The organism is Tenacibaculum litoreum, from assembly GCF_964513915.1.
GTDB classification, from domain to species: Bacteria; Bacteroidota; Bacteroidia; order Flavobacteriales; family Flavobacteriaceae; genus Polaribacter; species Polaribacter litoreum.
Map to the genome: position 1 here is coordinate 515,686 of NZ_CAZEQS010000004.1, position 57,671 is coordinate 573,356.

The following is a 57,671-nucleotide window of genomic DNA, read 5'->3' on the forward strand; positions in this document are numbered from 1 at the left end:
TAACCAGTTTACTTTCTTCAGCATTAAAGTCTCCTACATTCCATTTTACAGGGTATGCATGTTTTACATTCCAAGTTTGTATGGCTTGTTCGTCTTCACCTAATAACATTACATTGATATTTATAGGTTGTATCTCAAAATTGACTAAGGCTTTTTTACACCACTTAATTACTTCTGAATCGACAAGCATCCCTCTTTTCAACACTAAATTTGGATATTTGGAACGTACCGGTATTTTATGCTTGAATCTATTTTCTCCTCCTTCGGCTATTTCTTCAGTTTCAAGGTCTACCGAAAGACCTGAAACTGATTGAAATGAATTGTCGCCGCTTGAAGTTGGAATATCTTCAAACTCTACTTTAAAACTAAATCCTACTGGTGGATGATAGCTCATTACGATGACATTTTAAGCTTCTCAATTGCCCACTCAGCAGTTTCAATGGCTATTTCATTACCATCAGCTTTTAAGTCTGTAGGCTGTACTTTAGTGATATAAGCATTCTGAGCTTCCCATACTACAGCTGGTTGTCCAGTCTCATCTAATAATTTGATGGTTAAATCTCCTCTAAACTGCTCTCCTCCTTCTTGGAAATAAACTGTTTTAGCCCATTGCTTGTAAAACTGTTTACTTTCATCTACGAAGGTTCCTCTCTTCATAGTAATGTTACTATATTCGAATAATCCTGGTTGTTTTGATTTGTGGTATTCTTTATCTGCTCCTCCACGATATTCTATTACTTTATTATCAAAACTTAACCCTGATACTTCTGTACAATTAAATTTCGTATCACCAAAGGTTACCTCGAAGGAAAACTTTGGCATTGGATATGATTCTGCCATGATTCTTTATTTTTTATTTATATTTTTTTGGTTAGTTAGTTTACTTATGCTTCTTGCATTTTATGAGAGAATTTAAGTATGATAAATTCAGCTGGACGTACTACTGCCATACCAATTTCTATGATCATATTTCCTTCTAAAACATCTTGAGCAGTCATGGTTTCTCCTAAACCAACACTTACATAAAATGCTTTTTCTGGTGTAGGACCTGCAAGGGCTCCCGCTCTCCATTGTTGTGTTAAGAAGTTGTCTATCATTGCTTTTACACGTACCCAAGTGTTTTTATCATTAGGTTCAAAAACAAACTGTTCTGATGCTTTTTTGATTGACTCTTCTGCCATGTTGAAGAAACGTCTTACAGATACATATCTCCATTCGTTGTCGTTTCCTGCAAGGGTTCTTGCACCCCATACAAGGTTTCCTTTTCCTACAAATGATCTAATCGCATTGATTGATTTTCCTGCAACTGTATCTACATTTAAGCCTTTTTGTTCGTCATGTGATATGTTTACTGACGGTGCATACACATAATTCAACCCTACATTAGCTGGTGCTTTCCATACACCTCTATCGGCGTCAACTTTAGCATAAATTCCTGCCATTGTCGCACTAGGTGCTAATTTTACTGGTAACAACCCTATTTCTAACTTTATTTTGTTATACAGTGCGTTGTTTTCTGTTTTTAAATCTGCTAATGAAGGTAAGGTTGTAACTCCTCCTAAAGCGTCGATAGCTCCTTTTAAGACAAATAATTCATCGGTGCTTTTTTGATCTTCCAAAGTGGTATAGATTCCATTATTAGTCATATCAGCTTCATCAGTAATGCCTAATAGGTCATATACGTTTGTAGCATTAGAAGTTAAACTACCCATTAACTTTCCTTCTGTGTCGTCTTGTTGTAACTTAAATAGCTTAGCATGTAAATCGGCCAAAATGGCTTCTAAATTAGCATCCATCCAAGTTGTCATATCCTCACTTGGTGTTGCTAAAGAAGCTTCTTCTGAATCTTCTGCAGCAGAAATCAAATCGTTAATTGATGAAGTTATATTTTCTAAATAACCAACAATATTTTTAACATTGGAAATGGCATCTTTTTTAAATGACAATGCTACTTCATTACCTGCTCCATCAATATTATTTTTTGTGTCAACCAACGCTGTTAACAGACTTTCTAATTCTGTTAAGTCAATTCCATCTATTACTTCTTCCGCTTGTACAGATAAACTTTCATCTAATCCTTCTATTTCAATGCTATCTTCATCATAAGAGTAGTCTAGAATTGTATTTAAGAAAGGGTAATATGCTGCCCCGTATTTTAAGTAGTCTTTTCCTAAAGAAATTTTATCCCTTAGCGCTTCTACTGGATCTACATCCCCTCCTCCATCATCATATTCTTTATCTGAATAAGTATCAATAATGGTAAAGCGATCTTGTAATTTATTACATTGGGTAAGTGCTGATGCATATAAACTATAAAAATCAGTATCTGACGCCAACGATGTTCCGTCCGGGAATGTAAGTAAGGTTACTTCATCCACATAGGCTACTTTATCTAATCCATCTTTCAATTCGTCGAAAGAAATACTATTTTCGTTGTTACTGTCATCTTCATAGGTGTTTACAGATACGATGTAACAAGGACCTCCTCCATTGGCGAAATACATTTGCATATGATAATACATCTTAAAAGGAGATGGGATACTTGGTGCAGTTACAATTACTTCCTCATTAGCTTGGTTTGCATTTGACACATTAACTCCAATACTTGTTTCCTGTCTTGCATAACCGAAATACGTTTCGTAATCTAACATTGACGTTATTCTTGTTGGTTCTAACAGTAGGTCGTTATTCTCTTTCTTTTTAGCTCTCTCGGTATAACCAATAAAAGCTGGAATTGCTGTTTCTACTTGAGCTACCGATGGGGGAAACTTTACAATTTCCTCTACGTAGACTCCTGGTGTTTTGTACGCTGACATAATTACTTGTTTTAAATTTTAATTTTTGTTTATATAAATATTTCCGAATAATAATCTTGCGACTCTTTCTTTATACTTTCTGGAGTAGGATTTGGGAAATAATAATCTTCTTGTGGCTGTGGTACAACGTCTTGTTTATCTATCTCTACACGCCCATTAAGTGTTAAAGGTTTTTCTTCTGACGTAGTCATTACAAGCTCTTCACTTCTTTTCATGTAACGCCAAAATGTGTTTCTATTTTCAATACAAATAGCAAACTCAGGGAACTCTTTTAGCAAGCATTGTTGTGATACGTCAAAGACTTCTGTTTCTTCGTTCTTAGCTAATACTTCTTCTGTCAGATTGGTGTTATTGTCTCCTGATATCTGGATTTGAACAACACCTATTACCCCACTATTTTTAATTCTTTTCACAAAAGAATTGATAGCATCTATAACCTTTTGCTCTTCTTCATTCAAAGGAATGGCGTTTGTTATTTTAGACTCTATAATATCTAATTCAGAAGCATCAGTGTTTGCTATAGTTACTAAGTTTGGCGTAGTTGTATCAAACTCTTTCTCACTTTCTAGTTGATGTAATAGCTTTCTTGTTTCACTATCTGAAATCAAAAATGAGCTCCATTTTTTCACCTCTGAGATTGTTTCAAATAAATTGATTGCTGAGGAACTTTTGTTTGACAAGTAATATAGTTGCTGCTCTTTTTTTTCAATTATGTTAGAAAAGTTTTCAAAATGAGGATGGTGTACTTTTAAGTAAAAAGTTAACGTTAGTGAATCAGGTAAGGTAATTATTGGACTATATCTATCTACTTCTTGATTTCCTTCTTCTGTAATTACTTTTATTGTTTCTGATAGTACTCGAACTCCTTTTTTATGGCCTCTAAGTAATAGTCTATGATTTTTTAAACTCTTTTTGGTTTCTTGAGTAGGTTGTATTGATAAAAACTTACCAATATCATATTGCTCTTCTAAACGTTTTTTTTCTTCATCTGTAAGAGGTGTTACCCCATTATTTCCTCCGTTCAATTCGAAAAAAGTTCGTTCTCCTTCGTCTAGAAAGTAAGAGTGATATATATTGATATTGAACAATGTTTTGTACATAATTTTTTAATTTTTAATTATTGATTGTTGCTCAATACCAGAGACTACTGTTCCTTCTTTGGTTACGATGTCCCTTTCTATTTCTAGTAATGTTATTTTGTAAAGTACAGACGGGTATTGTTTACCCCCTAAGGTTCCCCATATATAATTTAACTCTTCAAAAGAAGGTGTATATAATTGAGTAATAAATTTAAAAGTCTTTAAGTCTCCTAACCCATCTATACCTTCAAAGTTGGTGTTTTGATGTGTGAATACTTTTTTTCCTTGAAAAAAGGCTAATATTTTTGTTAAACTCTTTAACGATTCAGCATAACTAGATTTATCTACACTGAATAAAACATAAAGATTTAAATATACCTTTGGGTTTCTATAACTAACTGAAGTACCCTCTACACGGTTATTGGAAGTGTTTTTTAAGGCAAATTCTTCTTGTGTATTAATTAATGTTAGCGAAATATCTGGATTATTTCCTGGAGAATTACCATCTCCTTCAGCCATAGCTATATTTGATAAGTCTACAGCTTTTTCATCGAAATAGTCATTTAATTCTTCGGTAATGATTTGTAATATCTCAAAAATCATTTTAATAGTAAGTTTGGTTAGTTTTGCTTGTAGATTGAAGGGTTAGCAATCAGACATTGTAAAGTTAATTGCTCTTACGAAGAGTAACCGCAATGAAAAACTCTTTTAAAAAAGTAGTTTCTCCTAAAAATTTTTAAATAGAATTACAGGTAGTAAAAAGGGGAAAATCACCCTGACTTTTTTAAATAGTAAAGCTTAAATTTTAGAAATACCAAGTAAGTAAAACAAAAAACTCCTTACATACTATGTATGCAAGGAGTCTTTCTTTTATAGGTTGTAATTTTTTATTGAGTCAACTCTCTAAATAAACTTTCTAAGTTTTTGTTTTCGGTATTTAATCCTAGAATTTTTAACCCGTTTTCTTGTGCAAAGTCAAAAATTACAGGTCGCATATCTTCTTTTGAATTAAAAACAAGTGTCCAGTTATTTTCTAGAGTGTTTTTATACGATACTATATTAGGTAATCGTTTTATAAACTGTTCTTCTAATTTATAATCAAACGTTACTTTAATTACTTGTTCGTTGTCTGTTTTAAGTTCTAAAATAGGTTTATTAATTACTATTTCTCCTTTATTGATAATTATAACTCTTTCACACATTGCTTCTACTTCTTGCATAATGTGTGTAGATAGTAATACTGTTTTGTCTTTTCCTAACTCTTTTATTAATTGACGTATTTCAACTAATTGATTTGGATCTAATCCTGTTGTTGGTTCATCTAAAATTAACACTTCTGGGTCATGTAAAATAGCAGCTGCTAAACCGACTCTCTGGCGATATCCCTTAGACAATTGATTAATTTTCTTGTGTGCTTCAATCGTTAACCCTACTTTTTCAATAGTCTCATTAACCTTAGAACTTTCTATGTTGTGTAGAGATGCTTGAAACTGTAAATACTCTCGTACATACATATCTAAATACAACGGATTATGCTCTGGTAAATAACCTATTTTTTTTTGTGCTTCAATAGGATTTGAGATTACATCAATTCCACTTACCAATACAGTTCCTTCTGAAGGTTTAATAAAACCTGTTAATATTTTCATTGTTGTAGATTTCCCAGCTCCATTTGGACCTAAAAACCCTACTATTTCTCCTTTCTTTGCTGAAAAGGAAATATTATTTACAGCCTTTTGTGTTCCGTATGTTTTTACTATTGAGGTAAGTTCTATTGACATTTATTTCTTATGATTTCAGCTGAATCTTTACAGCATTTAATATTGATGAATCGAGTTTTTCTTTTTCAAAAACGGTGAATCCTAATTTCTTATAAAAGCCTATTGGTGATTTATATGTTTCTTTATTTTCTTTTAAATAACTTTCACCAATTACAACCCAACCATTTAATTTTTTATGTCTTTTTTTTAACTTTTCAATTAATCTTCTTCCTATTCCCTTTCCTTGAATCTCTTTATCTAAAATCATCGCAAACCAACATTCATCTTCACGAATAAAATCACAACACCAACCTAATACTCTATTATTTTCAATAACTAAAAGATGATTTTTGTTCTTTAACGATTCTAAATACTGATTAAAGTCTTCAATACTTTTTTGTTCAATTACATGTGGATATTCACGATTCCATAGTAATCTAACCTGTTCTTTATAAAGTGGGGATAATTTACTTACTTCTTTAAACTCCATTACCTTCTTTCGTAAGAAACGAAGCTATAGTCATATTTATTTTTCTCGTCAGCTTTAAAATCTTCCCTTGCTACTTCTTTCCATATTTCCATATCAATTTCAGGAAAAAAAGCATCTGCTTCGAATTCGTGATGTAAAAGAGTTATATCTAACCTATCAACTAAATTTTGTTCTAAAGCATCCTTATAAATTTGTGCTCCACCTATAATAAATGCATCTTTTCCTTCAGTTAACTCTATAGCTTGCTCAATACTATTAGCTATTAAGCAGCCATCAATAAAGTAGTTATTTTTTCGAGTAATAATTATGGATGTACGATTAGGCAAAGGTTTCCCAATACTTTCAAAAGTATTTCGTCCCATTAAAATAGGATGTCCAGTAGTAACTTTTTTAAAGCGTTTTAAATCGGCAGGTAAGTGCCAAATTAAGTCATTATCTTTCCCTAAAGCATTGTTTTTTGCAATTGCAGCTATGAGTGTAATCATAAGTTTAGTTTGTGTGGCTTACATATTTTTCACCCATTCTTTAATATACCCTGTAAGATCTCTTTTTTCTGTTGTAGCCTCTTCAAAAGTTTCATTTTTCATGTTATCAACCAACGTATGAATTGCTTTTAATACATTTTCATCGTTAATTTCGGCTATTTTATCGTAGAGATCTTCTTTTAAAACATCAACGTCTATATTCATTCTTATAACTTTTTTGGTGGTTTCTTACAAAGCTACTAAACAATATATATAAAATAAAGTTAAATTATACTGCCACAACTCCTTTTATGTGCGGATGTGGATCATAACCAATCAATTCAAAGTCTTCAAAAGTAAAATCTTCAATATTTTTTATTGCTTGATTAATTTTCATTTTAGGAAGAGGTCTTGGTTCACGTGATAATTGCAACTCTAATTGCTCCATATGATTATTATATATATGAGCATCACCAAATGTGTGAATAAATTCTCCGGCTTCATAACCACAAACTTGTGCAACCATCATTGTAAATAAAGCATAAGACGCAATATTAAAAGGAACTCCTAAAAATATATCTGCACTACGTTGGTACAATTGGCATGAAAGTTTCCCATCTGCTACATAAAATTGAAAAAAGGCATGACATGGTGGAAGAGCTGCTTTACCATTCGCTACATTTTCTGCAAATGACTTTGATGTGTCAGGTAAAACAGAAGGGTTCCATGCAGACACTAACATTCTACGGCTATTAGGATTACTTTTTAAGGTTTCAATTACTTCTTTTAATTGATCTATTTCATCACTATTCCAGTTACGCCACTGATGTCCGTACACTGGACCTAAATCTCCATTGTCATCAGCCCACTCATTCCATATGCGTACACCTTTTTCTTGTAAATACTTAATATTTGTATCACCTTTTATAAACCATAATAATTCATAAATAATCGATTTTAAGTGTAACTTCTTAGTTGTTACCATAGGAAACCCTTCACTTAAATCAAATCGCATTTGATACCCAAAAACACTCTTTGTTCCTGTTCCTGTTCTATCTCCTTTCTCGTTTCCGTTTTCTAAAACGTGTTTTACTAAATCGTGATACTGCTTCATCCTTCTACGTTTAATCGCTAAAATTGTTGAATTGTTTAACAACGTAAAAATAAAAAAGCATCTACAAAAAATGTAAATGCTTTTAAAATTATATTAATAAGTTATCAACTATAACTATGCCCAAACGCAAGTTCCATTACTTTGGCAGTAACCGTAGTCACAAAACTCTTGACCATTTGCAAATCTGGTACAACATAAACGAGGTCCCTTGCAGTAGGTATAGCCTCCTCCGTTAATTTCGTTTTGCTGATTTCTTGATAACACTTTAATTCCTTTTAAACTTTTTAGTTTGTTCATGATAGATTTAATTTTGGGGGTTAATATTGGTATAAATATATCAAAAAAAGTGAACAAACAAAACTATCACTCTAAAAAACAACAAATTACAAAAAACTACAAGTATTTTACCCTATAATCATTCCTGCTATGGTTGCCGACATTAACGATGCTATTGTACCTCCAATTAAAGCTTTCATTCCAAACTCAGATAAGTTTTTACGTTGACCTGGAGCTAAAGAACCAATTCCTCCTATTTGAATTCCAATAGAAGCAAAATTTGCAAAACCACACAACATATAAGTAGCCATAATTACTGATTTATTATACGTTAAATGTGTAGCGCTTGCTGCATTTTTTAAATCAGCCAACTGGATATACCCTACAAACTCACTTGCAGCTAATTTAATACCCAATAACTGTCCCATTAATGCCATATCTTCTTTAGCAACTCCAATTAACCACATTAAAGGCGCAAAAGCATATCCTAAAATAAACTCTAATGATAATGCTTCATAAGGTGTTGCTCCTTTAATCAATTCGTTCAAAGAAGTAAATTTCCAACTAAAATATTCAATTCCATCAAAACCTCCTATACCACCTAAAATCCCATTTATCATTGCTATAAATGCAATAAACACTAATAACATTGCTGCTACATTCATTGCTAGCTGTAAACCTTCAGTTGTTCCGTTAGCAATGGCATCTAAAATATTTGAACCTATTTTTTCTGATGAAACCTGTACATCTGTGTTTACTTCTTCTGTTTGTGGATATAATATTTTAGAAATAATAATAGCTCCCGGTGCTGCCATTACAGATGCTGCTAATAAGTGTTTTGCATATAATAAGCGTAATGCTTCGTCATCTCCTCCTAAAAATCCTATATAAGCTGCTAACACTGCTCCTGCCACTGTTGCCATTCCCCCTATCATTACTAACAGAATTTCAGAACGATTCATTTTTTCTAAATATGCCTTAATCAACAAAGGAGCTTCTGTTTGACCTAAGAAAATATTTCCTGCTACTGATAAACTTTCAGCTCCTGAAATTTTTAAGAACTTAGATAGTAACCAAGCTAACCCTTTTACTACTTTTTGAATTAGCCCTAAATAAAATAACACTGATGTTAGTGCTGAGAAAAATATAATTGTAGGTAATACCTGGAAGGCAAAGATGAATCCAAAAGAATCCATATCAGCTACTAAACCGCTAAATAAAAATTCACTTCCTGCTCTTGTAAAGTCTAACACACTTACAAATAAGCCTCCTACTAACTCAAATGTTTTTTGTACAAAAGGAACTTTTAAAACTCCAATTGCTATTAATAACTGAAATGCTAATCCTAATCCTACTGTTTTCCAATCAATACCTCTTCGGTTTGCACTAAATAAAAAAGCAATAATTAGCAATGTTATCATTCCTAAAGCTCCTCTCCATAAACTTTTCATTGAAAAACCTTGGCTTGGAATTATTTCACTTGTGCCTTCTACTTCTTTTTCAGTTTCTTGAGCTAAAACTACTTTTGGCTCTGCTGTAAAATTATAAAGTATATTTTTTTCTGAAAGTGTTAAAACTTCATCTGTCAATTCAACCACGTTGTAATAACGAACTGTATCGTTAGGTTGCTTGTAGTTAAAAATTAATAAGTTGTTTTGATGAATATAATTTCCTGAAGCTTGTAAACTATCTTTTGCTACTAAAGAGTATGTAAAGTTTCCTTCTGATAATGTAAAAATATCTGTAGGATCTATAGAAACAATTGAATCTCCTTCCGTTGTTGTAATTGATGAGAAATTCCACTTTTTTTCAATGCTTTGGCTAAAAGTTATCATCGTAACGCAAAGCATTATGAAAGTAAATAGTTTCTTCATTTTTAATATTTTAAATTAAGAACGTTTGCTGATTTCATCACGAATCTTAGCTGCCAATTCGTAGTTTTCATTGGCTACAGCATCGTTAAGTTGTTCGTGTAATTCTTTAAGTGATAAGTGTGAGTAACTGCCTTCTCCCTCTTCCTCTTCTATTGAAAATTCAATTTCATCTTCGTCCGAATCTAGGTCTTCTTCAATTGTTAACTCTTCATCCATTTTTAGATAAATACCTGCTTTATCTAAAATATTTTCATAAGTAAAAATTGGTGCCTCAAATCGAACTGCCAATGCTATTGCATCTGATGTTCTTGTATCAATAACCTCTTCTACTCCTTCTCGTTCACAGATTAAACTTGAATAAAATACACCATCAACTAATTTGTGTATAATTACTTGCTTAACAGTAATAGAAAATCGATCAGAAAACGTTTTAAATAAATCGTGAGTAAGTGGTCTTGGCGGACGGATTTCTTTTTCTAAGGCTATAGCTATTGATTGTGCCTCAAACGCTCCTATGATTATAGGAAGTGTTCTGGTTCCTTCCATTTCACTTAGCACTAAAGCATATGCCCCACTTTGTGTTTGGCTATATGAAATCCCTTTTATAGTTAGTTTAATTAAACTCATGTACAATCAATCATCATAAAATACAAAAAAACTGTCTAAATTTAGGCCTTTTGCTTAAAATTTTAGACAGCCTTCTAAAGTGGGCACAATTTACTAAAAATTATGAGTTGTACTCTAATTTCTAGAAAAAGAAAAAATTACCACTATTTTATGCTTGTTTAAAAGCTTTTAATTTTTCTACTAACTGAGGCACAACTTCAAAAGCATCACCTACAATACCATAATCAGCAGCCTTAAAGAAAGGTGCCTCTGGGTCTGTGTTAATAACTACTTTTACTTTTGAAGCATTAATTCCTGCTAAATGCTGAATTGCTCCAGAAATACCTATTGCTATGTATAAGTTTGAAGCCACAGGTTTACCTGTTTGACCAACGTGTTCGCTGTGAGGACGCCATCCTAAATCAGATACAGGCTTAGAACAAGCAGTTGCAGCTCCTAAAACATTCGCTAATTCCTCAACCATTCCCCAGTTTTCAGGTCCTTTTAAACCTCTACCAGCAGAAACGACAATATCAGCATCAGCAATAGTAACTTTACCCGTTGCTCTATTAATATTTTCAGATTTTACTCCTAATTCAGGTAATGTAGCATCAAAACTCTCAGCAGAACCACTTACTGCATTTTCATGTGCTCCGTAAGAATTTTTAGCAACTCCTATTACTTTCTTCTCAGTTGAGATTTCAGTATTGTTGAATCCTTTATTTGAGAATGCTTTTCTCTTAACAACAAAAGGACTTGTGCTACTCGGTAATGCTACCGCATTTGAAGCATATCCTGCTTCTAAACCTACAGCAACTAATGGAGCTAGAGTTAATCCGTCAACACTAGAGTCAATAATTACTGTGTTTGCTCCTTTCGCTTCTGCAACTTGTTTAATAATTGAAGCATAACCTTTAGCATTAAATGAGGATAAATCATTCTTTACTTCTACTACTTTCTCTGCTCCGTAAGTATATAATTCAGAAGCGTCTCCTCCATTAATAGTTAATACTACTAAATCGCTTCCTAATTGTTCTGCTACTTTTTTTCCGTATGAAACAACTTCAAAAGCTGTTTTTTTGAATTTTCCTTCCGATGAATCGGCAAAAACTAATACAGACATATTTATTTGTTTTTTTTAGTCGTTAGCACTTAGTTTTTAAACACTAACAAATTTTTTTATTCTTTCTTTTAAACTCTATTAAAACAGTTTAACTGATTAAATTACTTTCGCTTCGTTATGTAATAAATCAATTAAATCATCAACATTATCAACTAACTTAACTGCTCCTTTTGGCGCTGGTTTCTCAAAGTTTTGAGTTGCTGTTGCTGCTGGTGCTCCAGTTGGCTCAACCACGTTTAATGGTTTTTTACGTGCCATCATAATACCTCTCATATTAGGAATACGTAAATCTTTTTCTTCTACAATTCCTTTTTGACCTGCTATCACCATTGGTAAAGTAGATGATACTTTTTCTTCACCTCCATCAATCTCTCTATCTAAAGTAACATTTGTTCCGTCTACCTCTACACCTACACATCCATTAACAAAGTTAAAATCTAACAAAGAAGCTAACATTCCAGGAACCATTTGTCCGTTATAGTCAGCAGATTCTTTTCCTGCTAAAACTAAATCATATCCTCCATTTTTAACAACTTCAGCTAATTCTTTAGCAACCATGAATCCATCTGTTGGTTCAGCATTTACACGAATTGCATCATCTGCACCAATTGCTAAAGCTTTACGTAAAGTAGGCTCAGTAGAAGCTCCTCCAACATTCACTACTGTTACACTTGCTCCTTGTTTTTCTTTAAACCACATCGCACGAGTTAAACTAAACTCATCGTATGGGTTTATAACATATTGAACCCCGTTAGTATCAAACTTTGTATCGTTATCAGTAAAGTTGATTTTTGAAGTAGTATCAGGTACATGACTGATACAAACTAATATTTTCATATATCGTTGTTTTAAAGAAACTTAATTTTGTGCGACGAAGTTAAGGATTTTTTTTAATTTACTATGCGTGCATAATAAATTTTTTCCTCAACATTAATCAGCCTCAAAATTAAGGTATTATTATCACATAATCATTTGTTGGTTTTAAAGCTACAATATTACCCCTATTTTTATTATTTTTGCACTCTTGATAAACAACTACTTATAAAACGTATGAAAACAGTACAATTTAGAGAAGCCGTTTGCGAAGCAATGAGCGAGGAAATGCGTAGAGATGAAAGCATTTACTTGATTGGAGAAGAAGTTGCCGAGTATAATGGTGCATATAAAGCCAGTAAGGGGATGTTAGACGAGTTTGGTGCCAAACGCGTTATTGATGCTCCTATTGCTGAATTAGGCTTTGGTGGTATTGCTGTAGGATCAGCAATGAACGGTAACCGCCCTATTGTTGAGTATATGACTTTCAATTTCTCTTTAGTAGGAATTGACCAAATCATTAACAATGCTGCGAAAATCCGTCAAATGAGTGGTGGACAGTTTAACTGCCCTATTGTTTTCCGTGGACCTACAGCTTCTGCAGGTCAATTAGCAGCAACACACTCACAAGCTTTTGAAAGCTGGTACGCTAACTGTCCTGGATTAAAAGTAATTGTTCCTTCTAATCCATACGACGCAAAAGGTTTATTAAAAGCAGCTATTCGTGATGATGATCCTGTAATTTTTATGGAGTCTGAGCAAATGTATGGTGACAAAATGGAAATTCCTGAAGGAGAATATATCATTCCTATCGGAGTTGCTGATATCAAAAGAGAAGGTTCTGATGTAACTGTAGTATCTTTTGGTAAAATCATTAAAGAAGCATACAAAGCTGCTGACGAATTAGCTAAGGAAGGAATTTCAGTTGAAATTATAGATTTACGTACGGTTCGTCCAATGGATCATAAAACCATTTTAGAATCTGTAAAGAAAACTAACAGATTAGTAATATTAGAAGAAGCATGGCCTTTCGGTAGTGTTTCATCAGAAATTACTTTTAGAGTACAAGACGAAGCATTTGATTACTTAGATGCTCCTATAAAAAGAATTACCACTGCTGATACTCCTGCACCGTATTCTCCAGTATTACTGGAAGAGTGGCTACCAAATGCAAGTGATGTTGTATCAGCCGTAAAAGAGGTAATGTACCGCAAATAATTGAAGAAAAAAGAAATTGAAAAATAAATTAAAATCCTTTTGACTCACGTCAAAAGGATTTTGTAGTAAAAAAAATGATGAAATATCTTCTTACCTTACTATTACTACTAACTACCAATATTTTAACTGCACAATTAACAATACAAGGTAAAGTAGTTGACGAGTTTGACACTCCAATGCCTTTCGTTAATGTCATCCTAAAAAACACCACACACGGAACCACTACTGATGATAATGGTAAATTTTATTTAAAAACAAATAAGTACAGAGGTATACTCGAAATATCTTTTGTAGGATTCCAAACCCAAACCATTAAAGTTAGTCAAAAGACTAAATTTTTAAGCGTTGTCTTAAAAGAGGAAAGTAATGAGTTAGAGGAAGTCGTTATTGTGACTAAACCTAAGAAAAGGTTAAAGAAAAAAGAAAACCCTGCTTATAGAATTCTAAAAGAAATTTGGAAACGCAAACGAAAAAACGGACTCGATTTAGTTGACCATTATCAATACAAAAAAAACACATCCATTGAAATAGGTTTAAATAATTTAGACACGTTGTTTTTGAAAAAAATATTTAAAAAAGAATACCAACAAGCTCTTCAAGAAATAAAATATGATAGTGACGGAATAAACTATTACATTCCTATTTATTTAAACGAAAAAGTTGCTAATGTATACGGAGATAACAAAAACAATAATATTAGAGAAGATATAGAAGCAGAAAAATCTGAAGGCCTGAGTGCTCAAGGTTTTATTTTTGACCGAATGGCTAACACTTTTCAAAATGTTGATGTATTTAAAAACAACATCAATTTACTTCAAAAACCATTTATTAGCCCTTTATCTACTGATGGTTTTTCTACATATGATTATGTTCTTTATGATAGTATTGTAAACAACAATAAAAAACTTTACAATATTTATTTCTTTCCTAGGAGAGACGGTGATTTAGCTTTTCAAGGAAATTTTTGGGTAGCTGACAAAAACTTCTCTATCAAAAAATTAAAAATGAAAGTCCACAAAAGTATCAACCTAAACTTTGTAAGAGGACTTGCTTTTGAAAAAGAATTTGAAGTTAGAAACGACAGCATTTACATCCCTACTAAAAATGCTTATGAAGGTGACTTTACTTTTATTGACAAAAATGAAAGCAACAAAGGATTAACAATTAAAAAGAACATTACTTTTAAAAATTATGTTCTTAATAAAGCCTTTCCAAAAAACTTTTACGAACAAACTATTGAAAAGATTAGACCTGACCAATACGAAAAAGAAGAATCCTACTGGGAAACTGTTCAAACCAACGAAAGTAAAAACACATACAAGTTAATTGAAAGCGTTAAAGAGAAGAAACAAATAAAGAACCTAACAGGATTAATTAATACTGTAGCTAGTGGATATATAAACACAAATATCGGGGTACAAATAGGACCTTTATGGACTGCTTTCGCTAACAATCAGGTAGAAGGTTTTAGAACCAAAATGGGGTTCAGAACCTTTGTTACTAAAGATGATCGTTTTCGCCTAGGAGGTCACGTTGCTTACGGTTTTAAAGACAAAAAGGCAAAGTATGGTGCAGAAGCTCGCTATCTTCTATCTTACAAACCAAGAATTGCCGTTGGGGTTGCATATCAAAAAGATATTGAACAATTAGGTAGTACCTTATTAAACACAACACAACTTTTAGGAAGAAGTTTTGGTACTGCTGCTTTATTTTCAAGAGGAGATAATTTCTTTTTATCTGATATTGAAAAAATAGCTACAAACTTTGATTACCAAATTCAACAAAACTTACATATAGGATTTAACTTTTCTCATTCAAAAATAGCTTCAGCTTCTGAGAAAGATTTCTCTATGAACTATATTGATGAAAACGGAAATATTCAATCGCAAGTTACTGATGTAGCTTCCGATATTTATGTTTCTTTCACCCCTGGAAGATTTGTATATGGCTTAGGTGTAGAAAGACGCTTTGGCCGAAATGTATTTCCGACTTTCGTATTAAACTACCGAAAAGGTTATAAAGGACCTTTTAATGGAACTCACAGTTACGATAAAATCCAATTCAAATATAGCCAACCTATTTTACTAAGTAAATTTGGAACTTTAGATGCTAGCATTGAAGCAGGAAAAACATTTGGTACTGTTCCTGTCGCTTTATTAAGTCCTGTTCCTGCCAACCAAACATTTTCTTTGGTTAAAGACACTTTTGCCTTACTAAATTACTACGATTTTGTTACTGATGAATATTTAGCTGGACACTTTGAACACCACTTTAATGGTTATATTCTGAATAGGATTCCACTATTAAAAAAGTTAAAACTAAGGAGTTTAGTTTCTTTCAGAGCTGCTTATGGTAATATCTCTCAAGAAAACAGAGCTATAAACGACGGTTTAGTAAATAGTAGTGGAGCTTATAACGTTAACTATAATGCACCTAATAAACTGTATTATGAATACAGTGTCGGATTAGAAAATATTGGATATGGTAACCTACGTTTTTTAAGAATTGATGCTATTTGGAGAAGCAATTATACACCTCCAGTAGGCTCAGTTGTTGCCCCAACACCTAAGTTCGCAATCCGTATAGGTATTAAACCCGGCTTATAATCATACATTTAACCATAAAATTACCTTTATTTTTTCTTTAAAAAAACTAATAAATCACTACTTTTGCAAACCGATTTTAGAAAACGAAGAAAAGTTTAGAATATATGACCGCAAAAGAAAGAAAAACAGTTGATGTTTTAATTGAAATACCAAAAGGAAGTAGAAACAAGTACGAATACGATTTTGATTTAGGAAAAATTCGTTTTGATAGAATGTTATTCTCATCAATGATGTACCCTGGAGACTATGGATTTATTCCTCAAACTTTAGCATTAGATGGAGATCCTTTAGATGTTTTAGTTTTAGGAGCTGAACCTACTTTTCCAATGTGTGTTATGGAAGTAAAACCAATTGGTGTTTTCCATATGGCAGATGAAAAGGGTCCAGATGAAAAAATAGTTTGTGTACCGGTATCTGACCCTATTTGGAATAGATATAACGACATTACAGACTTAAACCCACACCGTCAAAAAGAAATCACACACTTCTTCCAAGTATATAAAGATTTAGAGAAGAAAAAAGTTGATATCGGAGATTGGGGTAATGCTGATGAAGCTTACGAAATTTTAGATAAATGTTTAGAGCGTTATGAAAATAGCGAACATAAAACAAATGGAAATTTTATCATTTAATATGTAAAATTCAACTTTTATAAAACAAAAACCTCTCAGTTAGAACTGAGAGGTTTTTTGTTTAGTTATTGATTTTGTTATATTTACGAACACTTATAACTAATCAAATAACAATAACATGAAACAAAACATGATATATGTGCCAATAGCATTGGCAATTTTAGGACTCGTTTTTATGTACATAAAAATGGTCTGGGTTAAAAAACAAGACGCAGGGAATGATAAAATGAAATCCATTTCAAAAAGTATTAAAGAAGGAGCTCTTGCTTTTTTAGCTGCCGAATATCGACTGTTATTAATCTTTGTAATTATTGCTTCATTAGCTTTATTCGGAATCTCTCAATTAGTAGAAACGACAAGTATTATGATTGTTCCTGCATTCATTATAGGAGCAATCTTTTCTGCCTTAGCAGGTAATATAGGAATGCGAATAGCTACCGATGCTAACGCGAGAACAGCAGAAGCTGCAAAAACAAGTTTACCACAAGCTTTAAAAGTATCTTTTGGTGGCGGAACCGTAATGGGACTTGGTGTTGCAGGTTTAGCTGTTTTAGGCCTAAGTTTATTTTTTCTAATATTCGTCGGTCAATTTATTACTGAAGGAGGTAACTTTTACAATGAAATGACTGTTGTACTAGAGGCTTTAGCTGGATTTTCTTTAGGAGCTGAGTCTATCGCTTTATTTGCTCGTGTTGGTGGTGGTATTTATACCAAAGCTGCCGATGTTGGCGCTGATTTAGTAGGAAAGGTAGAAGCTGGAATCCCAGAAGATGACCCTCGTAATCCAGCTACTATAGCAGATAATGTAGGTGATAATGTAGGTGATGTGGCTGGTATGGGAGCTGATTTATTTGGTTCGTACGTAGCAACAGTATTAGCAGCCATGGTACTTGGAAACTATGTTATTAGAGATATGTCCATAGATTCTGCATTTTCTGATGCCTTTAACGGAATGGGACCAATATTACTACCTTTAGTAATTGCAGGAGTTGGTATTATAGCTTCCATCATTGGAACTTTTTTAGTAGGAATAAAAGACAACACAGCCAAAGAAGCTCAGGTACAAAAAGCATTAGACACAGGAAACTGGGCTGCTATTATTTTAACATTAGCAGCAAGTTTCTTCTTAATTAAATGGATGCTTCCTGAAACAATGCAAATGAAGTTCTTCGGAGAAGGTTTTAAAGAAGTAGCATCTATCAATGTGTTTTGGGCAGCCTGTATTGGTTTAGCTGTAGGAGCTCTAATTTCAATGGTAACTTCATACTATACTAGCTTAGGTAAAAAGCCTGTGTTAGCTATTGTGCAAAATAGTGCTACAGGTGCAGGAACTAATATTATTGCTGGTTTAGCTGTAGGTATGAAATCTACTTTTTTATCTGTTTTATTATTTGCTGCTGCTATTTATGGTTCATATTATTTTGCAGGTTTTTACGGTGTTGCTTTAGCAGCTTCAGCAATGATGGCAACAACGGCTATGCAGTTAGCTATAGATGCATTCGGCCCTATTGCTGATAATGCGGGTGGAGTTGCTGAAATGAGTGAATTAGAAGATCACGTTCGTGAACGTACTGATATATTAGACTCTGTTGGAAACACAACTGCTGCGGTTGGTAAAGGTTTTGCCATTGCTTCTGCTGCCTTAACAGCTTTAGCTTTATTTGCTGCTTACGTAACTTTTACAGGAATTGACGGTATAAATATTTTTAAAGCAGATGTATTAGCTATGCTATTTGTTGGAGGAATGATTCCTGTAATATTTTCAGCATTAGCAATGCAATCGGTAGGAAAAGCAGCTATGGAAATGGTGCATGAAGTTCGTCGTCAGTTTAGAGAGATTCCAGGAATTATGGAAGGAACCGGTACTCCTGAATATGCAAAGTGTGTAGATATTTCAACCAAAGCAGCCTTGAAAGAAATGATTTTACCAGGGTTAATTACCATTATTACCCCAGTAATTATAGGGTTAGTTTTTGGGGCTGAACCTCTAGGTGGCTATATGGCTGGTGTTTGTGTATCGGGTGTTATGTGGGCTATTTTCCAAAATAATGCTGGTGGCGCTTGGGATAATGCAAAAAAATCGTTTGAAGCTGGTGTTGAAATTAACGGAGAAATGACCTATAAAGGTTCTGATGCACATAAAGCAGCAGTTACAGGTGATACAGTTGGAGATCCTTTTAAAGACACCTCAGGGCCATCAATGAATATTTTAATTAAACTTACTTGTTTAGTTGGTTTAGTTATTGCCCCAATATTAGGCGGACATACTTCTTCTGACACACATGAAAAAACAGAAGACATTAAAGTATTGATTGACAAAAATGGTCAAAAACATGAAATAAAACTTTCTAATGATGCTGAATTTACTACAGAGAACAGGTTAGAAAACATCGTTAAAGTAAATATTGAAAAGAATGATGATGGTACTGCTAAGGCTACTATTACTGCTACAATTATTAAAAACGGTGAAGAAACAACTGAAGAAAAAACTTTTGAAGGTACTTTAGAAGAAGTTGAAAAGAAAATTAAAGAGTACGAAAACTCAAAAAAAGAATAAACCTTAAAATTATATAAAACCTAAACCCGATAGTAGTATTTCTATCGGGTTTCTTATTTTTGTGGCGATGTCAAGAACCGTCCGTATTTTTTCTATAGACACCCCTGAGCTCTTCAAGCAAAAACTGTTTGTTTGGGCTAAACAATTTGAAACAGCTATTTGGCTAGATTCTAACAATTACGAGCAACAATATAGCTCTTTTGATTGCGCTTTAGCTGTAGAAGAATTTACTTCTATTAAAACAGATTATCATAACGCTTTTGATAAACTTAAAGAATACCAATCTTTCACAAAAGATTACATATTTGGCTACATTAGTTACGATGTTAAAAATGATGTAGAAAAACTGACTTCTAAGAATTTTGACGGACTTCATTTTCCTGATTTATATTTTTTTCAACCTCAAAAATTAATTTTCATCAAAGGAAATACCGTTGAGTTTCATTACTTACAAATGATTGATGATGAATTAGAAGAAGATTTTGAAGATATAATTGAAACTAACCCTTCTATTGATAATTATCAACAAGAGGAAACTGATGAAGTAAAAATAAAACTACGTATCCATAAAGATGAATACCATCAAAAAGTAGAAAAAGTATTAGAACATATACATAGAGGAGATATTTATGAAGCTAACTTCTGTCAAGAATTCTATGCAGAAAACACAGTTATAAATCCATATAAAGTATACACACAGTTAAACAAAATATCGGAACCTCCATTTGCTACTTTTTTTAGAAACGATAATCACTACTTACTATCTGCAACTCCCGAACGATATATTAGAAAAGAAGATTCTAAAATTATTTCACAACCTATTAAAGGGACAGCAAAACGTTTGATTGACCCTATTGAAGATGAAAAAATAGCTTTTGATTTAGCTCGTGACGAAAAAGAACGATCAGAAAATATTATGATTGTAGATTTAGTTCGTAATGACTTATCAAGAACGGCTAAAAAGGGAAGTGTTTTAGTAGAAGAGTTGTGTAAAGTATACTCCTTTAAGCAAGTACATCAAATGATTTCTACTGTAGTTTCAGAAATTGAGAACACCACACATCCAGTCGATGTAATGAAAGACACATTTCCAATGGGAAGTATGACTGGAGCTCCAAAAATTTCTGCCATGAAAATCATTGAAGAATTAGAAGAAACCAAACGTGGTTTATACTCTGGAACCGTTGGCTATTTTACTCCAAATGGTGACTTCGATTTTAACGTAGTTATCCGAAGTATTTTATACAATGCAGAAAACAAATACGTTTCATACTCGGTTGGTGGTGCTATTACAGCTAAATCTACTCCAGAAAAAGAGTATGAAGAATGTTTACTCAAAGCCAAGGCCATGAAATATGTTTTAACTCACACTAACAAAAGTTAACTATATTTATAGCAAATACTCATAATAAGTATTTCCAATCAAAAAACTATTACAAAAAATAAAGAGATGAAAAACACAATTAAAATTATACTTTTCGTTGCTATTATTGCATCAATGACATCTTGTAAAGCAAACAAGTATTCATTTTTAAACGACTACCCTACTAAAAATGTTCCTTTAGTTGACAGTACAAACTTTAGCAATCACGTAGAGGGTAAATTATTAACCAAACCGCAACAAGAGCTTTTAAAACTTCCTTCAATTTTCGAAGAACAATTAAATGAGAAAAACGCTAAAATTGGTATTTCTTATCTTCCTAAAATATCAGAAAACTTTCAATCTGTAGTATATTATTTCTATCCAAATAATACTGAGTTAATCTCTATGTTGGTTACTTACGATAAACAATTCAATATAATTAATAGTCAAGTATTGGCTTATGATGAAATAGCAGAAGGAATGTTAAAAACCACCTCTACTCTTAATAAAAATAGTATTGAATTAGTTGAATATATTTCTGACTCTCCTTCTACTATTATTTTTAATATTTTAGAAGACGGAAACATTACTAGAGACTAATGACACATCATACATTTACATTCAATTTTCATAAAACTGAGTTTTTTGGTCAATATTGGCAACCAGAAACCATAAAAGCCATAGTTGTAATTATTCACGGAATGGGAGAACATTCTGGGAGGTATGAACACGTCGCAAAAAAACTAACTGATAATAATTTTGGAGTAATTGCTTTTGATCACTTCGGACATGGAAAAACAACAGGAAAAAGAGGACATAACCCAGGTTACGATTATGTTTTAAAAAGTGTAACCAAACTAATTGATAAAGCTAAAGAAGTTTTTGGTGATAAACCTATCTTTTTATATGGGCATTCTATGGGAGGTAACACAGTAATTAATTACACTCTTAGAGAAAAACATCATCTAAACGGAGTTATAGCTACCAGTCCTTTTTTACGTTTGGCTTTTCAGCCACCTGCTTGGAAACTTTCGTTAGGAAAAGTAATGCAAAAAATAGCTCCCTCAGTTACTTTAGGAAATGAGTTAGATGCTAATGATGTATCTCGTGACCCTGTTGAAGTTGAAAAATATATTAATGACTCATTAGTTCATGATAAAGTAAGTCCTAATTTTTCTTTATCATTTATTGATGCTGGTGAATGGGCTATTAAAAATGCATCTTCTTTAAAAACACCAATGTTATTATTACATGGTACAGGTGATAAAATTATTGATTACAAAGGCACAGAAGCTTTTGCTAACAATACACCTAAAGCTAGTATAAAATTATACGAAGGTGGATATCATGAGTTACAAAATGACTTATGTAAAGAAGAAATGTTACAAGATGTTGTAAACTGGCTAAACACTCAATTACAATAATTATTATTTACATGCTCCAACAATTAGCAAAACATATTGACGAACAATTTTCTTTTTTAAAAGAAAAAAAGTTGCTAATTGCTATCTCAGGAGGAGTTGATAGTGTGGTACTAGCACACCTCTTACATCAACTACAATTCAATATTTCATTAGCACATTGTAATTTCCAATTAAGAGGAAAAGAAAGTGACTTAGATGAACTCTATGTTAAAGAGTTAGGAAAAAGCTTGAGCATTCAAACATTTACAACACGCTTTAACACTAATGAATATGCTACTAAAAATAAATTATCAACACAACTAGCAGCAAGAGAGTTACGTTACAGTTGGTTTGACACCCTAAGTAAAGAAAACAATTTTGATTATATATTAACAGCACATCATGCTGATGATAATTTAGAGACCTTTTTAATTAATCTCTCTCGAGGTACTGGTTTAGAAGGCTTAACAGGAATTCCTCCAATTAATGGAAATATCATTAGACCTTTACTTATTTTTTCTCGTGAAGAGATTTTAACCTTTGCCCAACACAATAATATTGAATGGCGTGAAGATGAAAGTAATGCTGAAACTAAATATTTAAGAAATAAGATTCGTCACCAAATAACGCCAATACTAAAAGAACTGAACCCCAATATTTTAAATAATTTCAACAAAACAATTGATCATTTAAAAGAATCTCAACAAATTGTTAATGATAAAATAGAAGAAATTACCCATGAAATAGTCTCAAAAGAAGGAGATATGTTAAAAATAAGTATTGAAAAACTGTTAAAGTTATCCAACCCAAAAGCATACCTCTACCAACTGCTAAAGCCTTATAAATTCAAGGAATGGAACGATGTTTACAACTTAATCCATGCTCAATCTGGTAAGCAGATTTTAACAAAATTTTATACTTTGTTGAAAGACAGAGATTTTTTATTACTTTTACGCACTAATGAAAAAAGTTCTTTTGAGGAGGAATATTTCATTATTAGGGAGGAAAACAAAGAAATTACAGCGCCATTCAAGCTGCTACTAAAAAGGGTTCAAAAGAAAGCAAATACTGACAATAAAAGTATTTACGTTGATAATGAATTACTTAAATTCCCCCTAAAACTTAGGCGGTGGAAATCCGGAGACTTTTTTTATCCTAAAGGAATGTTAGGTAGAAAAAAAGTAAGTAAGTATTTTAAAGACGAAAAAATATCAATAGTAAACAAAAATAAAATTTGGTTGCTCTGTTCCAGTAAAAACGAGATTATTTGGATAGTAGGAAAACGACAAGATAGACGCTTTTTACCCACAGAAAAAACAACCAAACTATTAAAAATTAGTATTTAATTAACCCCATCAAACTACAATAGAATGAAAAAATTCTTTACTCTATTTTTATTATTCATAGGTTTAGCGGTTTATTCTCAATCTGATGATAACCCCGTAGTTGTTACTCCTAAAGTAGAGAAGATCTCTGATACTGAGTACGACTTAATTTTTGACGTGTTAATTGCTGAAGACTGGCATTTATACTCTCAGTATAACCCAGAAGACGCTTCACTACCTATGACAATTACACCAGCAGAAGGACAATCTGGATATACCTTAAACGGTAAAGCCAAGGAAAGTGAAACAGAAACTCAGTTTAGTGAAATCTGGGGAAAAGATGAAATCTTTTTTGTTGAAGAAGGTAAGTTAATACAACGAATTACTGTTTCTGATTCTACCTTAACAAAAGTTACATTGAATCTTGACGCGCAAGTGTGTAAAGAATACTGTTTACCTTTTGATGAAGACTTCACATTCTCATTAACAGGAGAAAAAGTAGCACAAACTGTTGCTGAAGTTGATGATAAAAGTAAAGAGTTATCTCAAACTTTAAACTTAGACTTAAAAAACACAGTTTTATTAAAGAGCTCAACTGAATCAAGCTCAGGTGAAGAAGAAGACAATAGCCTATTAAACATTTTCTTACTAGGTTTTGTTGGTGGATTATTAGCTTTCTTAACTCCATGTGTATTCCCAATGGTTCCTTTAACTGTATCTTTTTTCACAAAACGTACAGAGAAAAAAGGAAAAGGTGTTGGTAGTGCTGTTTTATACGGTTTCTTTATCGTATTAATATATGGGTTAATAAGTCTTCCTTTCCACTTCTTAGATACATTAGATCCTGAAATATTAAACAGTATTTCAACTAACATTTGGTTAAACTTATTTTTCTTTGTTATTTTAATATTCTTTGCAGGTTCTTTCTTCGGATTTTATGAATTAACATTACCTAGCTCATGGAGTAATAAAGCAGATAGCGCGTCTAATGTTGGAGGAATTTTAGGAATTTTCTTCATGGCATTAACTTTAGCTATTGTATCATTCTCTTGTACTGGACCAATTTTAGGATCATTATTAGCAGGATCATTAAGTGGTGGTGCTATGCAATTATCAGTTGGTATGGTTGGGTTTGGTTTAGCTTTAGCTTTACCATTTGCATTATTTGCTATGTTCCCTAACTGGTTAAACACATTACCAAAATCTGGTGGATGGTTAAATACTGTTAAAGTTGTTTTAGGATTTATTGAATTAGCTTTTGCTTTCAAATTCTTATCAAATGCAGATTTAGTAGGTCACTGGGGATTATTAAAAAGAGAAATCTTTATTGGTATATGGGCATTAATTGCATTTTTATTAGCTCTTTACCTATTTGGATTTATTGGTAAGAAATATGGTAAAATGACTCTTTTTAGAGTATTAATAGGAATCGGTGCTTTAGGTTTAGCTGTATATTTAGCTCCTGGAGTTATGGAGAAACCAGCATGGAGTCAAAATGAATTATTAAGTGGATTTGCTCCACCTAAATTCCATAGTATCTATCAAAAAGACAATCACTGTCCTCTTAACTTAAACTGTTTTAAAGATTTTGATGAAGGTATTGCTTACGCAAAATCAGTTAACAAACCAGTATTATTAGACTTTACAGGATGGGCATGTGTTAACTGTCGTAAGATGGAAGAGAATATTTGGAGTCAACCAAACATCTACTCTCTAATTAATGATGATTATGTATTAATTTCATTATACGTAGATGACCACCAAAGAACATTACCAGAAGAAGAGCAATTCGACTTTATTAAATCTAATGGAAAAGTAAAGAGAATTAGAACTTATGGTGATAAATGGGCAACTTTACAAGCTGCTAACTTTAAAACAGCTTCTCAACCATTCTATGTGTTAATGAGTCCAGAATTAGAGGTTTTAAACTCACCTCAACAATATACAGATCACACAACTTACTACAATTGGTTAAAAACTGGTTTAGACAGATTTAACGCTAACTAATTTAGTATTCGTTTTATAATATTTAAAAGCCTCTTTTTTCAAAAAGAGGCTTTTTTTTATATCTTTCAATAAAAAAACACATGGTACCAGAAACTATTATCAGTATATTTTTAGGGATAGGCTTAGCTGCTTCAGTAGGGTTTAGAGTTTTTTTACCACTATTTGCATTAAGCTTAGCAGGATATTATAATGTTATTTCTTTAAATGAAAATTGGCTATGGGTAGCTAGTTCACCAGCTATTATAACCTTGGGAGTCGCTACTATATTAGAAATATTTGCATATTATATTCCTTGGTTTGATAACTTACTCGATACTGTAGCAGTTCCATTAGCTGCTATTGCTGGTACTGCTGTTATGGTTTCAACTGTAGCAGATTTATCCCCAGCAATTACTTGGGCTTTAGCAATTATTGCTGGTGGTGGAACAGCTACAGCTATTAAAGGTACTGCTGCCTCTACTCGACTTACCTCAACAGCGACAACTGGTGGAGTTACCAATCCAATTATTTCAACTGTAGAGACTGGTACATCAGTAGTTATGTCAGCCTTTTCCATTTTTTTGCCTATAGTCGCTATTATTTTAGTGATTCTAATATTTATTGGTATACGTAAAATGTTTAAGTACATTTTTCCTAAATCAAAAAGGGTATAATTCTTGGAGCTACTTTTTATAAATCTAACTTTATGAAAAATAGCATTACTACCCTTTGTTTAATAGCAGTTATATTTTCCGCTACTGCCCAAGAAGTAGATAAAAAGGAAAAAACTCCTAAAAGTATTTATACCTTTTCCAATATATCTACTACTTTTTATGATTCATCAACAATAAACAAAAATCTAGATTTAACAGGGTTCTCGTTTTTTTATTGTAAGCCAACAAGACATTGACAATAACTCTTTTTCGGTTCCATTTAATAAACTAAGTAAAAAGCCAACATCATTAATTTATGATAATTATACCGATTATCAGAACAACAATCTTTTAAAAGGCTTCTTAAAAAAGAACGATCCAACTCGTTGGAATCCACAACAAATGCGATTACAGTAAATTTTATTTTTTTCTCTATCTTTAACGAAAAGAGAAAAATATGCTAGTAAAAGTCTATGGAAGTGCTGTTTTTGGTATTGAAGCAACTACAATTACCGTTGAAGTAAATATTGATAAAGGTATAGGATACCACTTGGTGGGGCTACCCGATAAAGCTGTAAGTGAAAGTTCGTATCGAATCTCTGCTGCCTTAGCCAACAACAGTTATAAACTCCCTGGAAAGAAAATCATTATTAACATGGCACCTGCCGATATTCGTAAAGAAGGTGCTTCCTATGATTTAACCTTAGCTGTTGGAATTTTAGCTGCCTCTAATCAAATAAAATCAGAACATATTGATGAATATATTATTATGGGAGAACTTTCTCTTGATGGAAGTTTACAACCCATAAAAGGAGCATTACCAATTGCTATTAAAGCTCGTGAAGAAGGATTTAAACATTTTATCCTTCCCAAAGAAAATGCTAAAGAAGCTGCTATTGTTAATGACTTAAATGTTCTTGGGGTAGACAATATCATGGAGGTTATCAATCATTTTGATGGGAATAAACTAATTGAACCTACAACCGTTGACACCCGCGCTGAATTTTACAAACATATCGACTTCCCTGAGTTTGATTTTGCTGATGTAAAAGGACAAGAATCTATAAAACGTTGTATGGAAATTGCCGCAGCTGGCGGACATAATATTATTCTTATCGGACCTCCAGGAGCGGGTAAAACAATGTTAGCTAAACGACTCCCTTCTATCCTACCTCCCATGACATTGCACGAAGCCTTAGAAACCACTAAAATACATTCCGTTGTAGGAAAAGTAAAGAATACTGGCTTAATGTATCAACGTCCCTTTCGCTCTCCCCACCATACAATTTCTGATGTTGCACTCGTAGGTGGAGGACAATATCCTCAACCAGGTGAAATATCTTTGGCTCATAATGGTGTTTTATTTTTAGATGAACTTCCTGAGTTTAAACGTACAGTTTTAGAGGTAATGCGTCAACCATTAGAAGATAGAGAAGTAACCATATCACGAGCGCGTTTTACCGTAAACTACCCTAGTAGTTTTATGTTAGTCGCTAGTATGAACCCTAGTCCTTCCGGTTACTTTAATAATCCCGACTCACCTGTTACCTCCTCTCCTGCCGAAATGCAACGTTATTTAAGTAAAATTTCTGGTCCTTTATTAGATAGAATTGATATCCACATTGAAGTAACACCAGTACCGTTTGATAAGCTTTCTGATGAACGAAAAGGAGAAAGTAGCGTAGACATTAGAAAAAGAGTTACACTTGCTCGTGAAATACAAACAGCTAGATTTAAAGACTTTGAAAACATTCATTATAACGCACAAATGAATGTAAAGCAAATTCGTGAATTTTGTAAACTGTCAGAAGAAAGTAAAAACTTATTAAAAATCGCCATGGAAAAGTTAAACCTGTCAGCTAGGGCTTATGACAGAATTTTAAAAGTATCTCGTACCATTGCCGATTTAGCTTCATCCAAAAACATACAATCCGAACATATTACCGAAGCAATTCAATATAGAAGTTTAGACCGTGAAGGTTGGTTGGGATAATATGAAATTAGAATTAAGTAAGCATACGGCTTCAAAACAGTTAGGGAAATGTTAAAAAATTGCGCTTTCATTTAAAATCACTAATTTAGACGCTTATTATAACGCTGGATAGCAAAATTAAACATACACCCTAATGAAAAAACTAGTTTACTTATTGGCATTTTCTATTGCCTTAATTTCATGTAAAGAGGAGCAAAAAGATTATGTTACTTTTTCTGGAAAAATCACCAACAAAAACTCTGAAACAGTTACTATTTCTAACCCTCAATTTAAATTCAACAAGGTAATTAAAGTTGCTGAGGACGGAACTTTTAAAGATACTATGAATGTAAAAGATGGTTTCTACAGACTTTTTGATGGTAAAGAAGCTACAACTTTATACTTAAAAAATGGAGCCGACATTAATATGACGCTTGACGCTAAAGAATTTGACGAAACTATAACTTATACGGGTGTTGGTTTTGAAGAAAGTGCTTTCTTAGCTCAGTCTTCTCTAAATCAAGAAAAATTATTTGGAGATAAAGAATTAATGGATTTGCCAGAATTAGACTTCAGATCTAAAGTTTCTTCTTTTGTTGATGATTTTAACAAGAGATTTGAAGGAGCTTCATTAGATTCTACTTTCGTAGCAAATCAAAAACAAAGCATCTCTGGTTTAGAAAAGTACTTAACTAAAATGTATAACGACAAGCAATACATTGCTAAAAACTTAGCTAAAGGAGCTGAATCTCCTAAGTTTGTTGATTATGAAAACAATGCTGGAGGTACTACTTCTTTAGATGATTTAAAAGGTAAGTATGTTTATATCGATTTATGGGCTACTTGGTGTCAACCATGTAAAAACGAAATTCCTTTCTTAAAGAAAGTTGAAGAAAAATATCACAATAAAAATATTGAGTTCGTAAGTATTTCTGTTGACAGACAAAAAGACTATGAAACTTGGAAAAAAATGATTGTTGATAAAGAATTATCAGGAGTGCAATTATATGCTAAAGAAGATAAAGCTTTTATGGATGCGTATAGAGTATCAGGAATTCCAAGATTTATTTTATTAGATCCAGAAGGAAAGATTGTAGACTCTAATGCTCCAAGACCTTCTAATCCTAAATTAGTTGAGTTATTTGAATCATTAAATATCTAGTCTTAAAAAACATTTTATAATAAAAAAAGCCCGCAAATTTGCGGGCTTTTTTATTGCCTATATTATTCTTCTTTAGATTCATTAAAAATAATTATATTTGCCGAATGAATTTTTTAACAGAAGATGTATCGTTTAAAATATCTTGTGGTGGCAGAAACTGCTACCAACTAGATTTAGGCTATAAAGTAATAGACTTTACTTTTTGTCAACTATTAACCTTCAGAAAAAAAGTACTAGAATACGCTTCTTACGAATCATTAGAAACGATTATCGATGGAGATAACTTCGTACTACTTTTTGCAGCAGACAACAAGCATGTATTGTTCTTAGAAGTACCACAACTTATAGAATTAAGAGAACTTCTTTTATCTGTTTTTAAGCAGAAAAGTCTTTACTAAGACTAGCTTTAAATTAGATACACCATTCTTTTTAAAGCCTTATAATCTGTATCTTTATAGTATTAAAACTAAACAAAATATTATGGAAACAGCAATAAGAAGAGACATGATTTTAGATGTGGAAGTAGTTGATTTGCTAAACCACCAAATAACGATGGAGCAACAAGCTTCTTCTAAATATTTAGCCATGGCATCATGGTGCGACCAAAGAGAGCTTAGAAATAGTGCCGCATACTTTTATAAGCAAGCTGAAGAAGAAAGAGAGCACATGATGAAAATATTCAAATTCATTAACGATAACGGAGGTAGTGCAATGTCACCTATAGCTACTGAAGTTGCTCACGAATTTGAAAGCTTACGAGCTATTTTTGAAGCTTCTTTAGATGCAGAAATAGAAGTAACCAAATCTATTCACCACGTATTTAAAACCGCAAGAAAAGTAGGTGATTTCACTTCTGAAATCTTTTTACAATGGTTTGTAACGGAACAAGCCGAAGAAGAAGAAAAAGTAAGAGATATATTAGACCTAATTGGTTTAATGGAAGATATGCCATTAAAAATGATTGATGAGCGTATTCCTACTGAATAAGACTTTTATAAACAATATAAAAAATCCCGCAACAATGTTGCGGGATTTTTTGTGTCTTGACTCTTGATTCTAAGAATCTAGTATCTATAGTGTTCTGGTTTGTATGGCCCTTCAACAGTTACACCAATATATTTAGCTTGGTCTTCACGTAACTCAGTTAACTCAACACCAATCTTAGCTAAGTGTAATTTTGCTACTTTTTCATCTAAGTGTTTCGGTAACATATACACCTCGTTTTTATACGCATCAGAATTTTTCCATAATTCGATTTGCGCTAAGGTTTGGTTTGTAAAAGAATTAGACATTACAAAACTTGGGTGACCTGTAGCACAACCTAAGTTTACTAAACGTCCTTCAGCTAATACAATAATATCGTTTCCTTTAACAGTATACTTATCAACTTGAGGCTTAATTTCAACCTTAGTATCTCCGTAAGTATCGTTTAACCAAGCCATTTGGATTTCGTTATCAAAGTGACCGATATTACAAACGATAGTCTTATCTTTCATTGCTTCGAAGTGCTCAGAACGAACGATATCTTTGTTACCAGTAGTAGTAATTACGATATCAGCCTTTCCAACAACAGTTTCTAATTTCTTTACTTCAAAACCGTCCATTGCAGCTTGTAACGCACAAATAGGATCAATTTCAGTAACAGTAACGATAGAACCAGCTCCACGGAAAGATGCCGCAGTACCTTTACCAACATCACCATAACCACAAACCACTACTCTTTTACCAGCTAACATTACATCAGTAGCACGACGAATTGCATCAACTGCAGATTCTTTACATCCGTACTTATTGTCAAACTTCGATTTAGTAACCGAGTCATTTACGTTAATAGCAGGCATTGGTAACGTTCCGTTTTTCATACGCTCGTATAAACGGTGAACACCAGTAGTAGTTTCTTCAGATAAACCTTTAATTCCAGGAGCTAACTCAGGATATTTATCTAAAACCATATTAGTTAAATCTCCACCATCATCTAAAATCATATTTAATGGCTTCTTATCTTCACCAAAGAATAATGTTTGTTCAATACACCAATCAAACTCTTCCTCGTTCATACCTTTCCAAGCATACACAGGAGTTCCAGCAGCAGCAATAGCAGCAGCAGCTTGATCTTGCGTAGAGAAAATATTACAAGAACTCCAAGTAACCTCAGCACCTAAAGCCTGTAGCGTTTCAATTAAAACCGCAGTTTGAATCGTCATGTGTAAACATCCTGCAATTCTTGCTCCCTTTAAAGGTTGCTCATCTTTGTACTCTTCGCGTAAACTCATTAACCCTGGCATTTCAGCTTCTGCCAATTCAATCTCTTTTCTTCCCCAATCAGCTAAAGAAATATCTTTAACTTTGTAAGGAACATATGTCGCGGTTTTTGTGCTCATATTTTTGTATATTTATGTATCTTAAATTTGAGTCGCAAAATTACGAAATAACTTTCTAAAATATGCCTCTTTACAAAACATTAACGGTAAACAACCATGCTAAAGCATTGATTTGGAAGATTGAAGAATCTTTTGAACAACTTTCTAACGGCGTTTCTTTAACAAAAGGAAATCAGCAAAGAGTAAACGGCATGAAGTCCGATTTACACCAAAGAGGCTTTATGAGCGTACGTCATTTACTAAAAGAAGTTGGCTATACCGATGATGATTTACTATACGATGGCTACGGGAAACCACACTTAAAAGACGGCAAATTTATTTCAATCACCCATTCATTTACCTTTTCGGCAATAATTATTTCCGATACACAACCTGTGGGAATAGATATTGAAATGCAACGCGACAAAATTGTAAAAATCGCACACAAATTCACTCCCATAGAAGAATACAAGTCTATTGCCAATCACGATGCTTTGGTAAGCAAACTCACTATTGTTTGGGGAGCCAAAGAAAGCTTGTATAAAATCTACGGAAAGAAAAAGCTTAACTTTTTAGAGAATATTTATATTGAAGATTTTTCTTTTGAAACGAACGTGACTACTGGAAAAATTCTATACGAAGGAGAAACTTTTGAATATGGCATCCACTTCTTAGAAATAGAAGGTTTCACCTGCGTATGCGCTTGTTAAACACCTAGTCTAAAACTCCAAAACCTCGCAACTTTGCTACTATTAGACTTTGAAACTCTGCATCTTTGAAACTCTGCCACTCTACTACTCCAAAACTTTGAAACTTTGCCTCTCCAAAACTCTGCAACTCTGCAACTAAAAAAACTCTGCACCTTTGAAACTTTGAAACTCTCCAACTCTGCCACTCCCAAAACCTCCCAAAAACCTTTCCCACACAACAACAACTTAACTTTAGTAACTTTGCATCTTTCTAATTAGGAACAACCATGAAAATATCCGTAGAATTGACCTTAAGTCCGCTTCAGAACGAATTTGAAGAACCAATTATCAATTTCATCAAAAAACTAAGAGCCTCGGGATTAACCGTGTTAGAAAATCCATTAAGCACACAGGTGTATGGAGATTATGATACCGTGATGCATTTGGTGACTTCTGAATTGAAAAATGCTTTTGAATTAATTGACAACGGATTGCTGTTCATGAAAATCGTAAAAACCGATCGTAGCGATTATGAGCCAACTTTTTGATTTCCTTTTTGGGCAGTATGCTGATTACAACCCTATTGATGTTTGGCTAGAAATTATTGCTGTTATCTTTGGGTTTTTATCCGTTTGGTATTCAAAACAGAATAAAATTTGGGTATTCCCTACAGGGATGATAAGCACTGCTATTTTTGTGTACCTCCTATTAAAATGGGAACTGTTAGGCGATATGATGATTAACGGGTACTACTTTATTATGAGTGTATACGGTTGGTATATCTGGACACGAAAAGTAGACGCCACACATGTAACTCCTATTTCTAGAACAACACCGAAAGAAAAAAAACAAAGCGTCACCATATTTGTAGCCACCTTAGTTTTTGTCTACGCTGTGTATACTGTTTTTGATAAATGGACGAGCTGGACAGCTTATGTAGACACCGTTACCACTGCCATTTTCTTTGTAGGAATGTGGCTCATGGCAAAACGAAAAATAGAAAACTGGATTTATTGGATTATTGGCGATATTATCTCCGTTCCACTCTACTTTTACAAAGGATTTACCTTTACCAGTTTTCAATATTTATTATTTACCTTTATAGCAATTGCAGGATATTTAGCATGGAAAAAGCACTTACACAACAACCCATCAACCTTGTAAAGGTGGTATTATTTGGACCTGAAAGCACAGGAAAAACAACGCTTTCTGGTCAGTTAGCACGTCATTATAATACTGTTTGGGCTCCCGAATTTGCTCGTGAATATTTGCAAGATAAGTGGAACAACGAACGTAAAACTTGTGAACAACACGATTTAATTCCGATTGCTGAAGGACAAATGGGCTTGGAAAATGAATTGGCTAAAAAAGCGGATAAAGTACTCATCTGTGATACCGATTTGTTAGAAACCAAAGTATATTCTGAAGAGTATTATGGCGGATTCGTAGATCCGAAATTAGATGAGGCTGCCGTTGCAAATACTTACGATATTTATTTCTTAACCTATATCGATACGCCTTGGGAGGCCGATGATTTACGCGACAGACCCGAGCAACGCTTGGAAATGTTTAAAGCGTTTGAAAATGCGTTGAAAAAATACAACCGTCCGTATGTGTTGTTAAAAGGCGACAAAGAAACCCGTTTGAAAAAAGCAGTAGCAATTATTAATGAATTACTCACTAAAAAAGAAAACTTATACTCTTTTTCCGACACCCTTACCGATTTAGATATGCACTTTATGCACCAATCACCCGACACGCCTAATTACGATTTGTAAGACACATGTGTTGTCATTGCAAGTGAAACGAAGCAATCTTTAAATTATGAGTTCTCAATATACAGATTACTTCGTCGTATCCTCCTCGTAATGACGTCCATTTTATTCGTCATTGCGATCCCGATACCTCGGGAGAAGCAATCTGCTTGTCGACAAAAAGATAACCACGTCGTTTGCACTCCTCGTTATGACGAACCTAAAAAACATACCGTCATTACTATAATAGATAAACGTCATTTCGACCAGCGGGAGAAATCTGTTTAATTTTAGTTACGAATACTCTTGAAAATTCCTAACTCTCAACCATAAGATTTAGCTACGCTGAACCTTGCGGTTTCTCAGTCGCATACTCCTTCGAAATGACAAGTTCCGTCATTGCGAGTGGAACAAAACAATCCTTAAATTATGAGTTCTCAATTTACAGATTACTTCGTCGTAACCTCCTCGTAATGACGCCCATTTTATTCGTCATTTCGATTCCGATACTTCGGGAGAAGCAATCTGCTTGTCGACAAAAAGATAACCACGTCGTTTGCACTCCTCGTTATGACGAACCTAAAAAACATACCGTCATTACGAACGGGCACTGAGCGTAGTCGAAGTGATCGTGAAGTAATCTTTTCCTTTTTATCTTTAACTATTCACGAGGACAAGCCCCCTTTACAAACAACTATAGATTCCCTATATTTGAGACATTCACAAACACTATGAACAAAGAACAACTTTTAAAAGAACTCAATTTTAAAGCCGTACGAAGCTCTGGTGCGGGCGGACAGCACGTAAACAAAGTATCTTCTAAAGTAGAATTAAGTTTTACTATTGAAGACTCGTTAGGACTCTCGGACAAAGAAAAAGCGCTACTCTTTAAAAATTTAGCTAACAGACTCTCAAAAGAACATACGCTCATACTAAGCTCACAAGAAAGCCGCTCACAACACCGCAACAAAGAATTGGTTACCGAACGCTTTTTTAACCTTTTAGCACAAGCCTTAGTAGTGCCTAAAGTACGCAAAGCTACCAAACCTAAAAAAGCAGCGATTGCCAAACGTTTGGATGCTAAAAAACAACAGGCTGAAAAAAAAGAAAACCGAAAAAAGTTTCGATTTTAGAATATATCTCTGTTTTTACACTTTAGAAGTAGTAAGCCAAACACATATTTTAATCTGTGTTTTCTTTAGTTCTGTTTTCGTTTTTTAATTCTAATTGTATTGAGGCTAAAGACTCTTGACTTAATGAACTTACACACGAAAAAGCTCTAGTTTGTAACTCTTCAAGTTTTTTTTGTAATTCCTGAACTCTTTTTAAATTTTCTCTTGCATACTTACGCCTCTTAAGTGTTTTTAAATTTAAATTAATAATAAAAATTGAAGACATTACTGCTGACATAGCTGCACTAATAGAGACTCCTGAATCACCTCTTATAGCGTGCCAGCCATTATTAAAAATTCCAATTCCGTATTCCATTAAAGTCAATGCAGAATTAGCAACTTCAAATGTATAATCTGTCGCAGTTTGTAAAAGGTCTAACGATTTTCTGGAGTAATTTGATTTCTCTGTTTTATCACTTGCATTATCTCTTGAAACTCTTAACCTTACTACTTGTTCAAAATCTCTGGCATCCTTTTCAAAAAGCTCTTTTAATTTTGGAACTATATTTTCTTCAACTTGTTTGCAGATAAATTTAAATTGCACATGATGCTCAGAACATTCTTGCTTAGTTAAACTTATAGAGCAAACCGTATATATCATTTTAGAAGATAGTAATGCAAGTAAAGCTGCAGCACTTCCAGAACCAGGAGAAGCTTTTCCAGCTCCAAAATCATTTAATAATTGATTAGCGGGTCTTGTTAAAAGTTTTTCTTCTTCATCATTAAACAGCTCTTGTTTTGTTTGTGATTTCATATTAAATTCTACTATTCTCTTTTAGTAAGCAACATTTTTGTGCAAAATTAGTTGCAGGATTTAAGAACCTAATTTAACTAAATTAAACCAATTTTTAGTAATTATGTATATAGCAGCAATAAATAACACATATTGTCTACATCTAATTTTTAATTAGAATAATTTTGTTTGATGCTCAATTTTAGGATGAAAAGTTCCAATAATCATAAATGGATTATGAGATACATAGTGATGTACTTGTGAAGTTCCCAAAAACAAATACAAGTCTTTTGTCATAGCTAAATCATCAAAGTACTTTTTTCTTACATCGTCAACTGCTTTCAATTCATTCCCTTCATACTTTGCTAATTGCCGCCAATACAAAGCTCCAATTTCCCAATCTTCAATCATCATTCGACTTTCTTTACCTTCATCATCTTCTATAACATACGTAAACTTATATGGCAATTTATTTACTACTTCAAATGGATCTTCAGGATGTTCAAATAAGTTCCCTTGTTCTCTTTGAGCTTTCAATTTTTCGATTTTCTTTTTATCCCAATTTCTATCAACTTCTTTAGCTATAAAATCTTTAATTTTTGTAGGTTTAAAAACAGCCAATGAAGTACAAATTTTTTTATTTTTTGCTTCGGCAATTAATTCAGTAAGGTTTCTATATACTTTATTAAGAACAGCTTTTTTTCGCAAATACCAATTTCCAGTAGTATCTATATATTCAATAATTTTAATTTCACTATCCATTGAATATGGTCTATAGCTTTCTGGTCTAAAATCACTTGTATTTTTGACCAAATCTATTTCAATCCACTCATATTTTCGGTATTGTTGTGAATAGTCTTTTTTTCGAAATGGAACTGGATAAATACGAATCCATTTACCATCTTCTGTAAATCCTGCTGTACAAACTAACTCATCATATTTTCCAGAAATTGCTGGATACGTTTTAACTGTTATAAGAACCTTTGTTTTTGCCATAAATTATATATGTTCAACAACTAAATCAGGCTCTATTGATTTTAATGATTCTGCTAATGGCAACCTATGGCATTGACAAATATTTGATTCAAAGCAAGTAAGTGCTATTCTATTATATTCATTTAATAGACTTATGATTTCTTGTTGTTGGGTTGATGTCTCTTTTAACGTTGTATTTTTATAACTCTCAAAAAGGATATCATAATCTTCTTGCTTTTCAAGAGCTTGTCTTTGATTTGAATTTATTCCAACTTCTGGAATGTGTATATATTTAATACCTAAACTCTCACAAAATCTTTTTAAGAGAGTTTTACTAAATCCATATTTCATACTCAATGGATTTTTTCTAACATCAACCAAAAGTTTGATATTATTTTTCAATAGTTTATTAAAATATTTTTCTAAACTTATTCCTTCATAACCAATTGTAAAAACTGATTTTTTATTCTCTTTTGGAATACTATTTAAAACTCTATTATAATACTCATCATTCAAAATTCTTTCAGCTATTGTACTATTAATTGCATAATATGGAAAATTAATGTAGGTGTGCCTTACTAGATTTTCATTTTCCATATTACCATATCTTTCAATAGTTTCAGTTAATAGTACTCTATCTCTAGACTTGAGCATTGATAAATAATCTTTTAAGTCAACTTTTGTATAACCCTTTTCTGATTCAGACAAGTATTCCTTTTTTATCATAGTTACTAAATCAGCACCAGCTGAAAAAGAGTAACATCCATATTTATATGGGACAAATTCGTACTCAGGTTTTTGTTTCCTTTGACTATATAAAAAGAGTAACTTTTGTAATTTAGTTTTTTCAATACTTCCGTTACAAAGCTGTAGTAATGATAATATTATTTTTCTTCTATAAAACATTCTGCAAAGTTACTATTTAAAAAATGTCTATTGAATTAATCTTGTTTTTTATATCACTACCAACTCTTTAAATCTTAATGAAATTTTATTTTACCTAATTATCAGAATAATAAAAAGCTTTCTTGTTTTTTAATTAGACTAATACTTTGAATATAAAGCACTAACACAAGTACCACATACTTCTTCTCCTATTTCTGCACATTCTTTTCTTGCGTTGTATTTGTCAAGACAACTAAATTTAACTGACTTTCTTTCTTCTAAATGCATTTTTTTACATATCGACTCTTCTTCCTCTGCATAACAATCACCAGAAGAATTTCTTTTACTCCTAAATAAGTGAAGTTCTTTTGTATTATTTTTTTCTAAAAGTGTAAATAGTTTGTTCATAATTTTATTAGTCTTAAGATGTTAGATAACTCATCATCTCAAACAACTATTACTTCTATCGAAGTCATTTGGATAATAAGAACTTAATCATTTTATAATTCCAGCAAACCTAAAACATTAACCTCACACATCCTTACGGAATCCCATAAGCTCAAATATTTAGGTTATAAAAGTTGTTTTTTAGAGTAGTAACGGTTCTTTATATCACGGTTTTGGGTCGCTGATATCACGGCACGCTCCGTTGACACCGCGGCACGGGTCGCTGATACTACGGCATGCTCCGTTAACACCACGGCACGGGTCGCTGATACTACGGCATGCTCCGTTGACACCACGGCATGGGTCGCTGATATTACGGCATGCTCCGTTGACACCACGGCATGGGTCGCTGATATCACGGCATGCTCCGTTAACACCACGGCACGGGTCGCTGATATTACGGCACGCTCCGTTAACACCACGGCACGGGTCGCTGATACTGCGGCTATCCTCCCACTCTTAAATCTGTATGGATTCAATCCAACGCTCTCGGTCTACGTATTAAAGAATTGTCACTTCGATACAACACACAAAAAAATGTCAAACAAATGTAACGACAGCTATAGAATTATTTTTGAAAGACAAATTGCTTTGATTAATGAGAATACTAAAAAAAGTACCCCGTCATAAGCAGGCAAACCAAAAATAACACCGCAAGAGCCGTTAAAATTAAAATCTGTTTGAGCGATAGCGAGTTATTTTAATTTAGGTTCGAGGATGATTATTTTTGAGTGTAGGCAGGTTAAGACTAGATTTTTTGCTTAGCTCATTAATTTTTATTGGTTTTCAAAGGAATTCATGAACCTCCAAAGTCGGTTTCTTTTTCATCAATGGAAAAAGAAAAACAGCTTAGAAAAGATTATTCTATGTAAAATCTAAATCGTTAAGAAAAGATGTCAATGATAGATAACACAAAAAAAATATTCGCAACTAGTATAAAAGATATACTTCTGATAGTCTGCCTGTTAAAAAAAAGCAAAAATTGACCATCGCATTTGTTTTTTATACCCCAACACTATAATTTAGAAGTGGTTAAGAAAAAGAAACTAACAAAATGCTATGATTGTATTGCTAAAACCATCTAACTTTTTATGGGTTTTTAACTAGTGGCAAGGGGCTCTCCTGCTATTATAATCTTGTTGTTTCTACTAATTACCTAAGGGTAGCGTGTTTTACGCATCCCTAAAAACACACATGTAACTTAAATTAAATATTAATATGGAAACAAGAAGAAAATTCAAAGGTTCAGATGCTTTTTTAGCAGAAAGCGCACGTACAATTTACAACCTATTTACGCAAGATTTGGAGCGTTTTACTGCTTTCAATACCCGATTTACGAGCGAGTATGCGGCGGCTTTTTTACATCAGATTGATGAGGCAGATACGGTAGTTACCGATGTAAGTACCTTGGCAAAACAAGGAGTGGAAACACAAAAGGTGTTGATAGAAATGCAAAATGCAAGTCGTGTGTATAATCGTATAAAAAGTCATGCTATGTGGGCTTTTCCTGATAATCCTGCAGTATTAAAGGAGTTTACAACTGGTTATAGAGATGCAAGCAAGAATCAGCCTAAAATGTTGGTGTTTTTAGAAACGTTAGAAAAGGTGGTTACAAATTATTTAGATGATTTGACCGATGTAACGAAAGGCGGAATGCCTGCATCTATTGTGGAAGAGTTGGCTACAATAAAAGACGAATTAAAGAGCGCGAACACTCAGCAAGAGGTGTATAAAAAACAGCGTTTGGTAATTACTCAAGATCGTATTTCGGCTTTGAACGATTGTTATACAACGCTTGTTCAAATTATAAATACGGCTCAGTTAGTATTTGCCAATGAACCTGCAAAAAGAGCGCAGTATAGCTATCGTCCAACCACTGGAAGCAGCTCTATTACTGATTTTGTGGGACAGGTAGCGCCTAATGAAACCAAGGTGATTACTCAGGTATCGTATGACAAGGAGAGTTTTATTGGTTTTGAAAACAGAGGGGAAACCACACTACAGTTCGACATTAGTACCGACGAGGTGACCTTAAACGGCAATATGGTTGAATTGGAAAGTGGCGCTATTAACAATCAGCCAATGGAATGGTTACTAGCGGATGTTACCAACGGTACTAAAGTGAATATTTTGGCGTATAATCCGTCTACTACCTCAACGGGAAGTTATTGGGTGAGTACGGATGTGTAGGGATATTTTTATATAAAAACAACGAACGTCATTACGAAGGAGGTACAACTGAAGTAATCTGTTTATTTTGAACTATAAACATAAAGATTACTGCGTTATCACTCGTAATGACGTTTTTTTGTGTTCATGAATCTTCTATTTCTTTGCTTGTCCAAAGAAAACGAACCAAAAGAAAGGACGCTTTTACAAGGAACTTTTAAAAGTAACTCTGAGAACAATTAGTTATATACCTTCCTTCCACATGTTTTTTTATAAATCCGTATTTATTTCGTTTAAAATCTTACCTTTTTTACTAAATAAGTATTTTCCTTTTGTTAATTTATATAATGGGATAGCGTAACCTAAGGTTAAAAACACTCTCTCTTGATCTTCTTTAATTGTCCCTAGCTCTACTCCGAAACCTAATTGAAAATCTAACACTCCTATTGTTAAAACAGGTGCAAATACATTGTTAGCTTCAGTTCCTGCTGAAAATAAGAAACCTCCATGAATTGAAAATGAATTTACAAAATCACTATTTTCTAAATTCCCTTTATCATCCCTATAATCTGTCATTGTCCCCCAACTTTTACCAAATCCAGCTCCAATTGAATTGAACATTTGAATATCCCCAAGTTTAGTATCACCGTTTTTATTAAAATTAAATCTTGCTATTGGTATTGAAAAGTTTGTGTTCCAAATAGTTGCTTTATATTTTACTGTTTTATTTTTAAAAGCAAGTTTTGACCTTTCATTTAGATCAAATTCGGCAATTTTAGTATTTACATTTTGTTCAATCTTATTTAATTCTTTTTGCCTTTCAGGAGCAACTTCTAGGTTATTTGTTTCATTAAGCTCTGATAATTTAAAATTTAAATCAAATAAGTTTGCCTTGATTTTTAATATTTCTATTTCTTTGATTTTCAAATCATTCATTTTTATTTTCATCAACTCAGAGTTATCTCCATCAGACTTTCCAAGCTCTTTAATGAATTTAGATAAAAATTGATAATCACTTTGTTTTTCCTTTAAAATCTTTTCTTGGTTATCAACCTCTGTTTTTATCGATTTAATTGTTTTTTCTTGAGTAAAAGCTACAAATGAAAACAACAAGGAAAACAGAAGAGAAATTAATTTAACTTTTTTCATGTTATTTGGTTTTTGGTTAATTTCTTCTAATATGTGGTAACTACTTACACCAAAACAACCAATTATTTTATATAAATACTTTTTCTAAATTAAAGCTTGATAATTGCCTTGGTAATTTCTTATAAACCTAAAAAAACATCTTTACAAATAATTACGGAAACCCTCAAAACCAACTATTTAAGTCATAAAAGCTATTTTATTCATCATTAATGTAGCATTAAACTGAGTATAGAGTAAATTTGTACTCTTAATAATATTACTCAATAAACTACTGCCTTCATTTTCTTTGCTTGTCCAAAGAAAACGAACCAAAAGAAAGGACACTTTTACGAGGAATTTTTAAACCTTGTTTAAAAACGTCTGAAAAACGATGCGAGGCAAAGCCTCTGAATCTCATCGCTTTTTCAGACTATTCTGCGTAAAAGGGCTTCGAAAAACTGCTTTGTAAAATCGAATCTTTATTAGCTAACGTCATTACGAAGGAGGTACGACTGAAGTAATCTGTTTATTTCGAACTATAAACTTAAAGATTACTTCGTTATCACTCGTAATGACGTTTTTAATTAGAATTATTGGTATTGTTTATCGCCTCCAAGATGGTTTGCTATTACTAAAATTGTCCGCCAGCAATCAGGAAGTGATGTAGAATTTCCTCTTACACACTTTACAAAACCAGAAGGTTTTAGTAGTTTAATCAACTTAAAATCAATCAATTACCACTTACTTTTTAAGCAAGTTCAATATAGCAAATACAAATTGAATAGAAAATCCGCGGTGATTTTAGTAGTGAGAATACCGTGTTTTTCTTTTCTTTAATTTTACTAAGTTGAACAAATGGGATTATGCAACACTTTAAAATTTACAGAGTTTGCTATAAAACAACGTTCATTAGCTTTTTTATGTAGTTCAATTGCTTTTTCTATCATTGAACTTTCTGAAACTATAACGGTTGGGCTTAAACTAACCTCAGAGAAATACCCACTACCATTTGGTTTAGTTATCATAATACCAGTTGCTCTATCTATGTATTTAGTTACAATTATGTTAGATTCAGAACATAAATGTAGGTACCAAAGCATATGGCATGAGCATAATGAGGCCAGTAAAAGTTCTTCGGGATTATATTTAGTTTTATCGCCTCGAAATTCTGGGTCGGAAGAACATAAAATATTTGGTTTATTATCAATACTTATAATATGACTTCTTTCAAAGTCCTTGTAATTAGATGTTCCTTTACCTTTATTTCCAGTCCATTCTATCTTTGCTGTATAATTATGTTGATCTTTCATATTATATAATCTTCATTATTCCACCATTTTTTCATCCACTTCTCCGAAACTTGTTTTCCTTTCTCATAATTATCAACAACTACAATTAATTGATTTGAATGGTCACTATATTGCGTTAAAATATTCACATTAGCATCTGCTAATTCTTTACAAAACGCACCTAATTGACCAGGTATATCTTGTCTAAGTTTCTGAATTATTACATTACTTATTTTTGTTACTTTTATTCCAGCTTTTGCTAATTCAACTTTTGCTCTATCTGCTTCCTCTACTAAAAAATGAGCTATAGAAGAATTTCCTGTTTGGAAAACTCCTCCTCCTTCTAAACTTATATCACTTTCACCGAGTGTTTTTCCTATAAGAGCTAATTGTCCTAGCTTGTTTTCAAATAAAATTTCTATGTCTTTCATTTTTATAAATTTTAATACTTAGCAAAGTAAATGGATTTATTACGCTAACATTTCATTTGAAAATGAACAATGAAGGAAAAGAAAATAATAGGTCAAAAAAAGTTAAATTTTCAAAAGGTAAACAATCACTGTTTGATTTGTTAAGTGTTGTTTTGTAATAACTACCAACTGTTACTTAATTAAATATCAAATTTTAGTAGATGCTAACCCAAATAGAAAATCTGCGAAGGTTCTTAGAAGTGGAGAAGAATAAGTTATGAATTTTAAACGATTTTGACAGTAGTGTTTAACTCTTAATTATTGGGATTATTACTATCTCTATTTAGTTAGATTGATTTTCTTTCTCCTTACATACCTCCAAAAAAAAGACGCTTCTAAAAAGAAGCGTCTCTTAAAAATATTGATATGTATTTTGTTACAACGGAATATTCCCGTGTTTTCTATTAGGTCTTTCTACTTTTTTACCTTCTAACATCGCAAAAGCTTTGATTAGTTTTCTGCGCGTGTCTTGTGGTAAAATTACCTCATCTACAAATCCGCGTTCTGCTGCACGGTACGGATTCGCAAATTTATCAGCATACTCAGCTTCTTTCTCCGCTAATTTTGCTTCGTGATCGTCTGCTTCGGCAATTTCCTTTTTAAAGATAATTTCACTTGCTCCTTTTGCTCCCATTACTGCAATTTCTGCACTAGGCCACGCAAAGTTCATATCGGCTCCAATGTGTTTTGAGTTCATTACATCATAGGCTCCACCATAAGCTTTACGAGTAATTACACTTACTCTTGGCACGGTAGCCTCACTCAACGCATATAATAATTTTGCTCCGTTGGTAATAATAGCATTCCATTCTTGATCGGTTCCTGGTAAGAATCCTGGTACATCTACCAACACCAATAACGGAATATTAAAGCAATCACAAAAACGAGTAAAACGTGCTGCTTTTTTAGAACTGTTTACATCCAAACATCCTGCTAAACTCATCGGTTGATTGGCTACAATCCCAACACTTCTTCCTCCTAAACGCGCAAATCCGACCACGATATTATCCGCATAATCTTTATGGATTTCAAAAAACGAATCCGCATCAGCAATACCATCAATTACCGCACGCATATCGTACGGCTTGTTTGCATTATCTGGAACTATATTGGCTAACTCTTCTCTAGTTTCATCGCCTAATTCAAACGGTAGCTTTGCTGTAGTTTCTTGATTGTTCTGCGGCATATAACTCAACAATGTTTTAATATCCTCCAAACATTGTACATCGTTCGCTGCCGTTAAATGCGTTACTCCCGATTTGGTTGCATGCGTACTTGCTCCTCCTAATTCTTCCGAAGTTACTTCTTCATTGGTTACTGTTTTTACTACGTTAGGTCCCGTAACAAACATATAACTTGAATTTTCTACCATAACGGTAAAATCGGTCATGGCTGGTGAATACACTGCCCCACCTGCACAAGGTCCCATAATCGCAGAGATTTGCGGAATTACTCCTGATGCTTGTACATTTCTGTAAAAAATATCGGCATAACCACCTAACGAACGTACTCCTTCTTGAATACGCGCTCCACCAGAATCGTTCAATCCGATTAATGGTGCTCCTACTTTTACCGCTAAATCCATAATCTTACAGATTTTTTCGGCATGTGTTTCTGATAATGAACCTCCAAATACCGTAAAGTCTTGTGCAAACACATATACTAAGCGTCCGTTTACAGTTCCGTATCCCGTTACCACTCCGTCACCATAAAACTTCTGATTTTCCATTCCGAAATCGGTCGTTCTATGGGTTACTAAAATGCCTACTTCTTCAAAAGAACCTTCATCTAAGAAATAATTGATACGCTCACGAGCGGTTAATTTTCCTTTTTGATGATGACGGTCGATGCGTTGTTGTCCGCCTCCTAACTTTGCTTCGGTAATTTTATGTTGTAATTCTTCTATTTTAGATTTCATCTATATTCTTTTTTTGGGCGTTCCCCAAGGGTCGGGCTTTCCGCTATATCTTTTGTTGGTTCTCGATACTTGCTTCGCAAACTCGAACTGACAACAAAAGGATGCCGCTTCAAATGCTTTGCATTCAACGAAACACGTAAAATACAAATTATTGAGTTAATCCCTAACGCAAATTATGTATTAACAAGTTTTTAAAATACGTTGCTCTTTTAAATACTGCTGTAAGGCTACTTGTGCAGCAATCTTCGCTTCCTTTTCATATCCTGCTTCTAACAACTCAGGTGTGTAATACTTCTTTACAAAATGGGTATCGAAATTTCCTGAGGTGAAAGCTTCGTGTTCGCATACGAACTTTCCAAACGGCAACGTAGTTTCTATTCCTTTTACTTTGTAATTACTAATTGCTTGCTTCATTAGCTCGATAGCTTCTTCACGTGTATTTCCATAGGTAATCAATTTAGAAATCATCGGATCGTAATAAATAGGAATTTCCATTCCTTCTTCAAAACCATCATCTACACGAATATTTTCTCCTTTCGGATGTTGGTAAATTTCCAATACTCCAATACTCGGTGCAAAATTGTCTAACGGATCTTCGGCATATACACGTAACTCTAGCGCGTGTCCTTTAATATGTAAATCATCTTGCGTGAATGATAACTCCTCTCCTCTTGCTATTTTTATTTGCTGCTCTACCAAGTCTACTCCCGTAATCAGTTCAGTAACTGGGTGCTCTACTTGTAAACGTGTATTCATTTCTAGGAAGTAGAAGTTTTTGTTTTCGTCTAGTAAGAACTCAACCGTTCCTGCTCCTAAATAATCACAGGCTTTCGCAACTCTTACTGCTGCGGCTCCCATGGCTTCTCTAATTTCAGGAGTCAACACACTCGATGGCGCTTCTTCTACTACTTTTTGGTGGCGACGTTGTACCGAACATTCGCGTTCAAATAAATGTACTACGTTTCCATGAGCATCTGCCAATACTTGGATTTCAATATGACGTGGTGAGCCTACATATTTTTCTATAAATACAGAACCGTCTCCAAAAGCTGATTCTGCTTCTGAAATTGCACGCTGCATTTGTTCTTTAATATCTGCTTCTTTTTCAACAACACGCATTCCTTTTCCACCACCACCTGCTGAAGCTTTGATTAAAATTGGATAGCCTATTTCATTTGCTACTTTCGATGCATACTCGACATCAGTTACTGCTTCGTCAATACCCGGAACCATCGGAATATCGTAAGCTTTTACTGCATCTTTTGCAGCCAATTTGCTTCCCATCACTTCAATAGCATGGGTTTTCGGCCCTATAAATACAATTCCTGATTTTGCTACGGCTTCTCCAAAGGCTGCATTTTCACTTAAAAATCCGTATCCTGGGTGAATTCCATCTACACCTAACTCCTTCGCTACTTCAATAATTTTATCTCCTAATAAATACGATTGATTCGATGGTGCAGGACCAATACATACTGCTTCGTCTGCAAAAGTTACGTGTGGTGAATTTCTATCTGCTTCCGAATAAACAGCTACCGTTTTAATTCCCATCTTTTTTGCTGTACGCATTACACGCAACGCAATTTCTCCTCTGTTTGCTACTAATATCTTTTTCATATTATTCCATTTCTATTAAAACCGTATTCTTTTCTACTTTATCACCTGCCTGAATAGCTACCGATTTTACCACTCCGTCTCTTGGTGCTTGTAAGGTATTCTCCATTTTCATGGCTTCTAACACCAAAATTCCATCACCTTCTTTTACTTCTTGACCAATTTCAACATCAACAGAAACAATTAACCCAGGCATTGGTGCCTTGATATCGTTTTCTTTTTTCTCTGTTGCTACTTCTAACCCTAATTCATCAATCAACATATCTAATTCGTTAGAAATATTCACCTCATAGGTGTTTCCGTTGATTTGAATGGTGTATGTTTTTTTGTTAAAATTTGTTTGAAGTATGGTAGCTTGATATGATTGGTTACCTTCAAGTACGTGGTAGTTGTTTTTTGATTTTTCTACTATATCTAGCGCCTCTATTTGCGCTTCAGTAAAGTCAAAATCATGCGTTTTATTAACGCTCGTTTTAAAAGATTTACTCATAAATATCTGATATTTTCACCACTAAAATATTAAAATTACGATGGAATACATGAGTTAAATCTATAAATTGATTAGAATGTTTTTTTACTTTCTTAATTACTTCCTATTCATTTACAAGCAACCCTAGAAAAACCTACTATTTATCGCTCTTAATTCATATTTCATATATACCTTTGCACTGTTCTCATAAAGGGGTGCTTTTCAGTTATCAGTATTCAGTTAAATCAGTAAACAGTCGGTATAAGACTTTTCAATTTTAACTTTTCAACTTTTAACTTTATAAGGCTGAGATCATACCCAACGAACCTAGAACAGGTAATGCTGTTTAGGGAAGCGAGCGTAAATAAAAGGTCTGGTAGACCTTTTTAGCGAGTGCAAAAGTAAAGCTACGCTTTACGCTCATAATTTAATTATTCAATGTTTAACTAAAGAATAATTACCTCTTTTTATTCAATTTTGTTTTTTATAAAATGAGACCGATGTCTTTTCAAAAAAAAGTGAAAATAGTAGCTTTTTTACTCGTATTATTTACAACGTTAACAGCAAGTGCGCAAACATTTACTTTATCTGGAAAAGTAATTGATACTAACAAAAAGCCTTTGGTAGGTGCTACTGTAACTGTTGCAACTCTTAACAAAGGAACTGCTACCGATTTTAATGGTGATTTTAAATTAAATCTATTAAAAGGAACTTATGTTTTTAAAGTTTCTCACGTTGGTTTTGAGCCACTTTTACAGGAGGTTATTATAACCAAAAATCAGCAGTTTACATTTCAGTTAACTTCTGATGAAGCTATTTTAGATGAAGTATTGGTTTCTGCCGTTCGTGTAAAAGCAGATGCGCCTGTAACGCACTCTAATCTTAGTAAACAAGAAATTGAAAAACGTAATTTAGGACAGGATATTCCTGTATTATTAAACTATTTACCTTCAGTAACTTCATCATCTGATGCAGGTGCTGGTATTGGATACACTTATATTCGTGTACGTGGTTCAGATGCTACTCGTGTAAACGTTACGATTAACGGAATTCCGTATAACGATGCCGAGAGTCAGGGAACTTTTTGGGTTAATATGGGAGATTTTGCTTCTTCTACCCAAAGTTTACAATTACAGCGTGGTGTAGGTACTTCTACAAACGGTTCTGGAGCTTTTGGAGCTAGTTTAAACATCTTAACCGATGCTGTTTCAGAGGAAGCTGGTGGAGAAATTTCAAACGCTTTTGGTTCGTACGGAACAAGAAAGCACACCGTAAAGTTTACTACTGGAAAATTAAATAATGGGTTTGAATTTGCTGGACGTTTATCTAACATTTACTCTGATGGTTACGTTGATAGAGCTTTCACCGATTTAAAATCGTATTTCTTACAAGGTAGCTATACCGATGACAATACGTTGATTAAAGCCTTAGTTTTTGGAGGAAAAGAAAGAACCTATCAAGCTTGGTACGGATTGACTCCTGAGGAACTAAAAGAAAATCGCCGTCAAAATCCGTATACCTACGATAATGAAACTGATAATTATTGGCAAGATCACTATCAATTACACTGGAACGAGCAGTTATCTGAAAATTGGTCTACTAATATTGGATTAAACTACACACGTGGTAAAGGATATTACGAGCAATTTAAAGGAGGAAGCGATGCTGCCGATTACGATGATTTAATTGTTGATGGAAGCGATGTAATTGTTCGTCGTTGGTTAGACAACCATTTTTATGTTGCTAATGGGAATGCTACTTACAAAAATGACAAGTTAGAAGTTATTTCTGGGGTTTCGTACAGTACCTATAATAACGACCATTACGGAGAAATTATTTGGGGAGGTGATTTAGCTCCGAATACCAACATTAATGACCATTACTACAACAGTACTTCTGAAAAAACAGATTTGAGTGTTTTCTCTAAAGCTACGTTTAGTCTTTCAGAGCAATTTAAAGCGTTTGTTGATGTACAAGGAAGGTTTGTAAATTATCAAACGAAAGGATTGACATCTGATAGAGCTCCTATTGATGTTGATAAAGATTATAACTTCTTTAATCCTAAGTTTGGGCTTACCTATACCATAAATGACGAACATAGTTTATATGCTTCGTACGCTAAAGCGAACAGAGAACCTAATAGAAATGATTTCGAAGGTGGTAATTCTCAACACGAAAGCTTAGATGATTATGAGTTAGGTTGGCGCTTGGCAAATAAAACAGTTCGATTAAATACAAACGTATACTATATGAATTATCAGAATCAGTTAATTCTTACCGGTGCTATTGACCCAAATACTGGAGAACCTTTACGTGCTTCTAGTGGTAGTAGTTATCGTTTAGGACTGGAAATTGATGCAGATATTACTTTATCTGAACAAGTATCTATGCGTCCTAACATTGCTTTTAGTAAAAATATTAATAAGGATTACAATGCTGAAATTAATGGGGAATTACAAAATTTAGGAGATACTCCTATTACTTTTTCTCCAGATATTATTTTTGGAAATGCATTGATTTATCGACCGGTTAACAATGTACAAATCGCATTCTTATCTAAATATGTTGGAAAACAATTTATGAGTAACCTAGATAGTAGAGTATCTAGTTTAGATGTCTTAGAAGGATTCTTTACGAGTGACTTAAACATTGTTTATGAAATTAAAACTAATAAGATTTTTAAATCAATTGTACTTACTGGGTTAGTAAACAACATTTTTAACAAAGAATATGTTGATAGAGGATATTATTATACATACGACGATACGTGGACTACTCCAGGAACAACTACTACTGTTGATGGTGCTGGATACTATCCGCAAGCTACTAGAAACTTTTTAGTAGGTGCAACGTTAAAATTTTAAGTGGGAAAATGCTAGAAAAACAAAAAACCGAGACAAATTGTCTCGGTTTTTTTATAGAATTCTTTTCCTTCTTTTGATTATTTAAGCAAAAAAGATAACTTCGCTATACAGTAATATTAAAATATCTCAAGTTCTAAATAGTGGATATTAGACATCAAACAAAATTACTCATTAGTCATATTAATCAAGATGTAGCTCTTGACAAACATGCTGTTGATAAACTATCTTCTATTCTTGTATTTAAGAAATTAAATAAAAAAGAGTTTTTAATCAGACCTAGAGAAACTGCCAATACTATGAATTTTATTGTTCAAGGGTGTATGCGCAGTTACTACCTTGACGAAAATGCTCAAGAACATACTTTACAATTGGGTATTGAACAATGGTGGATAAATGATTTATATAGCTATCTAAGTAGGAAAAAATCAAGAATGTATGTACAAGCGCTAGAAAAAACCTTACTTGTACAGTTGCCTAAGAAAGAATTAGATAAACTATATATTGAGATTCCCGAAATTTCTCATTTCTTTCGGACTAAAATACAAAATGCTTATGTGGCTGTTCAAGAACGTGTTATTGATAGCATGAGCGACAATGCTTATGATCGTTATAAAAGTTTTAGAAAAGCATATCGAGATATAGAACAACGTGTGCCACAATATATTATAGCTTCTTACCTTGGAGTAACACCTGAATTTTTAAGTTATTTACGAAAAAAACACTCTTAAATTCACTTCTTAAGATACCTTAAGTTTTTTCTTCTACCCTCTCTCTAATTTTAACCCATATAATAAAACATGGGTTATGTTTCGATTAATAAATTTAATTTTTTTTATCACATTTTGGATACAAACATTAAGTTCTCAAAGTGTTAGTTTCTCACCAGAAATGATAGTAGGAAATCGCTCTACCAGCTATCAACATTACATTGGATATAAGTTTAATGCCTCCTGGTCTATTAATAATGTATCCTTATTTGACACAGAATATACTAATAATATAAACAACATCTTTTTCATAAGAAACATGTTGTCATATAATCTTAACAAACATTTTAAAGCCAATGCTTCTATAGGAATTAAAAACCCTGGCGCATTTGCATCATTAACATCTCAATATGAGTATACAGCCTCAAACTTTAAGTTAAGTTATGCTATTGGTAGTACGTATCAAAACGGGGTTACACTAGAACAAACTTTAATGATGAATTATACACCAAATCTGACTAAAAAACTTCAAGCTTACTTAAATCTATTCGCTGTAGTTAATACCAATTTAAAAGCGCTAGATAGAGGCATACAGCAACTTCGTATTGGTATAAAAAAAGAACAACTTATTACTGGAATGGCAATAAACCTAGACCAGTTTACCAAAGCAGAAAAAACACTCGAAAACTTTGGAGTATTTATAAAATTTAACTTCTAAAGAATACATATTATGAACACAAAACAAGACACAGGACTTTTAATTTTAAGAGTAAGCATTGCATTAACCATGTTGGTTTATGGCATTACTAAATTAATTTTTGGGATCGATTTTATTAAAAGTTTACTTAACCAACATGGGATACCATCCTTTATAGCTTATGGGGTTTATATTGGTGAAATTTTAGCACCTATCCTTATTGTAATTGGGTATAGAACTAAATTGGTTGGACTTGTATTTGCTATTAACTGTTTAGTAGCCATTATAATGGTACAACTACCTTACCTTTTTAAACTTAATGAGTTTGGTGGTTGGGCAATTGGTCCAATTTTCATCTACATGATGTTTGGTATTACATTATTCTTTACAGGTGCCGGCAAGCATGCATTGTCAACCAATAACAAATGGGATTAACATTATTGCTATGCAACTATTTTTTTATCAGTATTAGGATTGATAGGAGGCATTTTTTTTAGCAGTTCAAGCTGGGGTTAACTCCCATTTGGGCAGTACTCTAAAACAACCTATTCTAGCTGTAATTGCTAGTTCAATTAGTAGTTTGGTATTTGGGTATTTATTGTTGATGTTAATAAGAAAAGAGAGCATTCAAAGCATTACAACAACTCAAATACCATGGCACCTATAGTTTATTGGAGGTTTGTTTAATATTATAGGTATCGCTATATACTTTTATAATATTCCAAAAATAGGTATTTCTAAAATGATTGCGTTAGGACTTTGCGGTCAGCTAGTGTTTTTATTAATAGCAGGAAAACACGGTTGGCTTAACTTACCTATGGAACCTATTACAACAAAACGCTTAATAGGAACAATAGCAATGTTAATAGGTATAATACTCATTAACTCAAAATAATAAATTCATGACCACAATACAATTGAACATTCAAAACCTAATTTCATTATGGAGAACTGTAAGACATCCCTTTAACACATGTAATGAAGATAAAAATATAGGCTATTGTTTTATACCAAACTCACAATGACCAAATAAAACTTGGTTAAAAAAAAGAGTATGACGTAGATATTTTAAGTGAAATAAAAATATTATTTAAATCAGAATTAGACAATCTCACCTTCTCGTATTTTGATTTAGATTTTAGCAAAAAAAGTACGATTTTCGATTATCATGGTTTTAGCGAAGTTGCTACACAATATGGCATGTCATTAAACCTTACTAAAAAGACAAAGGTATCTAAGCATTTAAAATTTGAGCTGGTTACTAATGCTAATTATGCTAAAAAATGGAACTATTAAAAAACTTACAATGGTGTTATGCTACCAAAAAATTTAACCCTTCAAAAAAGGTGTCTAAAAATGACCTAGATAAATTAAAAAAAGCCATTCAATTATCAGTTTCTTCCTATGGGTTGCAATTATATAAAACATTGATAATTGAAAATCAAGATATTAAAAACAAACTAAGACCAGTATCTTGGAATCAAAATCAAATTACAGATGCTTCATACTTATTTGTATTTTGTAATTACACGGAGGCTACACATGAGGCCATTGACAACTTTATTAAACAAACTGCTGAAATACGTAATTTGGACTTAGAGAGACTAAGTGGCTATGGTGATTTTATAAAATCTAAACTCGCTGAAAAATCTCAAACCTATTTGGCCTTAGGAAACCTTTTAAACGCATGTGCTGAGTTAAAAATAGATGCCTGCCCTATAGAAGGGTTTGAGCCAAAAGCTTACAATCAAATCTTGGGTCTTGATAAACAAGGATTGAATGCTTCAGTAATTGCTCCAATAGGTTATAGAAAATATGACGACAACACTATTAAACAGTTAAAAGTAAGAAAGCCTATAGAAATTCTATTTGATATTATTTAATATTAAGGAAAAAGGTTTGGGTTAGTTTCCTAACCTTTTTAATTTAATACGGTTATTTTAAAATAAGCATCCATAATGGAAAATGAAATTGTTAAGTTAATTTCTAGATACCTTGAGCTTACTAATGAGGAAGCTTCTGCCCTTACTGAATGTATTCTTGTTAAATCTTTTAAAAAAGGAGACATCCTTTTAAGAGAAGGGCAAGTATCCAAAGAGTCTTATTTTGTTATTCATGGCTGCGTAAGAAAGTATTATATTATCGATGGTGGAGAACGTACCACAGAATTTTATGTAGAAGAAGAATCTGTAGCTTCATTACAAAGTTATAAAAACAAAACACCAGCCAACCATTATTTTGAATGTGTTGAAGATTCGAAACTCGCAGTTTTAAGCTATGAAAAAGAACAGGAGCTTTTTAAACGTGTTCCTAAATACGAAACTTTGTGTAGAATATCTATCGAAAGTGGTTTTGGACAGCAACAGGAAGCTTTAGCTAAATTTATTACTTCAAGTCCAGAAGAACGGTATAAAAACCTTTTAGAAACTAGACTAGACTTGTTACAACGTGTGCCTCAATATCATTTGGCAAGTTACTTGGGTATGAAACCTGAATCTTTAAGTAGAATTAGAAAGCGGATTACTCGTAAATAATAATCTATTAATCATTACCGAAAAAGTCTTTAAAATTCTTTTGTTCAGACTTCCATGTCCATTCAGATCTACTAAAATTACCGGAATCTTCAATCACCCTTATCGTTATTGCATCAATAATTTCTATAATTATAGTTCCATCTAACTGATCTTTTCCCACAAGCATGTCTGATGTCTGACCATACTAAATAGATTTTAGAATCTTTAATTGTGCCATGACCAACGTGACACCTTTGTTCACCCAAAGAAAACTCTTCTGTTGGCTGGTTCAGCCCTAACTAAAATACTGAATTATTTTTTACTTCTATCCAAAACGGATTATTCCCACTAGACACACAACAACCAGATTTAATAGTCTGTTCTTTCATATTCTTATTTTCTTTATTTTAAATTATTTATATTTCAATATTCACAATCAACTATTGTGCTAAATAGATTGATAATATTAATATACAAAACAATATTTGTAATACTAGGTCTTTAATATTCATACTTTTTGCTTTATATTAAAGCAAAAATATTTTAGACTAAAATCTAATTCATTAACTAAAGTTAATTAACAGTATCTGTTTTATCTACCACTCCCTAATTTTTCCTCGATGCCAAAATACCCGCTTTTAACATCATTGTTTAATAAATATAAAATATCAGTGGTAACCTCTTTTGGTAATCGAAGAGCTGCTCTTCCTCCCATGTCGGTTTGTGCCCATACTGGATCTAAAGACGATACCGTTATACTCTTACTTTCCAAACGCTTCACTAGTAATTTAGCATACATATTTAAAGTTGCTTTAGACATTTTATAATGGGTCTGAAAGGCATCAAAATTCTGTTCACTAAAAGCCCCCAGTCAGACGCGATGCTAATAATATATGCTTTCGTATTTAATCTTGAAAGAAGTTTTTCAGTTAATTCAATAATGCCAAATACATTTGTATTAAAGGTTTGTTTTAACTGTTTCATATTAATTGCTGAAACATCCCATTTTTCGATTAAAATACCTGCGTTATTGATTATAAAGTCTAACTTTATATCTTTCAACATCGCTACAAATTTCTCAATAGAATTGCTGTTGGATAAATCAAGTTTTAAGCATTTAAAATTAGAGTGACCAAGTGGGTTATTTCCTGTGGTAAACAAATCAATTATCTTAAAACCTGACCCATTATACAACATTTCAACTGTTGCTAAACCAATACCTCTACTGCTACCTGTAACTATCCCGTGTTTCATAATATATTTCATTTTACTATTGATTTATGTTTTACTTTGGGTTGTTTGCACATAACCAATTGTATTTACTACAATTTAAAAAAGTAAATCTGTTTTTATAAGTATTAATTTCATTCTATTTATGATTGATATTATTATTATCAAATTTAGCCCGTTAAATAGTTAAAAAAATTAAAGCAATTATGACTGTAAAATATGGCTACAGGTTACATGAATTTTAACATACTTCTTTAAGATTTCTCTACTTAAACCCTTTAATTAATAGCCAAAGGGTAAACGAAAACTCACCAAAAATAGCAGGTATGATTACTATTATGGTAAATATATCTTTATAGTCAAGATAATTAGAGATAAAAATATTTGCAAAACCATCTATAAAATACCCTATTGCCCCAATAAACAACAATATACCTATAGGCTTTGGAACATTATTGGATTTAAAAATCAAATAACATAAAAATGCTAAATGTATTCCAAAAATCATTAAACCTAGAGTCCATATTTCATTAAATTTTTTTAATAAAGACATTATAGTTTGTTGTGTTTCTATGGATTGGGAATTTAGCTTCTTATTAGAAATTATATTATATACCTCAAATAAGTTTAAAAGAGCTGCACAAAAAAACAATACATTAATAAATCTTAAGATAGATGCTGTTATAGAAATATTTCTGCTCACCCATTTAAATAACTTATATAAAGACCACACTAATAACAAATCAAAAATCAACATTACTATGAACCCGATGATACCATAACCCAACTGTGATGTGTTTTCATTTAAATTTTGAATTGTCTCATTAATATTATTTAAATCAATTAAGTTTTCTACTGCATAAAAATTCGCATAGAACCCAGATATAAAAATTATTAGATAAGCAATTCCAGAAATTCTTGCTCGTTGTTTCATAATTATATTTCTAGAAGATCGAACAAAAATATAGGTCTATGCTATTATTAGCATTGACTTAAGTTAAGATAATTAGTATTGAATTTTATTAGTAAAAAAGAAGTTTATTATTTATAAGTACAGCCGTTAAAGTGATCAACAGGTAACTTAACTCAATAGATGACACTAAAAAAATCCCGAGTATGTAACTCGGGATTTTTTTAGTCTTTATTTATTTTTCCTACAGCACAACTTACAAATGATTTTGCTTTATGTACCATTGTGTTTTTATCTCCAGCTTCTGGATAGCCTAATTTTGATAACTTTTCTTTTACTTTCGATAACACCTCTTTTTTCATGGAAATGGTAACCAACGATTTCTCAACATTAACAGTAACATTCGTTACTTTATTTATACTCGATAATTCTTTGGTTATGGTTACTGCACAACCTCCACATTTTAGTTTTCTATATAAACTTCGTATTGCATATTATTTATTTTTCTCTGTCCATTCTAAATAGCCTCCTAAAACATTATAGGCTTCATAACCTTTTTCAGCTAAAAGTTCAGTAGCTTTTTTACTTCTACCTCCTGAGCGACAGTAAATATATACAGGTCGGGTTTTATCTAACTTTTCTAAAACCTTTCCTTCAAAATCTTCTCCTGTAATATCTATTTTAATTGGAGTTTTAATAACTCCTCCAGCCCACTCTTCTGGGGTTCTAACGTCTAATAACTGTACGTTATCTTCGTTTTCTAAAACTACTTGTAAATTTTCTACTGTGATATCTTTTGCCTCATTGGTTTGTGGCTTACACGACAATACCACTGTTAAAAATAAACCTACTAAAAAAATACCCTTGTTCATTTTTACTTATTTTAAAGTTGATGGACATACCGTTGCTGTTCTTGGAATATCAGTTTCTTTAATCGCTTTATATCCTCCAGCAACATCAATTATATTATGAAATCCTCTGGCTTTTAAAATAGACGCCGCTATTACCGAACGGTATCCACCAGCACAGTGTACATAGAAGTCTTCTTTTGTTGGGAACTCTTCTACATGTTCATTTAAAAAGTCTAATGGAGTACTTGGTACGTCTACAATATGCTCATTTGCGTATTCTCCTGGTTTTCTAACATCAAAAACAGGTGCTTCTTTTGTTATTGCTTCTGCTAAAACATTTGCAGAAACAGAACGTAACGTGTCCACTTCTTTTCCTGCTTCTTTCCAAGCTGCAAAGCTTCCATCTAAATATCCTAACACGTTATCAAAACCAACACGAGATAAACGTGTAATAGTGGTTTCTTCTTCACCTTCTGGAGTCACTAATAAAATTGGTTGAGTAACATCTTTAATCAATGCCCCTACCCATGGAGCA

Annotated in this window: 59 protein-coding genes and 2 pseudogenes (2 of these 61 only partly in view); 27 read left to right on the forward strand and 34 right to left on the reverse strand. The window is 32.8% G+C overall.

Annotation, left to right across the window (positions count from 1 at the left end; all coding sequences use genetic code 11):
* The 15 genes from ACKTTR_RS13790 to ACKTTR_RS13860 form a co-directional block, all read right to left on the reverse strand.
* Positions 1-394, reverse strand: the 5' portion of a protein-coding gene (locus tag ACKTTR_RS13790; RefSeq protein ID WP_099215620.1) for a phage tail protein. Its footprint begins 44 nt before the window's first position; the window shows 394 of its 438 coding nt (coding positions 1-394); the start codon lies at positions 392-394; its stop codon lies off the left edge, out of view.
* Positions 394-840, reverse strand: coding sequence for a phage tail protein (locus ACKTTR_RS13795; RefSeq protein WP_047790305.1), 447 nt, complete (start codon positions 838-840; stop codon positions 394-396). Before ACKTTR_RS13795 ends, ACKTTR_RS13790 begins: the two co-directional genes overlap by 1 nt.
* 44 nt (positions 841-884) lie before the next feature.
* Entirely contained in the window at positions 885-2,816 is a 1,932-nt protein-coding gene (locus ACKTTR_RS13800; RefSeq protein ID WP_408028392.1) for a phage tail sheath family protein, read from the reverse strand.
* A 29-nt stretch (positions 2,817-2,845) separates the two neighbouring features.
* Positions 2,846-3,916, reverse strand: coding sequence for a hypothetical protein (locus ACKTTR_RS13805; RefSeq protein ID WP_408028393.1), 1,071 nt, complete (start codon positions 3,914-3,916; stop codon positions 2,846-2,848).
* A gap of 6 nt (positions 3,917-3,922) precedes the next feature.
* Positions 3,923-4,498, reverse strand: a complete 576-nt coding sequence (locus ACKTTR_RS13810; protein ID WP_408028394.1) for a DUF4255 domain-containing protein — start codon at positions 4,496-4,498, stop codon at positions 3,923-3,925.
* 284 nt (positions 4,499-4,782) lie between these two features.
* Positions 4,783-5,676 (reverse strand): gliding motility-associated ABC transporter ATP-binding subunit GldA, encoded by an 894-nt coding sequence (gene gldA, locus ACKTTR_RS13815; protein WP_408028395.1) that lies wholly within the window; start codon positions 5,674-5,676, stop codon positions 4,783-4,785.
* A gap of 7 nt (positions 5,677-5,683) precedes the next feature.
* Positions 5,684-6,145, reverse strand: coding sequence for a GNAT family N-acetyltransferase (locus ACKTTR_RS13820; protein WP_408028396.1), 462 nt, complete (start codon positions 6,143-6,145; stop codon positions 5,684-5,686).
* Entirely contained in the window at positions 6,145-6,630 is a 486-nt protein-coding gene (locus tag ACKTTR_RS13825) for a dihydrofolate reductase (RefSeq protein WP_408028397.1), read from the reverse strand. Before ACKTTR_RS13825 ends, ACKTTR_RS13820 begins: the two co-directional genes overlap by 1 nt.
* 18 nt (positions 6,631-6,648) lie before the next feature.
* On the reverse strand, positions 6,649-6,834 hold the full coding sequence (locus tag ACKTTR_RS13830; protein ID WP_047790311.1) for a hypothetical protein: 186 nt from the start codon (positions 6,832-6,834) through the stop codon (positions 6,649-6,651).
* Between the two features lie 64 nt (positions 6,835-6,898).
* On the reverse strand, positions 6,899-7,723 hold the full coding sequence (locus ACKTTR_RS13835) for a thymidylate synthase (protein ID WP_408028398.1): 825 nt from the start codon (positions 7,721-7,723) through the stop codon (positions 6,899-6,901).
* 114 nt (positions 7,724-7,837) lie between these two features.
* Positions 7,838-8,020 carry a hypothetical protein gene (locus tag ACKTTR_RS13840; protein ID WP_408028399.1) on the reverse strand — a complete coding sequence of 61 codons (183 nt, stop codon included), beginning with the start codon at positions 8,018-8,020 and terminating at the stop codon, positions 7,838-7,840.
* A 107-nt stretch (positions 8,021-8,127) separates the two neighbouring features.
* Positions 8,128-9,873, reverse strand: coding sequence for a NupC/NupG family nucleoside CNT transporter (locus tag ACKTTR_RS13845; RefSeq protein ID WP_408028400.1), 1,746 nt, complete (start codon positions 9,871-9,873; stop codon positions 8,128-8,130).
* A 15-nt stretch (positions 9,874-9,888) separates the two neighbouring features.
* A complete protein-coding gene (locus ACKTTR_RS13850) occupies positions 9,889-10,500 on the reverse strand; it encodes a bifunctional nuclease domain-containing protein (RefSeq protein WP_408028401.1) in 612 nt (203 codons plus the stop codon).
* Positions 10,501-10,648: 148 nt separating this feature from the next.
* The gene (locus tag ACKTTR_RS13855; RefSeq protein ID WP_408028402.1) at positions 10,649-11,602 is read right to left on the reverse strand and encodes an electron transfer flavoprotein subunit alpha/FixB family protein; all 954 of its coding nucleotides are present in this window, start codon (positions 11,600-11,602) and stop codon (positions 10,649-10,651) included.
* A gap of 96 nt (positions 11,603-11,698) precedes the next feature.
* Complete coding sequence (locus ACKTTR_RS13860; RefSeq protein WP_408028403.1) at positions 11,699-12,439, reverse strand: electron transfer flavoprotein subunit beta/FixA family protein; 741 nt, start codon at positions 12,437-12,439, stop codon at positions 11,699-11,701.
* A gap of 213 nt (positions 12,440-12,652) precedes the next feature.
* Here ACKTTR_RS13860 and ACKTTR_RS13865 point away from each other — a divergent pair, with 213 nt between their 5' ends.
* The 14 genes from ACKTTR_RS13865 (at position 12,653) to ACKTTR_RS13930 (ending at position 30,279) form a co-directional block, all read left to right on the forward strand.
* Positions 12,653-13,633 carry a pyruvate dehydrogenase complex E1 component subunit beta gene (locus ACKTTR_RS13865; RefSeq protein ID WP_408028404.1) on the forward strand — a complete coding sequence of 327 codons (981 nt, stop codon included), beginning with the start codon at positions 12,653-12,655 and terminating at the stop codon, positions 13,631-13,633.
* Between the two features lie 74 nt (positions 13,634-13,707).
* Positions 13,708-16,239 carry a DUF5686 family protein gene (locus ACKTTR_RS13870; RefSeq protein ID WP_408028405.1) on the forward strand — a complete coding sequence of 844 codons (2,532 nt, stop codon included), beginning with the start codon at positions 13,708-13,710 and terminating at the stop codon, positions 16,237-16,239.
* A 104-nt stretch (positions 16,240-16,343) separates the two neighbouring features.
* Positions 16,344-16,871: an inorganic diphosphatase gene (locus ACKTTR_RS13875; RefSeq protein WP_408028406.1), complete on the forward strand. Its 528-nt coding sequence runs from the start codon at positions 16,344-16,346 to the stop codon at positions 16,869-16,871.
* A 118-nt stretch (positions 16,872-16,989) separates the two neighbouring features.
* Entirely contained in the window at positions 16,990-19,428 is a 2,439-nt protein-coding gene (locus tag ACKTTR_RS13880; RefSeq protein ID WP_408028407.1) for a sodium-translocating pyrophosphatase, read from the forward strand.
* A gap of 67 nt (positions 19,429-19,495) precedes the next feature.
* Positions 19,496-20,812 carry an aminodeoxychorismate synthase component I gene (pabB, locus tag ACKTTR_RS13885; RefSeq protein ID WP_408028408.1) on the forward strand — a complete coding sequence of 439 codons (1,317 nt, stop codon included), beginning with the start codon at positions 19,496-19,498 and terminating at the stop codon, positions 20,810-20,812.
* Positions 20,813-20,878: 66 nt separating this feature from the next.
* Positions 20,879-21,391 carry a hypothetical protein gene (locus ACKTTR_RS13890; protein ID WP_408028409.1) on the forward strand — a complete coding sequence of 171 codons (513 nt, stop codon included), beginning with the start codon at positions 20,879-20,881 and terminating at the stop codon, positions 21,389-21,391.
* Positions 21,391-22,215 (forward strand): alpha/beta hydrolase, encoded by an 825-nt coding sequence (locus ACKTTR_RS13895; RefSeq protein WP_408028410.1) that lies wholly within the window; start codon positions 21,391-21,393, stop codon positions 22,213-22,215. The genes ACKTTR_RS13890 and ACKTTR_RS13895 overlap by 1 nt, the downstream gene beginning before the upstream one ends.
* Positions 22,216-22,226: 11 nt before the next feature.
* Positions 22,227-23,540, forward strand: coding sequence for a tRNA lysidine(34) synthetase TilS (gene tilS / locus ACKTTR_RS13900; protein ID WP_408028411.1), 1,314 nt, complete (start codon positions 22,227-22,229; stop codon positions 23,538-23,540).
* Between the two features lie 24 nt (positions 23,541-23,564).
* Entirely contained in the window at positions 23,565-25,526 is a 1,962-nt protein-coding gene (locus ACKTTR_RS13905) for a protein-disulfide reductase DsbD family protein (RefSeq protein WP_408028412.1), read from the forward strand.
* Between the two features lie 80 nt (positions 25,527-25,606).
* Positions 25,607-26,179, forward strand: a complete 573-nt coding sequence (locus ACKTTR_RS13910; RefSeq protein WP_408028413.1) for a DUF4126 domain-containing protein — start codon at positions 25,607-25,609, stop codon at positions 26,177-26,179.
* Positions 26,180-26,615: 436 nt separating this feature from the next.
* A complete protein-coding gene (locus tag ACKTTR_RS13915) occupies positions 26,616-28,151 on the forward strand; it encodes a YifB family Mg chelatase-like AAA ATPase (RefSeq protein WP_408028414.1) in 1,536 nt (511 codons plus the stop codon).
* 133 nt (positions 28,152-28,284) lie between these two features.
* The gene (locus ACKTTR_RS13920; RefSeq protein WP_408028415.1) at positions 28,285-29,292 is read left to right on the forward strand and encodes a TlpA family protein disulfide reductase; all 1,008 of its coding nucleotides are present in this window, start codon (positions 28,285-28,287) and stop codon (positions 29,290-29,292) included.
* 104 nt (positions 29,293-29,396) lie between these two features.
* Positions 29,397-29,690 (forward strand): hypothetical protein, encoded by a 294-nt coding sequence (locus ACKTTR_RS13925; RefSeq protein ID WP_408028416.1) that lies wholly within the window; start codon positions 29,397-29,399, stop codon positions 29,688-29,690.
* An 82-nt stretch (positions 29,691-29,772) separates the two neighbouring features.
* Entirely contained in the window at positions 29,773-30,279 is a 507-nt protein-coding gene (locus ACKTTR_RS13930) for a ferritin (protein WP_408028417.1), read from the forward strand.
* A gap of 77 nt (positions 30,280-30,356) precedes the next feature.
* On the opposite strand, the gene ahcY is transcribed toward ACKTTR_RS13930, so the two are convergent.
* Positions 30,357-31,673 (reverse strand): adenosylhomocysteinase, encoded by a 1,317-nt coding sequence (gene ahcY, locus ACKTTR_RS13935; protein ID WP_408028418.1) that lies wholly within the window; start codon positions 31,671-31,673, stop codon positions 30,357-30,359.
* Positions 31,674-31,735: 62 nt separating this feature from the next.
* Here ahcY and ACKTTR_RS13940 point away from each other — a divergent pair, with 62 nt between their 5' ends.
* From ACKTTR_RS13940 to arfB, 5 genes are all read left to right on the forward strand, one after another.
* Positions 31,736-32,362, forward strand: a complete 627-nt coding sequence (locus ACKTTR_RS13940; RefSeq protein WP_408028419.1) for a 4'-phosphopantetheinyl transferase family protein — start codon at positions 31,736-31,738, stop codon at positions 32,360-32,362.
* 266 nt (positions 32,363-32,628) lie between these two features.
* Positions 32,629-32,889 (forward strand): hypothetical protein, encoded by a 261-nt coding sequence (locus ACKTTR_RS13945; protein ID WP_125345427.1) that lies wholly within the window; start codon positions 32,629-32,631, stop codon positions 32,887-32,889.
* The gene (pnuC, locus tag ACKTTR_RS13950; RefSeq protein ID WP_408028420.1) at positions 32,873-33,505 is read left to right on the forward strand and encodes a nicotinamide riboside transporter PnuC; all 633 of its coding nucleotides are present in this window, start codon (positions 32,873-32,875) and stop codon (positions 33,503-33,505) included. Before ACKTTR_RS13945 ends, pnuC begins: the two co-directional genes overlap by 17 nt.
* Entirely contained in the window at positions 33,466-34,119 is a 654-nt protein-coding gene (locus tag ACKTTR_RS13955; protein ID WP_408028421.1) for an AAA family ATPase, read from the forward strand. The genes pnuC and ACKTTR_RS13955 overlap by 40 nt, the downstream gene beginning before the upstream one ends.
* A gap of 707 nt (positions 34,120-34,826) precedes the next feature.
* Positions 34,827-35,228: an alternative ribosome rescue aminoacyl-tRNA hydrolase ArfB gene (gene arfB / locus ACKTTR_RS13960; protein ID WP_408028422.1), complete on the forward strand. Its 402-nt coding sequence runs from the start codon at positions 34,827-34,829 to the stop codon at positions 35,226-35,228.
* A 49-nt stretch (positions 35,229-35,277) separates the two neighbouring features.
* Here arfB and ACKTTR_RS13965 read toward each other — a convergent pair whose 3' ends face one another.
* The 4 genes from ACKTTR_RS13965 to ACKTTR_RS13980 form a co-directional block, all read right to left on the reverse strand.
* A complete protein-coding gene (locus ACKTTR_RS13965) occupies positions 35,278-36,021 on the reverse strand; it encodes a cyclodeaminase/cyclohydrolase family protein (protein ID WP_408028423.1) in 744 nt (247 codons plus the stop codon).
* Positions 36,022-36,174: 153 nt separating this feature from the next.
* Positions 36,175-36,996, reverse strand: coding sequence for a hypothetical protein (locus ACKTTR_RS13970; protein WP_408028424.1), 822 nt, complete (start codon positions 36,994-36,996; stop codon positions 36,175-36,177).
* Positions 36,997-36,999: 3 nt separating this feature from the next.
* Positions 37,000-37,881, reverse strand: coding sequence for a DUF488 domain-containing protein (locus ACKTTR_RS13975; RefSeq protein ID WP_408028425.1), 882 nt, complete (start codon positions 37,879-37,881; stop codon positions 37,000-37,002).
* A 138-nt stretch (positions 37,882-38,019) separates the two neighbouring features.
* Positions 38,020-38,268 carry a hypothetical protein gene (locus ACKTTR_RS13980; RefSeq protein ID WP_408028426.1) on the reverse strand — a complete coding sequence of 83 codons (249 nt, stop codon included), beginning with the start codon at positions 38,266-38,268 and terminating at the stop codon, positions 38,020-38,022.
* Between the two features lie 1,257 nt (positions 38,269-39,525).
* On the opposite strand from ACKTTR_RS13980, the gene ACKTTR_RS13985 reads away from it, so the two are divergent.
* A complete protein-coding gene (locus ACKTTR_RS13985) occupies positions 39,526-40,497 on the forward strand; it encodes a hypothetical protein (RefSeq protein ID WP_408028427.1) in 972 nt (323 codons plus the stop codon).
* A gap of 249 nt (positions 40,498-40,746) precedes the next feature.
* On the opposite strand, the gene ACKTTR_RS13990 is transcribed toward ACKTTR_RS13985, so the two are convergent.
* From ACKTTR_RS13990 to ACKTTR_RS14015, 6 genes are all read right to left on the reverse strand, one after another.
* Positions 40,747-41,625: a hypothetical protein gene (locus tag ACKTTR_RS13990; RefSeq protein ID WP_408028428.1), complete on the reverse strand. Its 879-nt coding sequence runs from the start codon at positions 41,623-41,625 to the stop codon at positions 40,747-40,749.
* An 821-nt stretch (positions 41,626-42,446) separates the two neighbouring features.
* Entirely contained in the window at positions 42,447-42,914 is a 468-nt protein-coding gene (locus tag ACKTTR_RS13995) for an OsmC family protein (protein ID WP_273695314.1), read from the reverse strand.
* Positions 42,911-43,324 carry an amino acid-binding ACT domain-containing protein gene (locus ACKTTR_RS14000; RefSeq protein ID WP_408028429.1) on the reverse strand — a complete coding sequence of 138 codons (414 nt, stop codon included), beginning with the start codon at positions 43,322-43,324 and terminating at the stop codon, positions 42,911-42,913. Before ACKTTR_RS14000 ends, ACKTTR_RS13995 begins: the two co-directional genes overlap by 4 nt.
* Before the next feature lie 415 nt (positions 43,325-43,739).
* Positions 43,740-45,281: an acyl-CoA carboxylase subunit beta gene (locus tag ACKTTR_RS14005; protein WP_408028430.1), complete on the reverse strand. Its 1,542-nt coding sequence runs from the start codon at positions 45,279-45,281 to the stop codon at positions 43,740-43,742.
* A gap of 180 nt (positions 45,282-45,461) precedes the next feature.
* Positions 45,462-46,898, reverse strand: coding sequence for an acetyl-CoA carboxylase biotin carboxylase subunit (gene accC / locus ACKTTR_RS14010; protein WP_408028431.1), 1,437 nt, complete (start codon positions 46,896-46,898; stop codon positions 45,462-45,464).
* A gap of 1 nt (position 46,899) precedes the next feature.
* On the reverse strand, positions 46,900-47,385 hold the full coding sequence (locus ACKTTR_RS14015; protein WP_173359330.1) for an acetyl-CoA carboxylase biotin carboxyl carrier protein subunit: 486 nt from the start codon (positions 47,383-47,385) through the stop codon (positions 46,900-46,902).
* A 479-nt stretch (positions 47,386-47,864) separates the two neighbouring features.
* Here ACKTTR_RS14015 and ACKTTR_RS14020 point away from each other — a divergent pair, with 479 nt between their 5' ends.
* The 7 genes and pseudogenes from ACKTTR_RS14020 to ACKTTR_RS14050 all read left to right on the forward strand — a co-directional run bounded on the left by ACKTTR_RS14020 (position 47,865) and on the right by ACKTTR_RS14050 (position 54,166).
* Positions 47,865-50,228 (forward strand): TonB-dependent receptor, encoded by a 2,364-nt coding sequence (locus ACKTTR_RS14020; protein WP_408028432.1) that lies wholly within the window; start codon positions 47,865-47,867, stop codon positions 50,226-50,228.
* 140 nt (positions 50,229-50,368) lie between these two features.
* On the forward strand, positions 50,369-50,956 hold the full coding sequence (locus ACKTTR_RS14025) for a Crp/Fnr family transcriptional regulator (RefSeq protein ID WP_408028433.1): 588 nt from the start codon (positions 50,369-50,371) through the stop codon (positions 50,954-50,956).
* 76 nt (positions 50,957-51,032) lie between these two features.
* A complete protein-coding gene (locus tag ACKTTR_RS14030; protein ID WP_408028434.1) occupies positions 51,033-51,653 on the forward strand; it encodes a hypothetical protein in 621 nt (206 codons plus the stop codon).
* Positions 51,654-51,665: 12 nt separating this feature from the next.
* Positions 51,666-52,067 (forward strand): DoxX family protein, encoded by a 402-nt coding sequence (locus tag ACKTTR_RS14035; RefSeq protein ID WP_408028435.1) that lies wholly within the window; start codon positions 51,666-51,668, stop codon positions 52,065-52,067.
* Between the two features lie 88 nt (positions 52,068-52,155).
* Positions 52,156-52,527, forward strand: a pseudogene (locus ACKTTR_RS14040) (DMT family transporter).
* A gap of 388 nt (positions 52,528-52,915) precedes the next feature.
* Positions 52,916-53,515 (forward strand): NAD(P)H-dependent oxidoreductase, encoded by a 600-nt coding sequence (locus tag ACKTTR_RS14045; protein WP_408028436.1) that lies wholly within the window; start codon positions 52,916-52,918, stop codon positions 53,513-53,515.
* A 75-nt stretch (positions 53,516-53,590) separates the two neighbouring features.
* Positions 53,591-54,166 (forward strand): Crp/Fnr family transcriptional regulator, encoded by a 576-nt coding sequence (locus tag ACKTTR_RS14050; RefSeq protein WP_408028437.1) that lies wholly within the window; start codon positions 53,591-53,593, stop codon positions 54,164-54,166.
* Positions 54,167-54,173: 7 nt separating this feature from the next.
* Here ACKTTR_RS14050 and ACKTTR_RS14055 read toward each other — a convergent pair whose 3' ends face one another.
* From ACKTTR_RS14055 to ACKTTR_RS14090, 8 genes and pseudogenes are all read right to left on the reverse strand, one after another.
* Positions 54,174-54,326 (reverse strand): hypothetical protein, encoded by a 153-nt coding sequence (locus ACKTTR_RS14055; protein ID WP_408028438.1) that lies wholly within the window; start codon positions 54,324-54,326, stop codon positions 54,174-54,176.
* Between the two features lie 411 nt (positions 54,327-54,737).
* Positions 54,738-54,965, reverse strand: coding sequence for a Rossmann-fold NAD(P)-binding domain-containing protein (locus ACKTTR_RS14060; RefSeq protein WP_408028439.1), 228 nt, complete (start codon positions 54,963-54,965; stop codon positions 54,738-54,740).
* Positions 54,947-55,399 carry an SDR family NAD(P)-dependent oxidoreductase gene (locus ACKTTR_RS14065; RefSeq protein ID WP_408028440.1) on the reverse strand — a complete coding sequence of 151 codons (453 nt, stop codon included), beginning with the start codon at positions 55,397-55,399 and terminating at the stop codon, positions 54,947-54,949. Before ACKTTR_RS14065 ends, ACKTTR_RS14060 begins: the two co-directional genes overlap by 19 nt.
* A gap of 241 nt (positions 55,400-55,640) precedes the next feature.
* Entirely contained in the window at positions 55,641-56,309 is a 669-nt protein-coding gene (locus tag ACKTTR_RS14070) for a DUF4386 domain-containing protein (RefSeq protein ID WP_408028441.1), read from the reverse strand.
* Between the two features lie 200 nt (positions 56,310-56,509).
* Positions 56,510-56,647: a hypothetical protein gene (locus ACKTTR_RS14075; protein ID WP_408028442.1), complete on the reverse strand. Its 138-nt coding sequence runs from the start codon at positions 56,645-56,647 to the stop codon at positions 56,510-56,512.
* Positions 56,648-56,653: 6 nt separating this feature from the next.
* Positions 56,654-56,773: pseudogene (locus tag ACKTTR_RS14080) on the reverse strand (cation transporter); the annotation flags it as partial.
* Positions 56,774-56,779: 6 nt separating this feature from the next.
* Positions 56,780-57,157 carry a rhodanese-like domain-containing protein gene (locus tag ACKTTR_RS14085; RefSeq protein WP_408028443.1) on the reverse strand — a complete coding sequence of 126 codons (378 nt, stop codon included), beginning with the start codon at positions 57,155-57,157 and terminating at the stop codon, positions 56,780-56,782.
* Positions 57,158-57,163: 6 nt separating this feature from the next.
* Positions 57,164-57,671: the final stretch of an MBL fold metallo-hydrolase gene (locus ACKTTR_RS14090; protein WP_408028444.1), read on the reverse strand. It continues 902 nt past the right edge of the window; only the last 508 of its 1,410 coding nucleotides appear in the window; its start codon lies off the right edge, out of view; it ends in the stop codon at positions 57,164-57,166.

What these genes read in the sequence shown, in the direction of transcription:
- ACKTTR_RS13795 (WP_047790305.1), bottom strand. Translation starts at nt 840, where the DNA reads ATGGCAGAATCATATCCAATGCCAAAGTTTTCCTTCGAGGTAACCTTT.
- ACKTTR_RS13800 (WP_408028392.1), bottom strand. Translation starts at nt 2,816, where the DNA reads ATGTCAGCGTACAAAACACCAGGAGTCTACGTAGAGGAAATTGTAAAG.
- ACKTTR_RS13805 (WP_408028393.1), bottom strand. Translation starts at nt 3,916, where the DNA reads ATGTACAAAACATTGTTCAATATCAATATATATCACTCTTACTTTCTA.
- ACKTTR_RS13810 (WP_408028394.1), bottom strand. Translation starts at nt 4,498, where the DNA reads ATGATTTTTGAGATATTACAAATCATTACCGAAGAATTAAATGACTAT.
- gldA (WP_408028395.1), bottom strand. Translation starts at nt 5,676, where the DNA reads ATGTCAATAGAACTTACCTCAATAGTAAAAACATACGGAACACAAAAG.
- ACKTTR_RS13820 (WP_408028396.1), bottom strand. Translation starts at nt 6,145, where the DNA reads ATGGAGTTTAAAGAAGTAAGTAAATTATCCCCACTTTATAAAGAACAG.
- ACKTTR_RS13825 (WP_408028397.1), bottom strand. Translation starts at nt 6,630, where the DNA reads ATGATTACACTCATAGCTGCAATTGCAAAAAACAATGCTTTAGGGAAA.
- ACKTTR_RS13830 (WP_047790311.1), bottom strand. Translation starts at nt 6,834, where the DNA reads ATGAATATAGACGTTGATGTTTTAAAAGAAGATCTCTACGATAAAATA.
- ACKTTR_RS13835 (WP_408028398.1), bottom strand. Translation starts at nt 7,723, where the DNA reads ATGAAGCAGTATCACGATTTAGTAAAACACGTTTTAGAAAACGGAAAC.
- ACKTTR_RS13840 (WP_408028399.1), bottom strand. Translation starts at nt 8,020, where the DNA reads ATGAACAAACTAAAAAGTTTAAAAGGAATTAAAGTGTTATCAAGAAAT.
- ACKTTR_RS13845 (WP_408028400.1), bottom strand. Translation starts at nt 9,873, where the DNA reads ATGAAGAAACTATTTACTTTCATAATGCTTTGCGTTACGATGATAACT.
- ACKTTR_RS13850 (WP_408028401.1), bottom strand. Translation starts at nt 10,500, where the DNA reads ATGAGTTTAATTAAACTAACTATAAAAGGGATTTCATATAGCCAAACA.
- ACKTTR_RS13855 (WP_408028402.1), bottom strand. Translation starts at nt 11,602, where the DNA reads ATGTCTGTATTAGTTTTTGCCGATTCATCGGAAGGAAAATTCAAAAAA.
- ACKTTR_RS13860 (WP_408028403.1), bottom strand. Translation starts at nt 12,439, where the DNA reads ATGAAAATATTAGTTTGTATCAGTCATGTACCTGATACTACTTCAAAA.
- ACKTTR_RS13865 (WP_408028404.1), top strand. Translation starts at nt 12,653, where the DNA reads ATGAAAACAGTACAATTTAGAGAAGCCGTTTGCGAAGCAATGAGCGAG.
- ACKTTR_RS13870 (WP_408028405.1), top strand. Translation starts at nt 13,708, where the DNA reads ATGATGAAATATCTTCTTACCTTACTATTACTACTAACTACCAATATT.
- ACKTTR_RS13875 (WP_408028406.1), top strand. Translation starts at nt 16,344, where the DNA reads ATGACCGCAAAAGAAAGAAAAACAGTTGATGTTTTAATTGAAATACCA.
- ACKTTR_RS13880 (WP_408028407.1), top strand. Translation starts at nt 16,990, where the DNA reads ATGAAACAAAACATGATATATGTGCCAATAGCATTGGCAATTTTAGGA.
- pabB (WP_408028408.1), top strand. Translation starts at nt 19,496, where the DNA reads ATGTCAAGAACCGTCCGTATTTTTTCTATAGACACCCCTGAGCTCTTC.
- ACKTTR_RS13890 (WP_408028409.1), top strand. Translation starts at nt 20,879, where the DNA reads ATGAAAAACACAATTAAAATTATACTTTTCGTTGCTATTATTGCATCA.
- ACKTTR_RS13895 (WP_408028410.1), top strand. Translation starts at nt 21,391, where the DNA reads ATGACACATCATACATTTACATTCAATTTTCATAAAACTGAGTTTTTT.
- tilS (WP_408028411.1), top strand. Translation starts at nt 22,227, where the DNA reads ATGCTCCAACAATTAGCAAAACATATTGACGAACAATTTTCTTTTTTA.
- ACKTTR_RS13905 (WP_408028412.1), top strand. Translation starts at nt 23,565, where the DNA reads ATGAAAAAATTCTTTACTCTATTTTTATTATTCATAGGTTTAGCGGTT.
- ACKTTR_RS13910 (WP_408028413.1), top strand. Translation starts at nt 25,607, where the DNA reads ATGGTACCAGAAACTATTATCAGTATATTTTTAGGGATAGGCTTAGCT.
- ACKTTR_RS13915 (WP_408028414.1), top strand. Translation starts at nt 26,616, where the DNA reads ATGCTAGTAAAAGTCTATGGAAGTGCTGTTTTTGGTATTGAAGCAACT.
- ACKTTR_RS13920 (WP_408028415.1), top strand. Translation starts at nt 28,285, where the DNA reads ATGAAAAAACTAGTTTACTTATTGGCATTTTCTATTGCCTTAATTTCA.
- ACKTTR_RS13925 (WP_408028416.1), top strand. Translation starts at nt 29,397, where the DNA reads ATGAATTTTTTAACAGAAGATGTATCGTTTAAAATATCTTGTGGTGGC.
- ACKTTR_RS13930 (WP_408028417.1), top strand. Translation starts at nt 29,773, where the DNA reads ATGGAAACAGCAATAAGAAGAGACATGATTTTAGATGTGGAAGTAGTT.
- ahcY (WP_408028418.1), bottom strand. Translation starts at nt 31,673, where the DNA reads ATGAGCACAAAAACCGCGACATATGTTCCTTACAAAGTTAAAGATATT.
- ACKTTR_RS13940 (WP_408028419.1), top strand. Translation starts at nt 31,736, where the DNA reads ATGCCTCTTTACAAAACATTAACGGTAAACAACCATGCTAAAGCATTG.
- ACKTTR_RS13945 (WP_125345427.1), top strand. Translation starts at nt 32,629, where the DNA reads ATGAAAATATCCGTAGAATTGACCTTAAGTCCGCTTCAGAACGAATTT.
- pnuC (WP_408028420.1), top strand. Translation starts at nt 32,873, where the DNA reads ATGAGCCAACTTTTTGATTTCCTTTTTGGGCAGTATGCTGATTACAAC.
- ACKTTR_RS13955 (WP_408028421.1), top strand. Translation starts at nt 33,466, where the DNA reads ATGGAAAAAGCACTTACACAACAACCCATCAACCTTGTAAAGGTGGTA.
- arfB (WP_408028422.1), top strand. Translation starts at nt 34,827, where the DNA reads ATGAACAAAGAACAACTTTTAAAAGAACTCAATTTTAAAGCCGTACGA.
- ACKTTR_RS13965 (WP_408028423.1), bottom strand. Translation starts at nt 36,021, where the DNA reads ATGAAATCACAAACAAAACAAGAGCTGTTTAATGATGAAGAAGAAAAA.
- ACKTTR_RS13970 (WP_408028424.1), bottom strand. Translation starts at nt 36,996, where the DNA reads ATGGCAAAAACAAAGGTTCTTATAACAGTTAAAACGTATCCAGCAATT.
- ACKTTR_RS13975 (WP_408028425.1), bottom strand. Translation starts at nt 37,881, where the DNA reads ATGTTTTATAGAAGAAAAATAATATTATCATTACTACAGCTTTGTAAC.
- ACKTTR_RS13980 (WP_408028426.1), bottom strand. Translation starts at nt 38,268, where the DNA reads ATGAACAAACTATTTACACTTTTAGAAAAAAATAATACAAAAGAACTT.
- ACKTTR_RS13985 (WP_408028427.1), top strand. Translation starts at nt 39,526, where the DNA reads ATGGAAACAAGAAGAAAATTCAAAGGTTCAGATGCTTTTTTAGCAGAA.
- ACKTTR_RS13990 (WP_408028428.1), bottom strand. Translation starts at nt 41,625, where the DNA reads ATGAAAAAAGTTAAATTAATTTCTCTTCTGTTTTCCTTGTTGTTTTCA.
- ACKTTR_RS13995 (WP_273695314.1), bottom strand. Translation starts at nt 42,914, where the DNA reads ATGAAAGATCAACATAATTATACAGCAAAGATAGAATGGACTGGAAAT.
- ACKTTR_RS14000 (WP_408028429.1), bottom strand. Translation starts at nt 43,324, where the DNA reads ATGAAAGACATAGAAATTTTATTTGAAAACAAGCTAGGACAATTAGCT.
- ACKTTR_RS14005 (WP_408028430.1), bottom strand. Translation starts at nt 45,281, where the DNA reads ATGAAATCTAAAATAGAAGAATTACAACATAAAATTACCGAAGCAAAG.
- accC (WP_408028431.1), bottom strand. Translation starts at nt 46,898, where the DNA reads ATGAAAAAGATATTAGTAGCAAACAGAGGAGAAATTGCGTTGCGTGTA.
- ACKTTR_RS14015 (WP_173359330.1), bottom strand. Translation starts at nt 47,385, where the DNA reads ATGAGTAAATCTTTTAAAACGAGCGTTAATAAAACGCATGATTTTGAC.
- ACKTTR_RS14020 (WP_408028432.1), top strand. Translation starts at nt 47,865, where the DNA reads ATGTCTTTTCAAAAAAAAGTGAAAATAGTAGCTTTTTTACTCGTATTA.
- ACKTTR_RS14030 (WP_408028434.1), top strand. Translation starts at nt 51,033, where the DNA reads ATGTTTCGATTAATAAATTTAATTTTTTTTATCACATTTTGGATACAA.
- ACKTTR_RS14035 (WP_408028435.1), top strand. Translation starts at nt 51,666, where the DNA reads ATGAACACAAAACAAGACACAGGACTTTTAATTTTAAGAGTAAGCATT.
- ACKTTR_RS14045 (WP_408028436.1), top strand. Translation starts at nt 52,916, where the DNA reads ATGGAACTATTAAAAAACTTACAATGGTGTTATGCTACCAAAAAATTT.
- ACKTTR_RS14050 (WP_408028437.1), top strand. Translation starts at nt 53,591, where the DNA reads ATGGAAAATGAAATTGTTAAGTTAATTTCTAGATACCTTGAGCTTACT.
- ACKTTR_RS14060 (WP_408028439.1), bottom strand. Translation starts at nt 54,965, where the DNA reads ATGTCTAAAGCAACTTTAAATATGTATGCTAAATTACTAGTGAAGCGT.
- ACKTTR_RS14065 (WP_408028440.1), bottom strand. Translation starts at nt 55,399, where the DNA reads ATGAAACACGGGATAGTTACAGGTAGCAGTAGAGGTATTGGTTTAGCA.
- ACKTTR_RS14070 (WP_408028441.1), bottom strand. Translation starts at nt 56,309, where the DNA reads ATGAAACAACGAGCAAGAATTTCTGGAATTGCTTATCTAATAATTTTT.
- ACKTTR_RS14075 (WP_408028442.1), bottom strand. Translation starts at nt 56,647, where the DNA reads ATGAAAAAAGAGGTGTTATCGAAAGTAAAAGAAAAGTTATCAAAATTA.
- ACKTTR_RS14085 (WP_408028443.1), bottom strand. Translation starts at nt 57,157, where the DNA reads ATGAACAAGGGTATTTTTTTAGTAGGTTTATTTTTAACAGTGGTATTG.